Annotated in this window: 48 protein-coding genes and 1 other RNA gene; 36 read left to right on the forward strand and 13 right to left on the reverse strand. The window is 42.8% G+C overall.

The features are described from left to right. Positions 1–60: 60 nt before the first annotated feature. Positions 61–765 (reverse strand): type 1 glutamine amidotransferase, encoded by a 705-nt coding sequence (locus AC6H04_RS03465; protein ID WP_497570370.1) that lies wholly within the window; start codon positions 763–765, stop codon positions 61–63. Continuing rightward, complete coding sequence (locus AC6H04_RS03470) at positions 762–2,111, reverse strand: MurT ligase domain-containing protein (RefSeq protein ID WP_497570371.1); 1,350 nt, start codon at positions 2,109–2,111, stop codon at positions 762–764. The genes AC6H04_RS03465 and AC6H04_RS03470 overlap by 4 nt, the downstream gene beginning before the upstream one ends. Positions 2,112–2,340: 229 nt before the next feature. Between AC6H04_RS03470 and AC6H04_RS03475 the strand changes: the two genes are divergently transcribed. The 14 genes from AC6H04_RS03475 (at position 2,341) to AC6H04_RS03540 (ending at position 14,971) form a co-directional block, all read left to right on the forward strand. Further along, the gene (locus AC6H04_RS03475) at positions 2,341–2,928 is read left to right on the forward strand and encodes a thymidine kinase (protein WP_497570372.1); all 588 of its coding nucleotides are present in this window, start codon (positions 2,341–2,343) and stop codon (positions 2,926–2,928) included. 10 nt (positions 2,929–2,938) lie between these two features. Continuing rightward, positions 2,939–4,018: a peptide chain release factor 1 gene (prfA, locus tag AC6H04_RS03480; RefSeq protein ID WP_497570373.1), complete on the forward strand. Its 1,080-nt coding sequence runs from the start codon at positions 2,939–2,941 to the stop codon at positions 4,016–4,018. Then, positions 4,011–4,853: a peptide chain release factor N(5)-glutamine methyltransferase gene (prmC, locus tag AC6H04_RS03485; RefSeq protein WP_497570374.1), complete on the forward strand. Its 843-nt coding sequence runs from the start codon at positions 4,011–4,013 to the stop codon at positions 4,851–4,853. The genes prfA and prmC overlap by 8 nt, the downstream gene beginning before the upstream one ends. Positions 4,854–4,891: 38 nt before the next feature. After that, a complete protein-coding gene (locus AC6H04_RS03490) occupies positions 4,892–5,908 on the forward strand; it encodes an L-threonylcarbamoyladenylate synthase (RefSeq protein ID WP_497570375.1) in 1,017 nt (338 codons plus the stop codon). A gap of 171 nt (positions 5,909–6,079) precedes the next feature. Then, positions 6,080–7,339: a serine hydroxymethyltransferase gene (gene glyA / locus AC6H04_RS03495; protein WP_497570376.1), complete on the forward strand. Its 1,260-nt coding sequence runs from the start codon at positions 6,080–6,082 to the stop codon at positions 7,337–7,339. A gap of 253 nt (positions 7,340–7,592) precedes the next feature. After that, on the forward strand, positions 7,593–8,222 hold the full coding sequence (gene upp, locus AC6H04_RS03500) for a uracil phosphoribosyltransferase (protein ID WP_098825990.1): 630 nt from the start codon (positions 7,593–7,595) through the stop codon (positions 8,220–8,222). A gap of 268 nt (positions 8,223–8,490) precedes the next feature. Beyond that, on the forward strand, positions 8,491–9,210 hold the full coding sequence (gene atpB / locus AC6H04_RS03505; RefSeq protein WP_497570377.1) for a F0F1 ATP synthase subunit A: 720 nt from the start codon (positions 8,491–8,493) through the stop codon (positions 9,208–9,210). A gap of 92 nt (positions 9,211–9,302) precedes the next feature. After that, positions 9,303–9,515, forward strand: a complete 213-nt coding sequence (atpE, locus tag AC6H04_RS03510; protein WP_089088992.1) for a F0F1 ATP synthase subunit C — start codon at positions 9,303–9,305, stop codon at positions 9,513–9,515. 51 nt (positions 9,516–9,566) lie between these two features. Then, entirely contained in the window at positions 9,567–10,070 is a 504-nt protein-coding gene (atpF, locus tag AC6H04_RS03515) for a F0F1 ATP synthase subunit B (RefSeq protein ID WP_497570378.1), read from the forward strand. Position 10,071: 1 nt separating this feature from the next. Beyond that, entirely contained in the window at positions 10,072–10,614 is a 543-nt protein-coding gene (gene atpH / locus AC6H04_RS03520; RefSeq protein WP_497570379.1) for an ATP synthase F1 subunit delta, read from the forward strand. Between the two features lie 28 nt (positions 10,615–10,642). Continuing rightward, positions 10,643–12,181, forward strand: a complete 1,539-nt coding sequence (gene atpA / locus AC6H04_RS03525; protein WP_497570380.1) for a F0F1 ATP synthase subunit alpha — start codon at positions 10,643–10,645, stop codon at positions 12,179–12,181. Positions 12,182–12,206: 25 nt separating this feature from the next. Further along, positions 12,207–13,094: a F0F1 ATP synthase subunit gamma gene (locus tag AC6H04_RS03530; protein WP_497570381.1), complete on the forward strand. Its 888-nt coding sequence runs from the start codon at positions 12,207–12,209 to the stop codon at positions 13,092–13,094. 22 nt (positions 13,095–13,116) lie between these two features. Then, positions 13,117–14,529, forward strand: a complete 1,413-nt coding sequence (atpD, locus tag AC6H04_RS03535; RefSeq protein WP_497570382.1) for a F0F1 ATP synthase subunit beta — start codon at positions 13,117–13,119, stop codon at positions 14,527–14,529. A 13-nt stretch (positions 14,530–14,542) separates the two neighbouring features. Then, positions 14,543–14,971, forward strand: a complete 429-nt coding sequence (locus tag AC6H04_RS03540; protein WP_497570383.1) for a F0F1 ATP synthase subunit epsilon — start codon at positions 14,543–14,545, stop codon at positions 14,969–14,971. 271 nt (positions 14,972–15,242) lie between these two features. Here AC6H04_RS03540 and AC6H04_RS03545 read toward each other — a convergent pair whose 3' ends face one another. The 3 genes from AC6H04_RS03545 to AC6H04_RS03555 are packed head-to-tail and all read right to left on the reverse strand — an operon-like array spanning position 15,243 to position 17,367. Beyond that, positions 15,243–16,226: a lipoate--protein ligase gene (locus tag AC6H04_RS03545; RefSeq protein ID WP_497570384.1), complete on the reverse strand. Its 984-nt coding sequence runs from the start codon at positions 16,224–16,226 to the stop codon at positions 15,243–15,245. Then, positions 16,223–17,107 carry a lipoyl synthase gene (gene lipA, locus AC6H04_RS03550; RefSeq protein WP_497570385.1) on the reverse strand — a complete coding sequence of 295 codons (885 nt, stop codon included), beginning with the start codon at positions 17,105–17,107 and terminating at the stop codon, positions 16,223–16,225. Before lipA ends, AC6H04_RS03545 begins: the two co-directional genes overlap by 4 nt. A gap of 11 nt (positions 17,108–17,118) precedes the next feature. Continuing rightward, positions 17,119–17,367 (reverse strand): lipoyl domain-containing protein, encoded by a 249-nt coding sequence (locus AC6H04_RS03555; RefSeq protein ID WP_497570386.1) that lies wholly within the window; start codon positions 17,365–17,367, stop codon positions 17,119–17,121. 457 nt (positions 17,368–17,824) lie between these two features. Between AC6H04_RS03555 and AC6H04_RS03560 the strand changes: the two genes are divergently transcribed. The 18 genes from AC6H04_RS03560 (at position 17,825) to AC6H04_RS03645 (ending at position 33,955) form a co-directional block, all read left to right on the forward strand. Next, complete coding sequence (locus tag AC6H04_RS03560) at positions 17,825–18,055, forward strand: DUF1146 family protein (protein ID WP_098825971.1); 231 nt, start codon at positions 17,825–17,827, stop codon at positions 18,053–18,055. 23 nt (positions 18,056–18,078) lie between these two features. Then, positions 18,079–19,383: a UDP-N-acetylglucosamine 1-carboxyvinyltransferase gene (murA, locus tag AC6H04_RS03565; RefSeq protein WP_497570387.1), complete on the forward strand. Its 1,305-nt coding sequence runs from the start codon at positions 18,079–18,081 to the stop codon at positions 19,381–19,383. A 120-nt stretch (positions 19,384–19,503) separates the two neighbouring features. Beyond that, positions 19,504–20,511 (forward strand): rod shape-determining protein, encoded by a 1,008-nt coding sequence (locus AC6H04_RS03570; protein WP_497570388.1) that lies wholly within the window; start codon positions 19,504–19,506, stop codon positions 20,509–20,511. A 9-nt stretch (positions 20,512–20,520) separates the two neighbouring features. Further along, on the forward strand, positions 20,521–20,796 hold the full coding sequence (yidD, locus tag AC6H04_RS03575; protein WP_497570389.1) for a membrane protein insertion efficiency factor YidD: 276 nt from the start codon (positions 20,521–20,523) through the stop codon (positions 20,794–20,796). A gap of 21 nt (positions 20,797–20,817) precedes the next feature. Further along, the gene (locus tag AC6H04_RS03580; protein ID WP_497570390.1) at positions 20,818–21,039 is read left to right on the forward strand and encodes a DUF2969 domain-containing protein; all 222 of its coding nucleotides are present in this window, start codon (positions 20,818–20,820) and stop codon (positions 21,037–21,039) included. 114 nt (positions 21,040–21,153) lie between these two features. Then, the gene (locus tag AC6H04_RS03585; RefSeq protein ID WP_497570391.1) at positions 21,154–22,350 is read left to right on the forward strand and encodes an FtsW/RodA/SpoVE family cell cycle protein; all 1,197 of its coding nucleotides are present in this window, start codon (positions 21,154–21,156) and stop codon (positions 22,348–22,350) included. Positions 22,351–22,385: 35 nt separating this feature from the next. Beyond that, positions 22,386–22,688, forward strand: coding sequence for a glycine cleavage system H family protein (locus tag AC6H04_RS03590; protein WP_497570392.1), 303 nt, complete (start codon positions 22,386–22,388; stop codon positions 22,686–22,688). A gap of 383 nt (positions 22,689–23,071) precedes the next feature. Continuing rightward, positions 23,072–24,106, forward strand: a complete 1,035-nt coding sequence (locus tag AC6H04_RS03595; protein WP_497570393.1) for a methionine ABC transporter ATP-binding protein — start codon at positions 23,072–23,074, stop codon at positions 24,104–24,106. A 40-nt stretch (positions 24,107–24,146) separates the two neighbouring features. Then, the gene (locus AC6H04_RS03600) at positions 24,147–24,782 is read left to right on the forward strand and encodes a methionine ABC transporter permease (RefSeq protein ID WP_497570412.1); all 636 of its coding nucleotides are present in this window, start codon (positions 24,147–24,149) and stop codon (positions 24,780–24,782) included. 35 nt (positions 24,783–24,817) lie between these two features. Continuing rightward, positions 24,818–25,651, forward strand: coding sequence for a MetQ/NlpA family ABC transporter substrate-binding protein (locus AC6H04_RS03605; protein ID WP_497570394.1), 834 nt, complete (start codon positions 24,818–24,820; stop codon positions 25,649–25,651). 349 nt (positions 25,652–26,000) lie between these two features. Then, the gene (locus AC6H04_RS03610; RefSeq protein ID WP_497570395.1) at positions 26,001–26,756 is read left to right on the forward strand and encodes an ABC transporter ATP-binding protein; all 756 of its coding nucleotides are present in this window, start codon (positions 26,001–26,003) and stop codon (positions 26,754–26,756) included. A 14-nt stretch (positions 26,757–26,770) separates the two neighbouring features. Next, positions 26,771–28,582 carry an FtsX-like permease family protein gene (locus AC6H04_RS03615; protein WP_497570396.1) on the forward strand — a complete coding sequence of 604 codons (1,812 nt, stop codon included), beginning with the start codon at positions 26,771–26,773 and terminating at the stop codon, positions 28,580–28,582. A 33-nt stretch (positions 28,583–28,615) separates the two neighbouring features. Next, positions 28,616–28,987 (forward strand): GntR family transcriptional regulator, encoded by a 372-nt coding sequence (locus AC6H04_RS03620; protein WP_497570397.1) that lies wholly within the window; start codon positions 28,616–28,618, stop codon positions 28,985–28,987. Further along, positions 28,980–29,864 carry an ATP-binding cassette domain-containing protein gene (locus AC6H04_RS03625; protein ID WP_497570398.1) on the forward strand — a complete coding sequence of 295 codons (885 nt, stop codon included), beginning with the start codon at positions 28,980–28,982 and terminating at the stop codon, positions 29,862–29,864. Before AC6H04_RS03620 ends, AC6H04_RS03625 begins: the two co-directional genes overlap by 8 nt. Beyond that, entirely contained in the window at positions 29,854–30,627 is a 774-nt protein-coding gene (locus AC6H04_RS03630; RefSeq protein WP_497570399.1) for a hypothetical protein, read from the forward strand. The genes AC6H04_RS03625 and AC6H04_RS03630 overlap by 11 nt, the downstream gene beginning before the upstream one ends. 70 nt (positions 30,628–30,697) lie before the next feature. Further along, positions 30,698–31,681 (forward strand): DUF2785 domain-containing protein, encoded by a 984-nt coding sequence (locus AC6H04_RS03635; protein WP_497570400.1) that lies wholly within the window; start codon positions 30,698–30,700, stop codon positions 31,679–31,681. Positions 31,682–31,692: 11 nt separating this feature from the next. Further along, positions 31,693–33,351: a glycerophosphodiester phosphodiesterase gene (locus AC6H04_RS03640; RefSeq protein WP_497570401.1), complete on the forward strand. Its 1,659-nt coding sequence runs from the start codon at positions 31,693–31,695 to the stop codon at positions 33,349–33,351. Between the two features lie 34 nt (positions 33,352–33,385). After that, positions 33,386–33,955 (forward strand): DNA-3-methyladenine glycosylase I, encoded by a 570-nt coding sequence (locus tag AC6H04_RS03645; RefSeq protein WP_497570402.1) that lies wholly within the window; start codon positions 33,386–33,388, stop codon positions 33,953–33,955. An 81-nt stretch (positions 33,956–34,036) separates the two neighbouring features. On the opposite strand, the gene AC6H04_RS03650 is transcribed toward AC6H04_RS03645, so the two are convergent. The 5 genes from AC6H04_RS03650 to AC6H04_RS03670 form a co-directional block, all read right to left on the reverse strand. Continuing rightward, positions 34,037–34,522, reverse strand: a complete 486-nt coding sequence (locus tag AC6H04_RS03650; RefSeq protein WP_497570403.1) for a universal stress protein — start codon at positions 34,520–34,522, stop codon at positions 34,037–34,039. Positions 34,523–34,600: 78 nt separating this feature from the next. Continuing rightward, a complete protein-coding gene (locus AC6H04_RS03655; RefSeq protein ID WP_098826506.1) occupies positions 34,601–34,891 on the reverse strand; it encodes a hypothetical protein in 291 nt (96 codons plus the stop codon). Positions 34,892–34,982: 91 nt separating this feature from the next. Next, positions 34,983–35,172, reverse strand: a non-coding RNA gene (ssrS, locus tag AC6H04_RS03660) — 6S RNA. 46 nt (positions 35,173–35,218) lie between these two features. Then, on the reverse strand, positions 35,219–36,490 hold the full coding sequence (locus tag AC6H04_RS03665) for a replication-associated recombination protein A (protein ID WP_497570404.1): 1,272 nt from the start codon (positions 36,488–36,490) through the stop codon (positions 35,219–35,221). A gap of 22 nt (positions 36,491–36,512) precedes the next feature. After that, a complete protein-coding gene (locus AC6H04_RS03670) occupies positions 36,513–36,983 on the reverse strand; it encodes a YueI family protein (RefSeq protein ID WP_497570405.1) in 471 nt (156 codons plus the stop codon). 85 nt (positions 36,984–37,068) lie between these two features. Here AC6H04_RS03670 and AC6H04_RS03675 point away from each other — a divergent pair, with 85 nt between their 5' ends. Further along, positions 37,069–37,665 (forward strand): DUF1054 family protein, encoded by a 597-nt coding sequence (locus tag AC6H04_RS03675; protein WP_497570406.1) that lies wholly within the window; start codon positions 37,069–37,071, stop codon positions 37,663–37,665. Between the two features lie 66 nt (positions 37,666–37,731). On the opposite strand, the gene rpsD is transcribed toward AC6H04_RS03675, so the two are convergent. After that, complete coding sequence (rpsD, locus tag AC6H04_RS03680; RefSeq protein WP_098826499.1) at positions 37,732–38,337, reverse strand: 30S ribosomal protein S4; 606 nt, start codon at positions 38,335–38,337, stop codon at positions 37,732–37,734. 194 nt (positions 38,338–38,531) lie between these two features. After that, a complete protein-coding gene (locus AC6H04_RS03685) occupies positions 38,532–39,005 on the reverse strand; it encodes a GAF domain-containing protein (protein WP_497570407.1) in 474 nt (157 codons plus the stop codon). Between the two features lie 176 nt (positions 39,006–39,181). On the opposite strand from AC6H04_RS03685, the gene ezrA reads away from it, so the two are divergent. From ezrA to thiI, 3 genes are all read left to right on the forward strand, one after another. Next, positions 39,182–40,921 (forward strand): septation ring formation regulator EzrA, encoded by a 1,740-nt coding sequence (ezrA, locus tag AC6H04_RS03690; protein WP_497570408.1) that lies wholly within the window; start codon positions 39,182–39,184, stop codon positions 40,919–40,921. Between the two features lie 275 nt (positions 40,922–41,196). Beyond that, entirely contained in the window at positions 41,197–42,345 is a 1,149-nt protein-coding gene (locus AC6H04_RS03695) for a cysteine desulfurase family protein (protein WP_497570409.1), read from the forward strand. 24 nt (positions 42,346–42,369) lie between these two features. Continuing rightward, positions 42,370–43,587 (forward strand): tRNA uracil 4-sulfurtransferase ThiI, encoded by a 1,218-nt coding sequence (gene thiI, locus AC6H04_RS03700; protein WP_497570410.1) that lies wholly within the window; start codon positions 42,370–42,372, stop codon positions 43,585–43,587. 101 nt (positions 43,588–43,688) lie between these two features. On the opposite strand, the gene AC6H04_RS03705 is transcribed toward thiI, so the two are convergent. Beyond that, the coding region (locus tag AC6H04_RS03705) for a transposase (protein WP_497570411.1) at positions 43,689–44,216 on the reverse strand (528 nt) is incomplete at its 5' end.

Raw genomic sequence — 44,216 nt, forward strand, 5'->3', positions numbered from 1 at the left:
ATCATGATTTCAGCGTGCCGGCTGATCAATCATGATGTTTTTTAATGGGTTTGATTAATGCTAGAAAGTCGCTGCAATAGGTAGGGCTTCTTGCTGGCTCAAATCGGCATCAGGGTAGCTGCGTTTCAGTGCTGCAACCAATAACCGCTTAGCCAAGTTACCATTCCGAGTCAAAATTGGACCGTGGAAATAGGAGCAGAAAACGTTCTTGTAAATGGCACCTTCAGTCCCATCTTCGCCGTTATTACCTTTGCCCTCAATGACGTTACCTAATGGACGTTCATCTTGGCCTAGGAAAGTTCGGCCTTGGTGGTTTTCAAAGCCATGGTAAGTTTCACCCGTTTCTTCGTTTTTGATCACAATGTCGCCAATGAATCGGTGATTATCCTGTGACAGGGTGTAGTGGTCAAGCGCACCGATCCCAGGGATCTTATCGCCCTTGGCGTCGACGTAGTAGTGGCCTAGCAATTGAAAGCCACCACAAATGGCCAGCACTGGACCGCCATCTTCAATAAAATCAGTTAAGGCCTGTTTTTTGGTCTGAATATCTTTTGAAACGATCACTTGCTCAAAATCCTGACCGCCACCGAAAAAGGCTAAGTCGTATTGATCAGCATCAAAGTCTTGATCTAGGCTGACGACATTCACGTTTAACTTGACGTCCATTTGTTTTGCATAGTAGTTTAAAGCTAAGATATTGCCAACATCACCATAAGTATTCATCAGGTCGCCATAAAGGTGAGCCACATTTAATTCATAGGTCATGCTCCCATACCCTCCTTGATATAGCCCTGATCGGCTAATAATTTCCGTAATTGTAACACAGCCGTGTAAGTTGCCAAAACATAAACGTGTTCGGTTGGTAAAGTCTTAATCTTTTCGACCACATCTTTTAGTTCTGGCACTACCTGATGTTTATCGTCAGGAACGCCAGCAACCTTTAGTCGGAAGGTGATGTCTTTGTATCGTTCGCCGCCAGTGATGAAAGCCGGGATATTTAACTGGGGCAGTTTTTCAAAGTTACCATCCCAGATCCAGCTTGTGTCGATACCGTCAGCATAATTAGCGTTCAACAGACCCACAAATGAAAAGGGCTTTTTATCAGTGGCAATCATATCCAGTACTTGATTAAGGCCTACCGGGTTCTTGACTAGGATCAAGGTGACTTCCTTACCGTCTAAATGAATGACTTCTTGACGGCCAAAGACTTTCTTATCTTCACTAAATGCTGTATTGATTTGTTCAGGTGTGACGCCGAGGAAACGACCAACTGCGTAGGCAGCCAAGGCGTTGTAAATATTGTACAGGCCACCAATTTCAATTTTCATCGTATGACCATCAACTTCGAATTCAGAACTAGTAGGCGTGAGATCAGCAATGTCAGTGACCGCAAATTTAAGCTCAGGTCGTTCAAAACCGCAGTTGGGACAGAAGTATTTACCTAAATTACTATAGGTCAGATAGCGATAATGTAAGATATGCTGGCAGTTAGGACATAAAACACCGTCCGTATTAGGCTTGGCTTTAATGTCTTTTTCCTCTTGGTTTTTGAAACCGTAATAGAGGATTGGGTTTGGCAGGTTTTTTGAGTGAAAAATTGGTGCGTCACCGTTGGCAATAATCGTTGCTTCAGGAGCTAGAGCAACACCGTCGATGATTTTTTGATAAGTGGTGTAGATTTCACCGTAACGGTCCATTTGATCACGGAAAATATTGGTGAAGACGAACGCCTTGGGTTTAATATACTTGGTCACTTTGATGACGTTGGCCTCGTCCACTTCCAGTACGGCAATTGGTCGTGCACCTTTAACTTTCGGTGCCCGAAGAAAGGTTGTCACAATGCCCTGTTCCATGTTGGAACCAGTGGGATTGGTTAAAATATGACTGTATTTTTGTTTTAAAACGCGAACAGTTAAGGCGGTCGTCAACGTTTTACCGTTTGTACCAGTAATCACGATGACGTCGTAGTTTTGTCCCAGATGCTTGAGGATCTCTGGGTCGATTTTTGTGGTGATTTTGCCAGGCAGTGAACTGCCACCTTTCATAAAGGTATGCAGGAACCAATATGAGGATCTGCCAGCGAAGGCAGCTACGTTACTTCGAAAAGTCATTTTTCTCGCTCCTTGTCCTGCGTGACCACATTCAGTGACAGCAGAAACTATATTTTTCAATTTCACTAAGCATATATTTTACCATGTTTCCGCCAAATAAGCGGTGAACCAATGCTGATTTAATCAAAAAAGCGATTTCAACTGGGAACATCCATTGGGAGAGGGTGAATTTTAACGCTAAATCCGCTATAATAGATGAGAAATTTGCGAAGAGTGGAGACTGAGACTATTGGCACAGTTATTTTTTAAGTACGGCGCTATGAACAGTGGTAAAACCATTGAAATTTTGAAGGTAGCACATAATTATGAGGAACAGAAGAAGCCGGTCATTATTATGACTAGCGGAACGGACAATCGTTCAGGTGTGGGTCTAGTTTCGAGCCGCATTGGATTAGAGCGTGAGGCAGTGCCAATTTTTCATGATGATGATATCTTTAAGATGGTTGAGAAAATCAATCCTAAAGCGAACTGCGTGTTGATTGATGAGGCACAATTTTTAACCAAAGCTCACGTGTTTGAACTGGCTAAAATCGTGGATGAGCTCAAGATCCCCGTGATGGCTTTTGGCTTGAAAAACGATTTCCGCAATGAGCTGTTCGAAGGCTCTAAATATTTGTTACTGTATGCCGATAAACTCGAAGAAATGAAAACAATCTGCTGGTTCTGTGCGAAAAAAGCAACGATGAATCTGCGTTTTCATGATAATAAACCGGTTTACGAAGGTGAGCAGATTCAAATTGGTGGCAATGAGTCATATTATCCCGTCTGCAGAAGACACTACTATAATCCACCAATGGATATGTTAGGCGAAGAATAGGAGAGTTAAAATGGACCAAATGTTTGATAGATTACAAGCGCTGGTTGATCGTTACGATGAACTCAACGAACTGATCAGTGATCCTGAGATTATTGCCGATACCCGGCGGTTTATGTCATTGTCTAAGGAAGAGGCTGATTTGCGGGAAACGGTTGAAGCTTACCGGAAGTACCAGAAAATCACCAGTCAAATCAATGAAGATAACGAAATGCTTCATGAAAAACTTGATGACGATATGAACAGCATGGTCAAGGATGAGCTTAAGGACTTAGAAACGCAAAAGGAAAAGCTGGAAGACCAGATTCGGATTTTGTTATTGCCTAAAGATCCTAACGACGATAAAAACATTGTGATGGAAATTCACGGTGCTGCTGGTGGTGACGAAGCCAGTTTATTTGCTGCTGATCTTTTTGATATGTATTCACGCTACGCTGAAAAGCAGGGCTGGAAGGTCGAAGTCGTCGATAAGAACGAGACTGAAGTTGGTGGTTTTAAAGAAATCGTCATGCTGATCAGTGGTAACAAAGTTTACTCCAAACTAAAGTATGAGAGTGGTGCTCACCGGGTACAACGGGTTCCTGTGACCGAATCAGCTGGTCGGCTCCATACGTCAACTGCTACTGTCGGCGTTATGCCAGAAGCTGAAGACGTTGATATCGATATTGATCCCAAAGATATTCGAACCGATGTTTACCGTTCGTCTGGTGCTGGTGGTCAACATATTAACAAAACCAGTTCTGCTGTGCGAATGACCCACTTACCAACTGGTATCGTGGTTGCCATGCAAGATGAACGTTCACAACAGCAAAACCGTGCGAAAGCAATGAAAATTTTACGTGCCCGTGTTTATAACTACTACCATGAACAAGAAGAAAGTGCCTACGACGAACAACGTAAATCAGCTGTGGGAACTGGGGATCGTTCGGAACGAATTAGAACCTATAACTATCCTCAAAACCGGGTAACTGATCATCGAATCGGCTTGACACTGAATAAGCTTGATAAAATTATGAACGGCGATTTAGACGATATCATTGATGCTTTGATTCTGTACGATCAAACGCAAAAGATGGAACAACTCAATGAGTAATCGCACTTACTATGAAGCCCTCAAGTGGGCTTCTTTGTTTATTAAAGAAAAACAGTTAGATGAGTCGGCAGCGACTTATCTATTACAGGAGCTCAGTCATTTAGATCAGACTCACCTGCTTATTAAATACCGACAGCCAATGCCGGCTTCTTTGGAACACCGCTATGTTGAAGCAATTCACCAATACGCTGAAGGGGTACCGCCGCAATACATTATTGGGACGGCAACTTTCTATGGTGAAAGCTTTATCGTTAATGACAAAGTTTTGATTCCGCGACAAGAAACCGAAGAATTGGTGGAGTGGGTGCTATCAGCTAACAAGCAACCGCAATTATCAGTTTTAGATGTGGGTACTGGGAGTGGTGCCATTGGCATTACTCTAAAATTACAACGTCCAGATTGGCGAGTAACGCTTTCAGATTTATCTGAGGCAGCACTGGAGGTTGCCCAGGAAAACATTAATCGGCTAAATGCTTCAGTGACCACTGTTCAGGGAGACTTACTAGCCCCCGTTGCTGGCTCTTCGTTCGATTTAATTGTCAGCAATCCGCCATATATCTCGCATGATGAAGAAACGCAGATGGATGCGGACGTGCTGACCAGTGAACCAGCTATGGCACTGTTTGCGGATCATCAAGGTTTGGCGATTTATGAACGTTTAGCTGACCAGCTTAAACAGGGGATCGTAACGGCGAAACAGGTGTTTCTTGAAATTGGCTTTCAACAAGGACAAGCAGTTAGTCAGATTTTTGAGCAGCGTTTTCCTAATGCAACTGTCACCGTACGTCAGGACATGGCTGGCCATGATCGGATGGTTCGAATACAGTTTAAATAGATGCATCATTCTTTAATAAGAATAGGAGCAATTAGATTATGGAAACTAAAATTTTTAAATCAGATGAAGTTGAAGCAGCAGCTAAGCTGTTGAAACAAGGTGAATTAGTCGCATTTCCAACAGAAACGGTCTACGGTTTGGGTGCAGATGCCACCAACGAACAGGCGGCTAGCAATGTTTATGCGGCTAAGGGACGTCCCAGCGACAATCCACTGATCGTCACGGTTTCGTCGATTGAAATGGTGGAACGTTACGCACAGCCGTTGACCGATCAAGTGAAGCAGTTAATGGCGAAATTCTGGCCGGGATCATTGACCATTGTATTGCCACTGAAGCCAGGAACGCTGTCCAAGACGGTGACGGGGGGGCTGGATACCGCTGCCTTTCGGATGCCTAAAAATCAAGTGACGCTCAAACTGATTGCCACGGCTGGAATTCCAATCGTGGGGCCATCAGCTAACACTTCTGGTAAGCCTAGCCCAACACTAGCTAAGCACGTGTACCATGATTTAAACGGTAAAATTGCGGGTATCGTTGACGACGGCCCAACTCAGGTTGGTGTGGAATCAACCATTATCGATATGTCTACCGAGATGCCAACTATTTTACGGCCAGGTGCTGTGACGGTCGCAGAATTAGAACAAGTGATTGGTGACGTGAAAGCTGACCATCATCACGTCGGCGCCAACGAGATTCCTAAAGCTCCAGGGATGAAATACAAGCATTACGCGCCCAGTGCTCAGGTTGAAATTGTTGATCATCCGGAAGATTTTAAAGCAGCGATGGACTGGGCTTCAAAACAACGTGAAGCGATTGGGGTCATGGCCACGGATGGTGTGCTGGCTCAGCTAGCAGTTCCTGAAAACGTTGAAACTTATTCGTTGGGTGAGGATATTCAAAGCGCGACACATTTGTTATTTGCTGGATTGCGTCACTTTGACTTAGAATCTGAGGTAAAGGTGATTTTTACCGAGGGTTTTGACAATACCGGCTTGGGTGCAGCTTACATGAATCGACTGGATAAATCGGCCGGTGGTATGCACTTTACGAAATAAAACAAGTTCTCTATTGAATGATTAAGCTAAGCGGTTAAGTGATGGTTCGTGTTTTACGAACGGACGTCGCTTAGCCGTTTATTTTTGTTTGTATTTTAAGGTCTAGACCCTTTCTTTTTAACGTTGAATTTGTTAAACTTAGGCATATTAAATGCCAAGGAGCTGATTGTGTTGAATTATCAAGAACAAGACCCGAAGTTATGGCAAGCTATTAGTCAAGAACAGGATCGTCAACAGCATAATATTGAGTTAATTGCATCCGAGAACATTGTTTCCCCAGCAGTTCGTGCTGCGCAAGGTTCCGTACTGACAAACAAGTACTCGGAAGGTTATCCGTCTAAACGGTACTACGGTGGTAATGAATATATTGATGTCGTAGAAAACCTCGCAATTGAACGTGCCAAAGAACTCTTTCACGCTGAGTATGCGAACGTTCAACCACATTCAGGCTCCCAGGCAAACCAAGCTACGTACGCTGCTTTCTTAAAGCCAGGTGACACGATCCTAGGTATGGGTCTAGATGCCGGTGGTCATTTGAGTCACGGTGCGAAGGTTAACTTCAGTGGAAAGCTTTACGAAGCCTACAGCTATGGTTTGAATCCCGATACTGAACTGCTGGATTACGATATGGTTCGTGATTTAGCCTTGAAAGTTAAGCCTAAGATGATTGTTGCCGGTGCTTCTGCATACAGCCGGGTGATTGATTGGCAGGCTTTCCGCGCGATTGCGGATGAAGTCGGTGCTTATTTTATGGTTGATATGGCTCACATTGCCGGATTAGTTGCTGCCGGTCTTCATCCATCACCAGTTGGTATTGCCGACGTGGTCACGACAACGACACATAAAACGTTGCGTGGTCCTCGTGGTGGACTAATCTTATCGCAGGAAAAGTATGCTAAACAAATTAATTCTGCTGTTTTCCCTGGTACGCAGGGCGGGCCACTAGAACACGTGGTGGCAGGTAAAGCGGTGGCTTTGCTGGAAGCTCTGCAGCCAGAGTTTAAAGATTATGCAGCTCAGATTATTAAAAACGCTCAAGCAATGGCAGCCGTATTTAATGAGGCAGACAAGGTACGTGTTGTCTCTGGTGGAACTGATAACCACTTAATGACTTTAGATGTGAGTCAAACTGACTTAAACGGTAAGCAAACGCAAGAGTTGTTAGATAGTGTCATGATTACAACTAATAAAGAATCAATTCCTAACGAAAAACTCAGTCCATTTAAGACTTCTGGTATTCGTTTGGGAACACCTGCCATCACCACGAGAGGTTTCAAGGAAGATGATGCTAAACAGGTTGCTAAACTGATCGTCACTGCAATTGAAAACCATGATGATGAGGCTGTTCTGCAGCAGGTGCGTCAAGATGTTCGTGCATTGACGGATGCTCATCCAATTGACGCGTACGTGGCACCCATAAACTTTGATTAAGTAAACCTACCATATTTAATAACCGCAGCTCGATTGCCGACCGTTTGCACTTGGTCGATAATCGAGCTGCTTTGTGTTCCGCAGACTGGATATGCCTGAGTGAAAATAGAGATAAACTCGGTTGATCACTAGGTTTTAGCAACGTTTATCGGTTAAAAACAGACAGCTTTCTTAAGACTCTTTCTATATTTTTATCTTCAGAGGTTCTTTTGCATGGTACAATTGAAAGAAATACCAAAGGAGTGTCAAACACATGGGCAAGTTTCAGGTTATGGATCATCCATTGATTCAGCATAAACTGACGATTATTCGGGATAAGAATTGCGGGACGAAGGTCTTTCGAGAGGTCGTTGATGAGATCACCATGTTAATGGCGTACGATGTTGCGCGAGATATGCCATTAAAAGATGTCGAAATCGAAACCCCAATTGCGAAAACAACGGTTAAAACTTTAGCTGGTAAGAAGGTTGCCATCGTACCAATTTTGCGTGCTGGTATTGGTATGGTTGATGGTATTATGAAGCTCATTCCCGCTGCTAAGATTGGTCACATTGGCATGTATCGTGACGAAAAGACGTTGGAACCACACGAATATTTTGTGAAGTTACCTGCTGATATTGACCAACGACAAATTTTCGTTGTTGACCCAATGTTAGCAACGGGTGGTTCATCAATAATGGCTATCGATGCTTTGAAGAAGCGGGGTGCCAGCAACATTAAGTTTGTCTGTTTAGTAGCTGCTCCAGAGGGTGTTAAAGCGCTTCGAAAGGCACACCCAGACGTTGATATCTATACGGCGGCTTTAGACGATCATCTGAACGAGGACGGCTACATTGTTCCCGGCTTAGGTGACGCTGGTGATCGGCTTTTCGGTACTAAGTAAATTCATATGTGTACGATAATAGTCAATTAATATGAATTTGTCCGATAAAATACTGGACAATTCAAATTAATTGGCTTTTTTTATCCGTTAATTTTTCCGAATAGCTTTGTATTTTCATATGAACGGTGGTATTATTTTGTTTGTATTTGTAATGAAGATTTTTCATTAAAGTACTACGTTCGAAGATTTGAAATTTGACTTGTTGGCTAATGAGCGAGGTTTTTCGGAACTTCTAACGTTAGCCTAGTTTGAAAAGAGGTGATACTCTGTGGGAGATCCATCTTCAGTTGCAACCTTTCAATTCGGGGGACTTACGTTCAATGCCGCCAATATTTATTCGGGGTTAATTGCGTTTGTACTCGTTTTTTTGTTTGTATTTGCCCTTTCACGGCATATTACAATGAAGCCAGGTAAGGGACAAAACATCCTTGAATGGTTAATTGATTTTACAAATGGAATTTTGAAGGGTTCTATCCCTGGAAATGAAGCGGGCGCATTCGGCCTTTATGGGTTCACCTTGTTTTTATTCCTATTCATTTCTAACCAGCTAGGTTTGTTCTTACAAATTGCTGTTGGTGGGAAGGACTTTGTAAGAAGTCCAACTTCTGATCCGATCGTTACCATGACATTCTCGTTAGCAACCTTGATGATTGCACAGTTTGCCGGTGTAATGAAGTTTGGTTGGAAGAAACACTTCTCAGGTTACTTGCAACCGTTCGTTTTCTGGTTACCAATCAGTATCTTCGAGGAATTCACGAACTTCTTGACACTAGGTTTACGTATCTTCGGTGTTATTTTCTCTGGTGAAATGTTACTGAAGATTATCGGTGGCTTGGCGTTTTCACATGGGATTGCAACGATGATCGTGGCAATTCCGTTGGCGTTGGCCTGGCAAGCGTTCTCTGCTTTCCTTGGTGCCATTCAAGCGTACGTGTTTGTAACACTTTCGGCCGTTTATATTTCCAAGAAGCTAGAAATTGGGGATTAATTGATTCTCAAATGAAGCTTGAAGTTGCGGAGTAAACGACTTACAATATTCATCTAATATATCTACATCATTTTAAGGAGGAACTACAGATTATGGGAGCTATTGCAGCAGGTATTGCCATGGCCGGTGCAGCCATCGGTGGTGGTGTCGGTGATGGTATCGTTATTTCTAAGATGCTAGAAGGTATGTCACGCCAACCAGAATTATCTGGTCAATTACGGACAAACATGTTCATTGGTGTTGGGTTGGTTGAAGCCATGCCTATCATTGCCTTCGTTGTGGCCTTGCTTGTTATGAACAAGTAATGTTTTGCAACACGTTAAATTTAATTTTTAACAAGAAGGAGGTGTCAATAGATGTTTTCACATTTAGCCGTAGCAAGTAGTCTTGCAGTCGGAGACATGCTTTTCTATGCGATTATGTTCATCGTTTTGATGTGGTTGATCAAGCTCGTTGCTTGGAAGCCTATCAATCAAATGATGCAAGATCGTGCTGATAAGATTTCTAACGATATTGATTCAGCTGAAAAGTCACGTGACGATGCAGCCAAACTTGCAAAACAACGTCAAGACGCACTGGCTAACTCTCGTCAAGAGGCTACCGGAATTGTTGATTCTGCTAAGAAGCAAGGTCAACAACAACGCGATGGTATTTTAGCGCAAGCCCAAACCGATGCTCAAGCATTGAAGGACAACGCTAAAAAAGACATCGAGCAAGAGCGTCGAGATGCCTTGTCTAGTGTACGCAATGATGTGGCTGACCTATCTATTGAGATTGCTTCCAAGATCATTCAAAAAGAATTAAACGCTGATGATCAAAAGGCATTGATTGATTCTTATATCGAAGGGTTGGGGAAGTAACATGAGTCTTGATAAGGTAACGGTAGCCAAGCGCTACTCAAAAGCGCTGTTTGAACTGCTTGCGAGCGACGACCAGTTGGACGCTGCTTACGAAGAGCTCAAACAGCTTCGTAAAGTCTTCCAAGATAACCCGCAGTTGGGCAGTGCATTAACGGATAGTAGTTTAGCGCTAGCTAAGCGGGAAGCCTTAGTCAAGCCGTTGTTAGATAGTACTGAAGGCACGATCCATAATTTGGTTAAAATGGTTTATGACTACGGTCGGATGGACGCAATGGTAGAAATCATTGATCAGTTCGAAAAACTGTATGATGAACATAATCAAACGGTTTATGCAGATGTCACTACGGCGGTCGCCCTTAATGAGACACAGCTTGATGCGATTAAGTCAGGCTATGCTAAACGGGTCGGCGCTAAACAAGTTGTTTTGACAAACAAAGTTGATACATCTATTATCGGCGGCGTCATTATTCAGTCTTCTGGGACCATTCTTGATGGTTCCATCAAGACCAAGATTCACCGTCTACGTCAAACATTATTAGAATAAGAGATCTTTATAAAGGGGTGAAACCTATATGAGCATTAAAGCTGAGGAAATCAGTGCTCTAATCAAACAACAATTAGCAAACTACCAAGACGAGATCTCTGTTGAAGAAACAGGTACTGTTACCTATGTTGGTGATGGTATCGCCAGAGCTCACGGACTTGAAAACGCGTTGGCTGGTGAGTTGCTCGAATTCGATAGCGGGGTTTATGGCATGGTCCAAAACCTTGAAAGTAACGATGTTGGTATCGTTGTCCTTGGTGATTTCACAAAAATCACTGAAGGCGATACAGTTAAGCGAACTGGTCGTATCATGGAAGTTCCTGTTGGGGACGCTATGATTGGCCGTGTCGTTAACTCATTAGGTCAACCCGTTGATGGTAAGGGCGAAATTAAAACTGATAAAACCCGTCCTATCGAACGAAAGGCACCAGGCGTTATGGAACGTAAGTCAGTTTTCGAACCACTTCAAACTGGTATGAAAGCGATTGACGCATTAGTTCCAATTGGTCGTGGTCAACGTGAATTGATCATTGGTGACCGTAAAACTGGTAAAACTACAGTTGGTATTGATACGATCATTAACCAAAAAGACCAAAATATGATTTGTATTTATGTTGCGATCGGTCAAAAGGAATCAACTGTTCGTAGTTCCGTAGAAACCTTGCGTAAGTTTGGTGCCATGGATTACACGATCGTTGTTACTGCCGGTCCTTCAGAACCTGCTCCATTACTCTACATCGCACCATATGCCGGTGCAGCGATGGGTGAAGAGTTCATGTTCAATGGCAAGCACGTTTTGATTATCTATGATGATCTTTCAAAACAAGCCGATGCTTATCGTGAACTTTCCTTGATTCTTCGTCGGCCACCAGGTCGTGAAGCTTATCCTGGGGATATTTTCTACACCCACTCACGTTTACTCGAACGGGCAGCTAAGTTGAGTGATGAACTAGGTGGCGGTTCAATGACGGCGATGCCGATTGTTGAAACTAAAGCCGGGGACATTTCTGCATACATTCCAACCAACGTTATTTCTATCACTGATGGTCAAATCTTCTTGGATAGTGATTCATTCTATTCAGGTGTTCGACCAGCCATCGATGCCGGGACATCAGTTTCTCGTGTTGGTGGTGACGCTCAAGTTAAGGCGATGAAGAAGGTTGCTGGGACACTTCGTTTGGACTTGGCTTCATACCATGAATTGGAATCATTTGCTCAATTTGGTTCTGATTTGGATGAAGCTACCCAAGCTAAGTTGAATCGTGGTGCTCGAACCGTTGAAGTTCTGAAGCAACCATTGCATTCTCCACTTTCAGTTGAGAAGCAAGTCTTGATTCTGTATGCCTTGACTCATGGCTATCTTGATAAGATCGAGTTGGATGATATTGCTAAATTTGAAAGTGGTCTGTTCGACTTCTTCGATGCCTCGCACGCCGATCTGCTTGATACAATTGCTAAGACCGGTAACTTGCCAGACAACGACAAGATGGAAGCAGCCGTTTCAGAATTTGCTCAAACATTCCAACCAGCCAATGACGATGACACTGAAACTGTAGCGAACAAATAAACTTGAGGAAGGATAGTGAGAGCTGATGGCTGAATCAATGAGCGATGTCCAACATCGCATTGCTTCAACAAAGAATACACGTCAGATCACTTCGGCGATGCAGATGGTTCAGACTTCTAAGCTGAACCAGATTCAAAAAGCGGCTGTAGGTTATCAAGACTACGTTAGCAAAGTCAAAGCTGTTGTGATGCATCTGGCAAAATCTCATCTATTGGATGATTCCTCGAGCGATTCTAAGCAGTCAGGTAAGACAGCATACTTGGTCATTACTTCTGATCGAGGTATGGTTGGCAGTTATAACAGTAACGTTCTCCGTGAGACCAATGAATTCATTGCGAGCCATAGTGGCGACAATGACCATTTGATTCTTGCGGTTGGCGGAACTGGCGCTGACTTCTATAAAAAACGCGGTGATAACGTGGCCTACGAATATCGTGGTGTCAGTGATGTACCGACTTTTAACGAAGTTAGAGAAATTGTCAAAACCGTAACCTCAATGTATGATAGTGGCGTTTTCAGTGAACTCTATGTTTGCTACAACCATTTCGTTAACCGGCTAGTTGCTCGGTTCCGTGGCGAAAAAATGTTGCCAGTAGATAGCGAAACGCTGAGTGGTAATGCAGCCGGAGATACTCAAGCAGAAACCTTATCTGCAGCTTATGATATGGAACCTTCTGAAAAAGAAGTATTGAAAGTTGTTCTGCCACAGTATTCAGAAAGCCTCGTTTTCGGAGCAATCTTGGATGCTAAAACGGCTGAACACGCATCAAGTTCTAATGCTATGAAGTCGGCTTCAGATAATGCTGACGACCTCATTGCCGATCTTGAATTGCGATATAATCGTGCTCGCCAAGCAGCAATTACGACTGAAATTACTGAAATTACTGGTGGGCAAGAGGCATTGAATAATTAATGACGGGAGGAATTAACGAATAATGAGTTCTGGTAAAGTTGTTCAAGTTATCGGACCAGTTGTCGACGTTGAATTCCCGTTGGATGATACACTCCCAGATATCAATACTGCGCTTCACATCAAAAAAGATGATGGCAGTTTTCTTGTTACTGAAGTTACCCTTGAATTAGGGGACGGTGTAATGAGAACGATTGCCATGGATGGTACTGATGGTCTTCGTCGTGGAATGGAAGTTGAAAACACTGGTTCTTCAATTACCGTTCCAGTCGGCGATGACACACTTGGTCGAGTATTTAACGTCCTCGGGGATCCAATTGATGGCGGTTCCGAATTCGGTCCAGATGCTGAAAGACGGCCAATTCACCGTGATGCACCTAAGTACGATGAATTAAACCCTACTTCAGAAATTCTGGAAACTGGGATCAAAGTTATTGATTTATTAGCACCTTATGTTCGTGGTGGTAAAATTGGTCTGTTCGGTGGTGCCGGTGTTGGTAAAACCGTTTTGATTCAAGAATTAATCCACAACATTGCACAAGGTCATAATGGTATTTCTGTCTTCACAGGTGTCGGTGAACGTACCCGTGAAGGTAACGATATGTATTACGAAATGAAGGGCTCGGGTGTTCTCGAGAAGACGGCCATGGTGTATGGTCAAATGAACGAGCCACCTGGCGCACGTATGCGGGTTGCTTTGACTGGTTTGACTATTGCGGAATACTTCCGTGATGTTAAGGGTCAAGATGTGCTGTTATTTATTGATAACATCTTCCGGTTTACCCAAGCCGGGATGGAAGTTTCAGCCTTACTTGGCCGGATTCCTTCAGCCGTTGGTTACCAACCTACGTTGGCTACTGAAATGGGTCAGTTGCAAGAACGTATTACCAGTACGAAGAAGGGGTCAATTACCTCTATTCAAGCTGTTTATGTTCCTGCCGATGATTATACCGACCCTGCTCCTGCAACGACTTTCGCCCATTTGGACGCTACCACCAACCTGGAACGTTCATTGACGCAACAAGGTATCTACCCAGCCGTTGACCCGTTGGCTTCTACTTCTACTGCCCTTGACCCACAAATTGTTGGTCAAGAACACTATGAAGTGGCTACAGAAGTTCAACATGTTTTGCAACGTTACCGTGAACTTCAAGACATTATCTCAATTCTTGGGATGGATGAATTGTCAGACGAAGAACAGACCATTGTTGGTCGTGCTCGTCGGATTCAATTCTTCTTGTCACAAAGTTTCTCCGTTGCTGAACAATTTACTGGGTTACCAGGTAAGTATGTTCCAGTTTCTGAGACCGTTAAAGGTTTTAAGGAAATTTTGGAAGGTAAGTATGATGATCTTCCAGAAGATGCTTTCCGTAACTGTGGCCCAATTGAAGACGTTGTTGAAAAGGCCAAGAAGATGCAGGCTGACGTAAGCAAATAAGGAGGGGTTCTAATTGGCTGATGCAGAATCAGTTTTAACCGTTAGTATCGTAACCCCCGATGGTAACGTCTATGATAACGAGCAAGTCAAGATGCTGGTCGTTAAGACCCAGCTTGGTGAACTTGGTATCATGGCCAACCACGTTCCTGTGATTGCTTCGTTAGCATTTGATGAAGCACGTATCCAATCTGCAAACAGTGACCAGAAGGACGAAATTGCCGTGAACGGTGGTTTCATTGAATTCTCTGACAATGTTGCAACCATTGTCGCTGACTCTGCAGAAAAGCAAGATGAAATCGATGTTGATCGTGCTCAAAACGCTAAGAAACGGGCTGAAGCTCGGATTCAAAAAGCGCAAGCAGCTCACGACAAAGATGAACTTGCACGTGCAGAAGTTGCACTTCGGCGGGCGATCAATCGAATTAACGTTGCTGGCAAGTAAAATTGCAAGCAAAGACGCTATTCTCATTTGAGAGTAGCGTCTTTTTTTGATGTCAATGCAGGTGTACAAAGAGGGTAGCAGATTGTCATGTGGCCAACAATCCGCTACCCTCTTTATAAGTCTAATAATATTTATAAATTTATTCTAATACATTATTCTTAGTGCTCAAGAATAATTAAACGGCTAGCTTGTAACGAATGTTTGTTATCTAGCCCTTGTTTGGTAGTCTTTCTTTTTTGTTGATTCTCGATGAAAATATTCCATAATCATATTAAAATAATAGCTCAGTTAGCTGTTCAGGTTGAAGTCCCCTAATTGGAAATCGTTGAAGTTGATGCTCGACGATTGGTGTTACAACCTGCCGCTGATAGGGTTTGCCAATCAACGCGCCTTCAAATTGCTGTAGGTCGAGGTTACTGAAAAAATCGCCGGTGAGATGAATCGCTGAGAAGCGTCGTTCTTGATCCAAGTTGAAAGCAACGGCCACAACACCAATACCCGTTAAATAACGTTTGTGAACGTGGTCAAATGCTCGGTCATCACTTTTCCATACTGCCGCTTCACCAAAACGTTGTGTGGCAATTTGCTGAAGATGTTTCTTTTCAGTTGCTGTCAGGTCACTGATATGCGCATCAGTGATGTTGAGCAGTGCATTTTCGAGTTGGCGTTTAAACTCGCTAGCGGTCCAATCCGGTTTTTGCTCAATGAGGTTGACGGTGCGCTGGTGAACGGAGTTAATGTGTTTAGCTTTCTTTTTAACTGGGTCAACTTGAAGTGCTTGATCCATCCAATCCATATTAGCATCAAACAGCAAACTGCCATGGTGTAGACGAAAGCCGTTAGTCATATACTGCGCACTGCCAGATACCTTACGACCGTCAACCACTAGGTCATTTCGACTATCATTTTGTGCGTTGATTCCAAGTTGATTTAATGCTTGAGTGATTAAGTCAAGACCCGATGAAAAATCAATAGCGTTATCTTTGTCGGGCGTGATCAGTGTAAACTGGCAGCCTCCCTGATCGGTGTAAATAGTGCCACCACCTGACAACCGTCTGACTGCAGCAATATGATGAGCTTCAATGAAAGGCCGATTAAGCTCATTTTCAGCGACTTGGTACTTACCTAACATGACAGTTGGTGTGGTAGACCACAACAGTAAAACTGGCTCAGAAGGACGTTTTTCAGTCATTAAATAGTATTCCAAAGCAAAGTTGTGACGGACATCTAGACTGTCTACGGGTAAGTAAATCATTGATTTTCCACTGCTTCCAGTTCTTCCTTGGCTTTGTATGAGCTACGAACAAGTGGTGAGCTAGCCACAAATTTGAAGCCACGTTTCATAGCTTGTTTGTAGTATTCTTGATAACGTTTCATTGGGACCCATTCACGCAAAGTGTAGTTCTTGGGACCTGGTTGAACGTACTGACCAATCGTCAAGAAGTCCACGTCAATGGCACGTAAATCATCCATCAATTGATAGACTTCTTCGTCGGTCTCGCCAAGCCCTAACATGATACCAGTTTTGACGTACATGGTCTTAGGTGCGTGTTCCTTCACGTATTTGAGAACGTGGAGAGAGGTATCGTAAGTTGCACGGTTACGAACTTTAGGTGTGATGCTGCGAACGGTTTCCATGTTGTGGTTAAAGACGTCAGGACCAGCAGCAATGACCTTATCCAGACAGTCTTCGCGGCCTTGAAAATCGGGTGTGAGGACTTCAATGGAAGTATTAGGATTCAGTTCTTTGATTGCTTTGATCGTTCTAACAAATTGATCAGCACCTAAATCGGGTAAGTCATCTCGATCGACACTGGTAACAACCACGTGAGTCAAACCAAGTTTCTTGGTGGCTTGTGCTACTCGTAGGGGTTCCAGTAGATCAACATCTTTTGGATGACCGTGGGGAATGTCACAAAAGCGGCAAGCCCGCGTACAGTTAGGGCCTAAGATAATGAATGAAGCTGAACCACTACCGAAGCATTCCCCTAAGTTGGGACAATTTGCTTCAGCACAAACGGTGTTTAGTTTTAACCCGGAGAGCAGGTCAGTCATTTTATCAACTTTTTTTTGATCATAAGTAACCTTTAACCAGCCTGGTTTTGCTGGTGCGGTAGTATCATGTTCTGTCTTCATACTGTTTCCTCCTATGCGACTTCAATCGTAGCGACTAAATCGCCAACTTTGGTAGAATCGCCAGTAGCGACTTCTTGGGCTTTTAAGATGCCATCTTCTTGGCTTTCAACTTGGCTAATGGCTTTTTCAGTTTCAACTTCGAAAAGCACGTCACCAGTTTTAACGGTATCACCAGGTTGCTTGACCCATTTGCCGAAAAAGTACTCATCGGATTTCGGACTCAGTTTTGGCATGTGGACTTCTTTGATCAAAATAATCATCTCCGTGAATGAAATATTTAACTAACGACTAGAGATTACCATGATTCAAAAATATTGTGAAATATCGTAAATATTCCTTCGAAATAACGCTTACAAAGGTTGGTTTTAAAGGGATTTGCTAGTGTAAGTCAGACTTCACAAGGAATATGTATTTTATGCCTATAATACGTGACATATTATTCTGATTCGAATATATGGAAAATCTAAAAATGGATGAATCGTGTGCAATTGAATGTGAGCGATTGAGCATGATAAATTTAGAGAAAAAAGGGACTTTTATTCATTATTTGTTTACATTTTAGTTATTGTAACTATAAGTTAAAAATATGGATTGAATATACTTTTTTATTTTAAAAGTTTGCTTTGTAAAACGTAATATTACAAATGCAATAGAATAGGGGACAGCATGCATGAAATATGCTATATTTTAGGGGTAACGCAGAAAGGAAAGTGAACCATGCGAACAATCGGTGCTCAGGCATTAATGACGCTACTCAGTCATTTTGTTTTTATTTTTGTGGCCTTTTGGAGTATTCAGAAACTACACATTGAAAATTTTATGCGGCTATATCCGAGTCAAGCAAAGGTACTGATCGTTCTGCTGTCGGTAACAGTAGGCTATACCTGCAGCGAATTTTTCTTGAACTTTATCGATAATGTTAGAAATTTAATTTTTCTAGTTAAATAATGCAACTTGTGGAGGGAATTTCTTTGGAAAAGATTATTGTACATGGTGGCCGCGAATTATCTGGAACTGTACATATTGAAGGAGCAAAGAATGCTGTCTTGCCAATTTTGGCAGCGTCAATCTTAGCTGAACACGACGATATGGTATTAACGAATGTTCCGATTCTTTCCGATGTGTATACCATGAATAACGTTCTTAAGTTCTTAAACTTGGACGTGAATTTTGATGAATCTACTAATACTGTACGTTTAAATGCAGCCAAAAAACTGTCAACGCAAGCACCTTTTGAATATGTGTCAAAGATGCGTGCGTCAATCGTGGTGATGGGCCCGCTACTGGCTCGCTATGGTCATGCCAAAGTTGCAATGCCAGGTGGCTGTGCGATTGGCTCACGTCCAGTTGACTTGCATCTCAAGGGATTCGAAGCACTTGGCGCCAGTATCGATCAGCACGATGGCTATATTGAAGCTACTGCAGATAGGTTAGTTGGGGCTAACATTTATCTCGATTTTCCGAGTGTTGGGGCCACTCAAAATATTATGATGGCGGCCACACTGGCTGAAGGGACGACAACCATTGAAAATGTCGCTCGTGAACCAGAAATTGTTGATCTTGCTAATGTTTTAAACAAAATGGGCGCTAAAGTACGTGGTGCTGGAACTGAGACCATCCGAGTTGAGGGTGTTAAGAATATGCACGGCACTGAACATTATGTTGTGCAAGACCGCATTGAAGCTGGTACCTTTATGGTTGCTGCAGCTTTGACTCACGGTAACGTTTTAGTTAAGAACGCCATTGCCGAGCATAACAAACCACTGATTTCCAAACTAGAGGAAATGGGTGTGACAGTTTTGATCGAAGATGACGGCGTTCGGGTCATTGGACCAGAAAGTCTGAAGCCAACCAACGTTAAAACATTACCGCATCCAGGATTCCCAACGGATATGCAACCGCAAATGACGGTATTGCAGCTTTCTGCTAACGGGACAAGTACGTTGACGGAAACGGTGTTTGAGAATCGGTTCATGCACTTAGAGGAACTTCGCCGTATGAACGCGAAGTTCAAAGTTGAGGGTCGGACAGTTGCCTTATACGGGCCAACCAATTTTAATGGTGCACAAGTTGCAGCCACTGATTTAAGAGCGGCCGCTGCTTTGGTACTAGCAGGCTTAGTTGCTAACGGCTATACGCAAGTGACTAACTTGAAGTATCTTGACCGCGGGTATTACGATTTCCACTTAAAGTTGCGTGCCTTAGGTGCTGAAATCGAACGGGTCAAAGTACCAGAACAAGAAGAGGTTGTTTTAAAGTCTAAAACTAACGACTAACGTCAAGTAGAGAGTTCGGAACGGCGAGTCTGTTCCGAACTTTTTTTCGCTTAACCTATCTTAGTATGGGTATGCTATAATTAACGGTTGAAACAATAAGTTCAGGAGGAATTCGATAGGATGGCAAAAGATATTGGTATTGACCTTGGTACCGCCAACGTTTTGATATATGCAGTGGGTAAGGGGATCGTGTTGAACGAGCCCTCCGTTGTGGCGGTTGACACAAAGTCAAATCAAGTGTTAGCAGTGGGCTCTGAAGCCTACCGAATGGTGGGACGTACCCCAAGTAATATTCGGGCGATCCGGCCTTTAAAAGATGGTGTGATTTCTGATTTTGATGTTACTGAAAGCATGCTCTCATATTTTATTAGTAAATTAAGTGTTAAGGGATTTTTGGCAAAGCCCAATATTATGATCTGTGCACCTACCAATATTACTGAAATTGAACGCCGGGCAATCATTCAAGCTGCTGAAAAATCCGGCGGTGGCAAGGTTTATTTGGAAGAAGAACCTAAAGTTGCTGCTGTTGGTGCAGGCATGGATATTTTTAAACCGCAAGGCAATATGGTTATTGATATTGGCGGTGGGACTAGTGATATTGCAGTCCTATCACTTGGTGATATTGTGGCCAGCAAGTCAATTCGAATCGCTGGCGATGAATTGAACGTCAACATTATCAACTTTTTGAAGACACAGCATAATCTTCAAGTTGGTGAACGGACGGCTGAATCTATCAAGATCAAGATTGGTTCTGCTTATCCGGACGAAGACCATAATGAATCTATGGAGGTGCGTGGTCGTGATGCCGTTTCTGGCATGCCACGCTCAATTGAAATTACTTCTAAGGACATTTATCCTGCTATTAACGCTGTGATGGTTCAGATTGTCAACGCCGCTAAAGAGGTCCTTGAAATTGTGCCACCAGAATTAGCTGCTGATATCATTGATCGCGGGATCATGCTTACCGGTGGTGGTGCCTTATTGCACGGTGTTGATAAACTCATGATTGAACAGTTGAAGGTACCAGTGGTTATTTCAGAAAATCCGTTAGACAATGTGGCTAAGGGTGCCGGTATTCTACTAGAACACATGAATGCAGCAACGACTAAAAAACACGGTCGTGGATAGGAGTCGCTTATGAAAAGGTTACTGATGATGCTTGTGCGCGGCTATCAGCGCTTTATATCGCCGCTATTTCCGCCCTCTTGCCGTTATTCACCAACCTGTTCAGCTTATACTTTAGAAGCACTGCAGAAGCATGGTGCGATTAAGGGGACTTTAATGGGCATGGCTCGTATATTGCGGTGCAATCCGCTTGTGCATGGCGGGTATGACCCGGTACCTAATCATTTCAGTTTAAAGCGAAATAAGCAGGCTGAAATGGCCTATCTAAAAGAGATGAACTTAAAATAAAAATTGTAAAAGGAGCTTCTCATGTCAAAAAAGAAACAACCAGTTGGCGTCGCAGTCGATGATGTGACAATCAAAGGTGTGGATGGTTTACAGGTGTCCATTAACGATGAAGTGATTGGTACAATAATGCCACTGGAAAGTGGCTCTTTCGAAGCTCAGATCGGTTCAAATCGACCGGTAAAAGTTAAGACGCAAGATGAAGCCATGGAGTACTTGATTCAGACCTATAATTTACATCATTAATTTCTCGCTACAGTATCCGAGACCTAAAAAAACGGTTAAGGATAACCCATTTTTATCAGAACGGCTGAGAAGCCGTCTATAATAAACGCGTGAGTGAGAGGAGGATATGATGCAATGAATGAACGTCGCGAAGAAGATTCAGAATCGCGAATCGACTATGGCGTTATTTTTTGCGTGCTGATGCTGGCATTGATTGGCTTAGCTTCGATTTATGTTGCGGCCGTTCACGATTCTAGTGCGACTAATGTGACGACTGTTATGGTGTCGCAGGTGGTTTGGTATGCTATCGGGACGGTTGCTGTCGTTATCATCATGCAATTTGATTCTGAACAATTATGGAAAGTAGCACCATTAGCTTATTGGCTAGGGATATTCTTGCTGGCAGCTGTGCTGGTGTTTTATAGTCGTTCCTATGCCGCTTCAACGGGTGCGAAATCTTGGTTTGCAATTGGACCGCTGACTTTTCAACCATCAGAGGTAATGAAGCCAGCGTTTATCTTGATGTTAGGACGAGTTGCCAGTGATCATAACCATAAATATTATGAACATACGACCCATTCAGATTGGTTATTGTTAGGTAAAATGGTTGCTTGGGTGTTACCAGTGGCAGTATTACTTCGTCTTCAAAACGATTTTGGGACCATGTTGGTGTTCTTTGCTATCGTAGCAGGTGTTGCACTTGTTGCGGGAATTACTTGGCGGATCATCGTACCAGTGGCAGTTGGGCTGGCAGGTGTCGGTGGCGGTGCACTAGCTTTAGTTGCAACTACTACCGGACGAACCATATTGGAACATTTGGGTTTCGCATCGTATCAATTTTCACGAATCGATACTTGGTTGAATCCGGCTAGCAACACCTCTGATCAGGGTTATCAGCTATGGCAGAGCATGAAAGCAATTGGCTCGGGTGGTATCTTTGGAACGGGGTTCAACGTTTCTAAAGTCTATGTTCCCGTGCGTGAGTCTGATATGATTTTCTCAGTTATTGGTGAAAACTACGGGTTCATTGGCAGTTTAATTCTGATTTTGCTCTATTTCATGTTGATCTACCAGATGATCCGGGTAACCTTTGACACTAAAAACGTGTTCTATGCCTATATTTCTACCGGTGTTATTATGATGATTTTATTCCATACCTTTGAAAATATTGGGATGAATATTGGCTTACTGCCACTAACTGGTATTCCTTTACCATTTGTTAGTCAAGGTGGATCAGCACTGATTGGAAATATGATAGGTATTGGCTTAATTATGTCAATGCGGTATCATAATAAGAGTTACATGTTTAGTCGTAACGAGGACTTTGAGTAAAATCAAAGCAAAAAAAATTGGTATGAGGTGAAAGTATGAGTGAAGAAGCAACTTATTTCTGGACAAAAGTAATGGATGGTAAAACGCGTCTTGGTTTAACGAAAGCGGGTCAAGACGAATTAGGCACCATTAAATTTGCTCACCTACCAAGTGTTGGCGACAAAGTGACCAAAGGCAAAACATTAATTAGTGTTGAAGCTGAAAAAGCAGTTTCTGATATTGACAGCCCTGTAAGCGGTGAAGTCGTTGCTGTGAACCCACAGTTGGCTAACGATTTTGACAGCTTAAACAGCGAAGAAGAAGCCGATGCTTGGCTAGCTGATATCAAAGAAGCCTAATTGTATTTTGATTGGATTCTGAGAATTCAATGACATTTCTCCTTGACAGCTCTTACCGAGATAGCTATACTTTTGTCATTGATTCAATTGAATATGAGATCTGCAAAATGAGTAAGCGTCACGTAAACGCCTAGAGAGTCCCGGTTGATGAAAAGGGATCGTTACCATACGTTGAAGATGGTTTTGCATATAGAGGTTACGGTGAGCATTAGTGAACCGTAGCTGGTTAACGGCCACTATCCCGTTGAGTCTTTGGACTCGTTGAGGTTGCTGTCGTGAGGCAGTAACGAATATAAGGTGGTACGCGATAAGCTTCGCCCTTACTTAAACTAATTGGTTTAAGTAGGGCGAAGCTTTTTTATTTGAAAAAGGAGGTAACCGCAGTGATTGAATTTAAAAACGTGACAAAAACATTCACCACAAAAGATGGTGATTTGACGGCCGTTTCTGATGTGAATTTAAACATTGACGACGGTGAAATTTACGGCATTGTTGGTTATTCCGGTGCTGGTAAAAGTACCTTAACACGGATGTTAAACGGACTTGAAACACCGACTAGCGGCGAAATTGACATTAACGGGGATAAAATCACGGCGCTTTCTGGAAGTGAACTAAGGAAGAAACGCCAAAAGATCGGTATGATTTTCCAGCATTTTAACCTACTTTGGTCGCGAACAGTGATTCAAAACATCATGTTTCCCCTTGAAGTGGCCGGCGTATCACGGAAAGAGCGCCAGAAAAAGGCTCAGCATTTAGTCGACTTGGTTGGCTTAACTGGCCGTGAACATTCTTATCCATCTGAATTGTCAGGTGGGCAAAAGCAACGTGTTGGGGTTGCAAGGGCACTTGCCAATGATCCAGAAATTCTGATTTCTGATGAAGCAACTAGTGCGTTGGACCCACAAACTACGGATGAAGTTTTGGATTTACTGCTTGAAATCAATAAAAAAATGAATTTGAGCATTGTCTTGATTACTCACGAAATGCACGCTATTCGTAAGATTTGTGACCACGTAGCCGTCATGGATGATGGTCGGGTCGTTGAACAGGGAACCGTCTTCAACGTTTTCCGGAATCCAAAGCAAGAAATTACCAAGCGTTTTGTGAGTGAAGAAGTTGATCCAGCGTTGACCGACACTAATAGTATCGTGGAGGACTTAATTAAGAGTTATCCCGAGGGTACCATTGTTCAACTGGTCTTCCATGGTGACCAAGCTAAGTTGCCAATCGTTTCTGAAATGATTCATCAGTTTCCAAAACTTCAGGTCAGCATCATTGAAGGCAGTATTCATCAAACACAGGAAGGTTCTATTGGGTCACTTTACCTACAGATTAATGGTGACAAAGAGAGCTTAGACGGTGCGTTGAATCTGCTCAAGAAAATGCGTGTGGAAACGGAGGTGATTCATCGTGACTAATGGTTCATATTTTGCATTTAAAACCGTTGATTGGGCTAACATGGGCGGTGCGACTTGGGAGACTGTTTGGATGACCGTGGTTTCGATGATTGTCGTTGCAATCTTGGGTGTTTTATTAGGTTTGCTATTATTTGAAACAACGGCAAGTGAAAATGTCTGGGTCAAGCTACTTAACGGCGTCGTGTCATTCTTGGTTAACGTGTTTCGATCAATTCCGTTTATCATTTTGATCATGTTGTTACTGCCGATTACCAAGAACTTGGTGGGAACCATTATTGGACCCTCTGCTGCGTTGCCATCGCTGATTGTTTCAGCTGCACCGTTTTATGCACGGATGGTGGAGCTAGCCTTTCACGAAATTGACCGTGGCGTTATCGAAGCAGCTGAAGCAATGGGTGCTAGCAGCTGGCAGATCGTTTATAAGGTGCTGTTGCCAGAAAGTATGCCAGCATTAGTCTCAGGAGCAACGGTTACTACTATCTCACTCATTGGCTACACCGCAATGGCTGGTGCAATCGGCGCCGGTGGTTTAGGGAACTTGGCTTACATCGATGGTTTTCAGGCAAACAATAACACCATCGTGCTTGTAGCAACAGTTATCATTGTGGTGGTTGTCTTTGCGTTTCAATTTATTGGGGATTTCCTGGTTCGTCGTATTGATAAGCGGACCCTATAAAAATATCTTATTCTACATTTTGGGAGGAATTGTTTATGAAGACTTCAAAACGAATTCTAGGTATCTTAGGTATTGCAGCAACAACGGTATTGTTGGCGGCTTGTGGTAACAGTTCAAGCAAACCAAAGACCACTACGATTACGGTGGGCGCTTCACCAGTACCTCATGCACAGATCTTGAAGCATGTTCAGCCTCAACTGAAAAAGGAAGGCGTTAATTTAAAGATCAAAGTGTTCCAAGACTACGTAATGCCTAACAAGGCTTTAGCAAGTAAGGAACTGGATGCCAACTACTTCCAACACACACCATTCTTAAATACATGGAACAAAGCTAACCATGGGACGTTGCAAAGTGCCGGTGGTGTTCACTTGGAACCCATTTCAGCATACTCAAAGAAAGTTAAGAACTTAAAGGATGTTAAGGATGGCGCAACGATTTTAGCAAGTTCCAACACACCTGATTATGGCCGTATCTTAACTATCTTGCAGGACGCTGGTTTGATCAAAGTTAAGAAGGGTATCGATATTACGACAGCCAACTTCTCAGATATTACATCAAACCCTCGTCACTTGAAGTTTAAGCACAGTTATGAACCAAAATTGATGCCAAGTATCTACAAGAACGGTGAAGGTGACGTGGACTTTATCAACGCTAACTACGCTGTTCAAGCAGGTCTTAACCCATTGAAGCAAGCTATCGCAACTGAAAAGTCATCATCGCCATACGTCAACATTGTGGCTGTTCGCAAGGGTGACCAAAAGAAACCAGCCATCAAGAAGTTGATGAAGGCTTTGCAGTCAAAGGATACGCAAAAGTGGATCTACAACCACTATAAAGGTGCTGTATTGCCGGCAAAGAGTTATAAATAAGAGAGCGTAAAAAGGGACGTTTAGCCCCCAGAGTATAACTAAAGCAGTCCCATCACCCCGAACTTGGGTGGTGGGGCTGCTTTAGTTATACGGCCGGGGGCTGTCCCTTTTTACGCGTTTAGGCAAGGTAAAAGGAAATCACCCCGAACTTGGGTGGTGGGGCTGCTTTAGTTATACGGCCGGGGGCTGTCCCTTTTTACGCGTTTAGGCAAGATAAAGAGAAAGGATGTACGTTAATCACATTGAAAGCCACAATTGACAAATTACCGTCTTACCTTTATAGTTAGCTACATGAGTAACTAACCAAATAACAAAAACAGACACTACGCGTGAATAATGGAGGAGAATCATGACAGATACCCCAGTTGTCTCAGTAAGAGACTTGCATAAAACTTATGGTAAGGCGAATGAGAAGCAGTACGAAGCATTAAAAGGTATTAGTTTTGATGTGACTAAGGACGAATTTGTTGGCATTATGGGTGCTTCAGGTTCAGGAAAAACTACGTTGCTCAATATCCTGGCAACATTGGACGAACCAACTTCAGGTGAAGTAGAAATTAATCAGCAAGTTTTGACTAACTTGAAGGGCAATCAAATTGCCGATTTTCGGGCTAAGCAAGTTGGTTTTATTTTTCAAGATTTTAATTTATTGGAGAATTTAACTAACTATGAAAATATCGCTTTACCGCTCTCATTACAGAATATTGGCCGTAAGAAAGCTCAGTCTGAAGTACAACGAGTTGCCAAACAGTTGAACATCGAAGCCATTTTAGAGAAATACCCCACGGAGATTTCTGGTGGTCAAAAGCAGCGAGTGGCCGCAGCACGAGCATTGGTATCCCATCCAGCCATTCTTTTCGGTGATGAACCCACGGGTGCCTTGGATTCGAACAGTGCACGAGATCTGCTTGAAATGTTGACCACCATCAATCATGACCAGCAAGTTCCCATTTTGTTGGTGACCCATGATCCGTTTTCTGCCAGTTATTGTCAACGAATATTATTCATTAAAGATGGCAAAATTGGACAAGAAATTAGGAAGGGCACTCAAACCCGTCAGCAATTCTACCAAGCTATTCTTGATACGCTTGGTACATTTGATTAAGGGAGGATAGCAAAATGTTAAACAAACTCGCATTTGCCGGTATTAAGAGTCGGCTAAAAGATTACGTTGTGCTGTTTTTCGGGTTGATCATGTCCAGCGCCATTTTTTACATGTTTGAATCATTAGCGACTAATAAGGCGTTTATTAAAGCTAATGCGCAAACCATTACCGGTGCTAACTTCATCTTTTTATTTGGGGCCATTTTATTGACCATCATCACACTGGTTTATGTTTTTTACGCCAATTCATTTTTGATGAGTATGCGGCGACATGACTACGGCTTATTTATGATGCTTGGTGCGAAGCAAGCCAAAATTGGCCAGTTAATTTTAGTTGAGACAATGGTGATTGGCACAATCGCTAGTGTAATCGGTACACTCGTAGGTTGGGGGCTCACTGTATCGGTGGGACCTTTCCTAATGAGCCGGATGATTGGCACCAAACTGCAGCATTTTAGCGCTTTTTATTTTCCTGCAGTAGTCACTACCATTGTGCTGTACTTGGTATTGTTTTTAATTGCTGGTGCAATTAATCGGTTTACTTTAACCAAAACGGCTGTTCTTCAATTATTAAAGGGCGACAGTCAGCCTAACAGACCCGTACTAAAACCTGTTAGTCAGCTATTGCAGGTCGTAGTGGGCGTTCTCTTGCTGATGGCTGGCTATTACGCTATGAGTCACATCGCAAAGTTCGCGTTAAGTACCATCCCGATTGGCTTAGTTACCGTTGTGTTGGGAACGTATTTTTTATTCAACGCGATTTTTGTCTGGCTAATTTTATTGTTTAAGCGTTCCGATTGGGCTAACCACGGGTTAAGAAGCTTTACGCTGTCGCAACTTAGTTTTCGGATTCATAATTACACTAAAATTTTGTCAGTGGTGTCAATTCTCATTGCCCTGTCGTTAGGCGCAATCACGGTTGGCATTGGTTTACAGCGACAGGTAACAGCTTTATCTACGGCTAGTAATGCCTATACCATGGCCATTAAAAACCCATCACATAAGACCAGTCAGTTGATTAATGAATTAAATTTAGATACAAAGGTGACTTATCAGCAAAAAGAAACGAATCAGGTAATCTATTATCGTGCTGATCAACTGAAAAAACAGCCGTTGCAGTTTACTGGTTTCAATTCACCATTAGATGCAAAACAAAAAAATCGACTGGCATCACCCACATATCGCAATCTTACCAGCACTCAGTTAAAAAAGCACCCCGAAAAGTTGATGGCACTGCAGCCAAAGGCACCTCAAAAAGCGTTCCGATTGGTTTCGCGAACGGCTTTTGACCAGCTGCCGGGTCGATCACAGCAATTAGTGCTATTTAGGGTTAAAAATTTGCAGGCTGATAAGGCTGGACTGAAACGTATCGTTGTCAGTCTAGGCAGTCCATCGGTGGAAACAATTCCAGGGACTTACAGTACTTTTGTTCTCAGTACGGCGCTGTTCGGCGGTCTTGAATTTATGGGCTTCTTCTTAGGAATTGCCTTTCTAGCGATGCTTGCCAGCTGTCTGATGTTTAAGATCCTTAGCGGTGCCACAACTGATAAAAAACGCTATGAGATGCTAAATAAAATTGGTGCTCAGCCTTCGCAATTACGCGGTTCAATTGCTCGAGAAATTCTTGTATTGTTTGTACTACCGGCAATTGTTGGCGTGGTTCACGTTATATTTGGTCTTCAAATGTTCAGAGTATTGATGCTCAATCCTTATTATCAAATTTGGTTGCCATTTACAATTTTCTTTGTCTTGTATATGATTTATTACATTATAACCGTTAAACTATATGAGCATATTGTGTTACCCAAGCTCATAATCGATAAGTAGTTAGCGGTGAAAGGAAGGATTGGATGGTGGATCATGCAGTTTGACTTTAATAGTACTGAACCACTTTATCTTCAGGTCGCGCAACAAATTGAAGAAGCAATTTTTACAAACAGCTTTGAAGAGGGCACTCAAGTTCCTTCAACGACTGAGGTATCTAAACAGTTTCACATCAATCCTGCCACGGTCCTTAAGGGGATGAATATTTTGGTCAGCAATGGTTTCTTGGAAAAAAGACGTGGCCTAGGGATGTTTGTGGCGACTGGCGCTCACGCTAAAATTCGGGAAAAACGACAGACAGAATTTTACGAAGATTACGTGGTTAACCTAGTGAAAGAGGCTAAAAAGTTAACCTTACCAGAAACAACCATTCTTGAAATGATAAAAAGGGGGTTCAATAATGGCTAAACCTAAGCCAATTAAAATTAATCAAGTTAGTAAACAATTTGCGAAACAGCAAGTTCTCAGTAGTATTGATCTCACAATCGAACCAGAAACCATCTATGGGTTACTGGGAAGAAACGGTGCTGGGAAGAGTACGTTATTTAATATTATTACTAATCGAATTCCGTTAAGCGACGGAGAAGTGACCATTGGTGGGCAACCGGTGACGGATAATGATGATGTGCTTAACCGCATTTATCTGATGAGCGAGGCCAATCTTTACCCATCACGGATGCCAGTGAAGGAGATTTTTAAATTAACAGCGCAGCTCTATCAAGGAATGGATATGGCGTTAGCAAAAATATTGGCTGAACAGTTCGAACTTAATACCGATACCCGCTTCAATAAATTGTCGACGGGATCTCGGTCAATCATGAAACTAATTATCGCTTTAGCAGTGGACGTTGATTACGTCTTCTTGGATGAACCAACGTTAGGGCTGGATGCTAATCATCGCCGTCTATTTTATGATGCGCTGTTGGATAGTTATGCTAAGCGACCACGAAGTTTTGTGATTTCGACGCATTTGATCGAAGAGGTCAGTAATTTAATTGAACGAGTTTGGGTCTTACAGGATCATCATATTATCGTGAATGATACTACTGAGAACGTTTTGGATAGAGGCTTTGCTGTAACTGGCCCAACGGCGGACGTTGAAGCCTATACTACTGGTTTGAATGTCATTGGCCACGAAGCTTTAGGTAACCTGAGGGTCCAATATGTCTACGGTCAATTGAATGATGATCGACCGATACCGGATACCGTGTCAATCAGCCATATTGATTTGCAGCGTCTATTTATCTATTTGACTAATCAGGAGGTGGCAACCGTTGAGAATTAAAGCAGCCTTTTCATATCAGCTCAAAAATTACTTCAAATCTTTCGGCTGGGTTTACCTTTGGTCGATTGCCGTGGTAGTGATCTTACCGTTCGCTATTTCTCTGGTTCTAGGTCGCATCAATATTTACGATATTAGCGACTACTTGCCGCAATTTTTGCCAGCGTTAATTTTGAGTTTCTACTTATTCGTGTATGGCGGTATCAGCTACGATGGCTTCAAGTTATTTATTCAAAATGGCTTGGGACGAAAGACCTATTTCTTCAGTAAATTGTATGCCTTGACCGTCATCTTGGTGGTGGGTGAGGGTATTAATCTGCTGTACGGCGTGTTCTACCACCATTTCATCAATAAAAATCCGCTGATGACTTTTAGCGTCCTTTATGGGCATTATTTCAATTCACCAATTGCTAATGCAATCTCGGTGTTGATCATTACGATGCTGTTTATTGCCTGCATTATGGTCACAGGAATGGTGATTGGATCATGCTTAGGTTTATTTAATCGACGCGTTCAACGGATCAGTATTATTGGGATGCCAGTGGTACTCTTTGTCCTACTGGCGGTCCTCATTATGTTGAATGATCAAACTAGTTTAAAGCTGACTTGGATAGGCGATTTTCTACTCTTTATCGTTGGCATGAATCAAGCAACTGATACCAGTCACTTCGTTGCGTTTGCACCGATGATATCAGGCTCAATTTACATTATCGTGATGTTATTGATTAGTTATCGGTTAACGCTGCGCTTCCGTGTGCCAAGATAAACGCTCCCATTTTCTCGCCAGTCATAAACGTGCTAAAATAAGAATATGTTTAAAGATCGGAGCGAGAAAAGTGGAAGCCAACAATCAGATAGATGACATACGTGAACAGCTAAACGAAATACGCCAACGGGTAAACGCCGGGGAACTGTTTCAGTCACTGGGCACTCGACTAGAAACGTTAGTGACCTCCGTGAACCGTGAGACGGTCACAACTGAGGTACAGTTACCTGATGATAGTGACGGCATTCGAGACCTATTGACACAGTTGAACGATCAATTGAAAGCAGAATCATTGGCTACGGTTAATGACGAGCAAGTTCTCCAACTGGTAAGGCATATTGGGTCTTCAGATCCAAGTGTCCGGGATAAGGGTATTTATTTCTTATTCAATGATCTGATTCAGCAACACTTACTTTCAAACCAGCAAATGACAATGATCGTTCGCTATTTGACAAGTGACACGGTTCTTTTTGCTCACATTCTTGAACCAGAAAATGATGCTGTTTATCAACGGGCGTTTGCGGTATTGTTACTTTCTGTCCTGCTGTATGCCGATCGCGCGGGTTACCATTTTCTGGACCAGAAGTTGGTTGATCAGGTGGTTAACCAATTAGCGCTGTACATGGTACTGGAAGCTGATACTCGGGGATTCATTAAAACCAATGGCTGGGCGCACGCCTTTACGCACATTGGTAATCTATTAGATGAATTATCAGAACGAGAACGGCTGACACGGGCTGACAAACTTTTTTTGATGGCCATTATCATCGAACGTTATAAGACACTGGACGGTGCGCTAATTTTTGGGGAACCCCAGCGATTAGCGGGTTATTTTGCCCGGTTAACCAATAAGAATCAGTTATATGCTGACTACTTTTTAAAGCAGCTTAAGCATTGGCGGCAGGAACTGGTTGTCATCCAGCAGCAAGAAAGTCAGTCAGGCTGGAATCAAATATATAATCGTGGGCGCCTGATTGAATCAATGATTGTTAGACACGACTTCAGCGATGCAATCATGCAATATTTGCGTTCGGTGATCGATTTTCTGGCATAGTGGGTGAAAGGGTGAAACCAATCAATTATTATCGACGTTTATTTCAAACGAGTTATGAATTATTAAAAGTACGCGCGGTTAATCTTGGCTGGCTCTTATTGCTAGCAGTTTTAATGACGCTGCATATTCTCATGTTAAATCCAGGTCTTGTTGCCATTAAAGTCATCTTGATTATTGGCTTCTTATCTGGATTGATTTTTGAGTTGAATTTGATTTTAACCGCGTTTACCACCAATAAAACCATTTTAAATCAAACCGATTTGCTGATACTGACCGCTTGGCACAGGTTATCTAAGCGGTGGTTGCAATTGGTGGCTTTAGTGATTTTATTGGCGGTTCTGTGGTTACCCTTTGGTGACGCAGGCTTTACAGCGCCAGTACTAAACCTGATCATGTTACCCATTAATTGGGTGGATACGGTTGTCATGCAGCGGCGGGTTGTTGTGGCCATTTTGATGGTCTTGTATGCCGTTTTGTTGTATGTATTTCTTCGCTTGCTGGGTTATTTAAGAGTAACTGTTAAGCCAGAATTGGTTCCTATTAGCGGCTGGCATCGTTTAGTATGGTTTTTGCGACCCTTAATTGCCATCTGGTTGCCAATGTTCATCATTAATCACCTAGTTGTCCATGGACTGCGGGCATTAAGTCAACAGCTTTCCAATGGTATCGGCAATGGGACCAGTTTGTTCGCACTGGTTGTATTAGTGATTTTTTCACTGGTAGGACTGAGTGTCTTCTTACTTGCAATCGTTTGGGAATCCATTGCTCAACCTAAGTTTCAACCAGATTTTTCTGAGGATGATGACCATTTACACAGCATGGCCTGGTTTCCTACTGGGCTAGTGATGCTGCTAGTAATTCTTTTCGGGTTTCAGGCCTTTCATTTTGGCTCAGTTGCGGCTTCCCCAAGCCTAACCATCGCGCACCGCGGTGTGATTGGGAATAACGGTGTTCCCAATTCGTTAGATGCGTTTGAAAGCACGGTTAAGCATAAACCTAATTTTGTGGAGATTGATGTTCAAGAAACCAAAGATGGCCAGTTCGTTGTGTCACATGGTCAGGATGTGAGCTTGAAAACAGAGACGGGCGCAAAGGTGACAGATATTCAGAATCTGACCTTAAATCAACTGAAAAAACACCGTGCCGAAAAGAATGGTAAAGTCACTACAATTGTGAGTTTAGCCAGTTATTTGAAGGCTGCGAAAAAAGTCAACCAACGTTTAATCATTGAAATCAAGGTGACGCCACAAGACAGTGCGGACATGATTCAACGTTTTGATAATCAGTTTGGTGAACAATTAATCAGCAGTCACGATTTTGTGCACACCATGAGTTATCAATCAGTTCTAAAGCTGAAACAACTTGATCCTAATTTGATAGTTGGGTACATCGTGCCTTTAAACGTGATGTCGATTAAAAACTTACCCGCTGATTTTTACTCGCTTCAGGCGATCGGCCTTAATACGACGATGATTAGGCAGGCCCATTCAATTGGTGCGCCAGTGTTTGTTTGGACACCAGATAAGGTGACTGATATGCAGGTCATGCGAGTACTTGGTGTGGATGGGCAGATAACCAATCAGCTGACACAGCTCCAGCAAATGAATCGACAGCCACTTAAGCAGTTCAACTGGGCAATTGTCGAAAACGTGGTGAACCAATTCTGTTGATTTTTCGTATTTAGCTCTATAAGGAGTTGAAGAGATGACAACCAGATGTCCGTGGGCAGAAAAGAGTCCGCAATTGTTGATTTACCACGATTTAGAGTGGGGTGTCCCCGTTCATGATGAACGACAGCTATTTGAAAACTTGTCCCTAGAGATTTTTCAGGCGGGATTAACTTGGCATTTGATTTTGAAATACCGAGAGGCTTTAAGAGGGGCTTTTGAACAGTTTGAACCGGATAAATTAGCACAGCTTACACCAGTTCAGCTACAGGATTTATATCACGATCAGCGAATCATTCGTAATCGTCAGAAAATTGATGCCGTTATTGAAAACGCGCGGGTACTGAGCAGTTTGCACGAATTAAACTGGAGCTTAAGTGAAACGCTATGGCAGCAAGTTAATGGTATGCCGTTAGATCATCACTTAAAACCAGCTGAAAAACTTGATGTGGAGTGGTTTGTATCAGAATTAGCGCAGACGCTACGGCATCTAGGTTTTAAACGGATTGGGCCTAAAACCTGTTATTCGCTACTGCAAGCGTCTGGTATTGTGAATGATCATCTAGCAGAATGTTATCGGCATGATGAAATTTCCGAGGCAGTTTGATGATTATTTTTATCTAGAGATAAAACAAGATAGCAAAAGAGGCCACTCAAATTTTGAGTGACCTCTTTTTGATGATTGACCTTATTTCTCAGTTTTTTTAGAAGGTTGCTTAGCTGGCTTATTTTCCAAGTCTGTCCGAACAACCAGAACATCACAAACGGCTGTACGGGTAACGTATTCGGTGACAGAACCAATCAATAACCGTTCCACTGCGTTTAGACCAGTGGCCCCAATCATAATGAGGTCAATGCCCAATTTTTTAGGCATGTCACGAGCGATGATGGTTTTTGGTGCACCGTATTCAATCGAGTAGTCAACGCTGCTAACGCCGGCATCTTTTGCTTGTTGAATATACTTATCCAAGGTTTTCTTGGCAGTATCGGTTACTTCTTCAACCATCGTTGTATCGAAGCTAGAAATATTTTGAAATGCCCGGGTATCCACAACGTGAACCAGATGCAGGTCAGAATCGTTTCTTTTGGCAACAGCCACAGCTTTTTCGAATGCTAACTCGGCTTCGTAGGAACCATCAACTGGAACTAAGATGTGTTTGTATTGTTGTAACATGATGACTCACCTCTCTCTACTTGTTACCTCTATTCTACGTTATTTTTCGTTAAATAAAAAGAGAAATGTAAACCGTTTTCATTTAATCTTCGGGAAGAAGTGAACCAGCATTAATTGAATGGCGAGAATGTCCAGTACACCAATTAAAAGCGTCATGGAAATAAAAACGTCATTTTGCATGATGGTTGCCACTGCAGCTATGACACCGACAACGATTAAGGACCAGCCACCAAATTTAACAATTCCTGACAGGTTAGGGTTTTCTTCGGGATGGAAAACGAGAAATGGCCGGTGTGTATGGGTGAGAAAGAACCAGCCAATAAAAAAGGTGAGCAACACGTACAGAATCATCAAGATATTAATAACCACAGGGAACCTCCAAGGCTTTACGCCGGTTTATTGTTGTAAAATAAAAAAGCTGACTTACAAGGTGCAAGCCAGCCCCAAAGTGTTGCCACTTTGAAGATCTAATAGTGCCGTTAATTTGTCCGATAGGTTTTGGCCCGCTGATAAGCAGGTGGGACGGGTATATCTGCGTTCATGCTACCAAGTGTAAAGGCCTGCAATCCGGAAGAGTTAACCCATGTCCCAATGTAACATTAGTTGTTCGGCAAACACGTATGTGGACAACGCGCACACCCTAGAACTTACATACATATTAGCATATTTTAGCTCAATTTGCCATTTTGATTCTTCTTAAGACCGCTGAGCTTTTCTCAGTCGTTCGTATTGCTGTGCTAGAGCTGTTTCGAATTTACCGTTTGTTTTAGGCTCGTAATACTGTGCATTCTTAATTTTGTCTGGCAGATATTGCTGTTTTACCCAGTCGTTTTTAAAGCTGTGTGGATACTTGTAGTCGACACCATGACCCAGGTCAGCTGCACCCTTGTAATGGGAGTCTTTTAAGTGGGCAGGGATGTCGCCATAATGACCTGAACTAATATCTGACATGGCAGCGTCAATTGCCATCATACCAGAGTTTGATTTTGGTGATAAACAGAGTTCAATCACCGCATCAGCAAGGGGAATTCGTGCTTCTGGGAAACCCAATCGCTGTGCGGCAGTAACAGCCTCCACCACGCGGGCAGCCGCTGGTGGATTAGCCAAGCCAATATCTTCGTAAGCAATCACGGTTAAGCGACGGGCGATGGTAGGAAGATCACCAGCGGTTACTAACCGGGCTAAATAGTGTAGAGCAGCATCGGTATCGCTTCCCCTGATTGATTTTTGAAAGGCGGAAATAACATCATAATGCGCGTCACCGTCTTTATCATGGCTGAACGCCTTTTTTTGCAGGCATTCTTCAATAATTGGCAGGGTGAGGTGAATCACACCATCGGTTGAATCCGTGGACTTAGCCGCTAATTCTAAGCCATTGAGGGCACTTCTTAAGTCGCCATTAGTGGCGGTCGTTAATAGACGCTCAGCTTCCGGTGCCAAATCAATCTGTTGCTTACCCAGACCGTTTTCTTTATCGGTGAGGGCACGATCAATCGCTGTACGGATATCGTCTGGCATCAGTGGTTTCACTTCAAAAATTTGTGTTCGGCTACGAATTGCGGGATTAATACTGATATACGGATTTTCAGTTGTGGCACCGATCAGCACGATGCGGCCGTTTTCCAAATGTGGCAGTAAAAAATCCTGCTTCGTTTTGTCTAGCCGGTGAATTTCATCTAGTAATAGAATGACGGTACCGCTCATTTTGGCTTCTTCTGCGACGATTTGGAGATCTTTTTTGGAATCCGTTGCAGCGTTTAATTTTCGAAAAGCATACTTGGTTGAGCCAGCAATGGCACTGGCAATACTGGTTTTACCAGTGCCAGGCGGTCCGTACAAAATCATCGATGACAGCATTTTCGCTTTGACCATTCGGGAAATGATTTTACCCGGACCAACTAAGTGCTGCTGTCCGACCACGTCTTCGATCCGCTGTGGTCGCATGCGGTAGGCTAAAGGTTGTGGCATAGTTTGACTTCTTTCCAATAATTTAAAGGCCGAGATGCTTTTTCATTTTGTTCCAAAACGTTGATGGCTCACTTTTAGTAACTGGCTGTACGGCATCTGGCTGATCAGTCACTTTGTCCTCAACTTTAATCGGGAATGCATTAATGGCTTGTTTTGAAATGACGACTAAGCCGGAATCTGTGGGCTGATGACCATAGAAATCATCTTGAACGATCGTAAACGCACGCTGAAGCTGACCCGCCACTTGAAGATACGGTTTTAATGCTGACATGCCGGTGTGACCGTTGAAGATTACCTGGTAGTCAGGGTGGGCAACCAGTTCAGTCTGAAACGCTGCTAAATATTTGCCGTTCTGCAGTTGTTCAATGGACATCAGTAAGGACACACGTTCACGAAACGTTCCTAAGTAAGTTCGTTGTTCATCGGGATGTAGCTTTGGCGGGCCATACATGGCGTTATCCAAGTGAGACGTCATTGGATCTTTGTCGGGCATTGCGTAACACCAACTTTCGTTAATAGTAAGACTATTGTAACATGTCTATATGAACGCAGATACTATGAAGAATGGGGGAGTTGTTTTGTTTAATAATTCTGATTTCCAAGTTTTTGATGATCAAACTTTAGCGGGGCGGATGGCTGGAATACGGGCAGAAATTGACCCTAAATTTGAGCGGTTAGCGCCACAAGTGATCAAAACGCTAGGTTTTCAAACACCAATCTATGCGCATGTTGCCAAGCACTTACGACGTCATAAGAATCCACCAATGAATACTTGGGTTGCCTTCAGCACGAATAAACGTGGTTATAAAATGAATCCACATCTGATGATTGGGTTTTGGGATGATCGATTATTTGTTTGGTTGGCTAGCTTGGCAGAAGTGAAAGAGCGAGTACAAATGACTCAGCGATTGTCTGAGCTACTATCCGAATTCGCGCAACTCGATAATGACTATGAGATTAGCCCAAACCACATGGCAAAAATCTCAAGTCAAATTTCAGCTGAGGGATTGGCTCAGCAACTGAGCCATTATCGGCAGGTTAAACAAGCTGATTTTTTAGTTGGCCGCCAGTGGTTGCGTGGGGACGCCATCTTTGATCATGAAAAGCAAATCCAACAAGAGGTGCTTAAAACAGTGTTCGAACTGCGACCGCTTTTTAGTCAGTTGATTCAGTAGAAGCATATAAAAAAAGCAATTTGCACATAACGTGCAAATTGCTTTTCTTTAGTTAAACAACGCTTATTAACGGTTGTAGTATTCAACGATAAGAGATTCGTCGAGGTCTGCATCCAATTCTTCACGTTGTGGTAAACGAACAAGTTTGCCTTCAAGCTTGTCAGCATCGAACTCAACGTATTGAGGACGACCAACAACGGCTTCAACAGCATCCTTGATGATTTGCATATCCTTTGACTTTTCACGAACGCTGATCACTTGACCAGGTTTAACTTCGTATGAAGGGATGTCAAGGCGCTTGCCATCAACAGTGATGTGACCATGGTTAACCAATTGACGAGCTTGACGACGAGTAGTTGCCAAACCTAAACGGTAAACCACGTTGTCTAAACGACGTTCCAGTAAGATCATGAAGTTAACACCATGCTTACCTTCGCGAATCTTACCTGCGCGAACGAATAAGTTGTGGAATTGACGTTCAGTCAAACCGTAAGTGAAACGTAGCTTTTGCTTTTCACGTAATTGGGTCCCATATTCGGAAAGCTTTGAACGACGGCCTTGGCCATGTTCGCCGGGTGCGAATGGACGACGTGCTAATTCTTTACCAGTACCTGAAAGTGAAACGCCAAGACGACGTGAAACACGCCAGCTTGGTCCTGTATAACGAGACATAGATAGTTCCTCCAAAAATTTTAGTTGGAGTAAAATAATTTGACGTGAGTTTGATATTCGTGCAGATCCCTTTGCGGTTTTCACCCTGTGCAGCCGCAGGTTACTTACCCAACCACCTTTTGGCAGTGATCTGTTGACGAGCTTACCGCTCACCGCTGCATTATTTTACACAAACACCAGTGTATCTCCAATGACTACTTAATGTCAATATGTTTCAACAGAATAGCGGCGAATTGTTCAAGCTCTTCTTGATCATCCGTTGTAAAACGACCAAATTTGGGTGAATCGAGATCCATCACACCGATTTTAACGCCGTCTTTTGTTAGTGGAATAACGACTTCACTATTGCTAGCAGAATCACAGGCAATGTGGCCTGGAAATTGATGAACATCTTCAACTAATTGGGGTTGCTGCGTTTTTAGCGCTGTACCGCAGACACCATTGCCATTCTTAATATGTACACAGGCAACATTACCCTGAAACGGGCCAAGCAAAAGTTCGTCTTCTTCTGGCTGGTAGAGATAAAAGCCAGCCCAGTTAAGGTCAGACATGGTCTGGTTCAATAATGCTGAAGCGTTTGATAGATTGGCAATCAAATTCGTTTCATTATATAAAAGTGCATCTAGCTGCTGATTCATCATTGAAACTGTGGTCTTTGTTTCCGTCATTTTGATTACCTCTTACGTTTTAGTTTATGAAACTTGAAATTCAGGTGAAGCCTTTTCACAAGGTATGCTATAATTTAAGCTGGTATAGATTTTAATGGGTATTTGATTAAAAATCAAACATTATCTATCTAATATACATATTAAAATGTATTTTGGTAATGAAGGATGGGGATTAGATGTTTAGGATATTAATAGGAGTCATTATCCTGGCAATTGTCATATATGCCGGTATATTAATCTACCAGCAGTATCTGATCAGACGGTTGAAGGGAATCGATCAAAAGAGAGAAGAACTGACGATTGATGAGTTAAGTGATTCGGTTGACCAAGTTCGTGCCATGAGTTTAACGGGTAAGACGCTGAAAGACGTGGAACAACTTACCACGGATTTTGGTGATTTGCGGGAAAACCGGCTGCCAAGACTCAAACAGCAAGTTAATGACGCCATTAATAGCGCTAAGCAGTACCATGTGATGGCGGCTCAGCAAGAAGCTAAAAAAGCGACTGCTTCACTGGAAGTTGCTAAGCAGGCCATCAAACAAGTTGAAGATCAGGTTTCTGAACTCAAGCAAATTGATGCACAGCATAAACAGGCTGTAAAAACGTTAGAAGGACGTTATCAATCCTTGCGTAAAACGTTGCTGGCGAAGAACTTTATGTATGGTGATGCCATTGACGGCCTTGAAACACAGTTAGGTAAGTTAGAAGACGATAACGATCATTTCCGGGAAGTAACTAGCAAGGGCGATCATGAAGAGGCAGCTAAGTTATTAGAACAACTTCAGACTGATACTGACCACTTAGATGAAATGCTAAAAGCCATTCCGCCGCTAGTGACGAATCTTGAGACTGAATTTCCAACTCAGATTAAAGAATTGACACAGGGCGAAAACGAGTTGTCAGCCCAAGGTTACAAATTCCCAGTTGCTGATTTAAGAGATCAAATCGCCGCGCTACCTGCGGAAATCAAACAAAGTAAAACTCAGCTGGCCCAATTAAACATTGATGCGGTTAAACAAGCAGATACTGCACTATCCACCAAAATCGATCGGTTCTATGATTTGATGCAAAATGAGATGGTAGCCAAGACTAAAGTTACCCCCAACCTTGATTATCTGTCTAAATTTATCAGTCATGCTCAAAATCAGAACAGTTTGTTGATGAAGGAATTGGAGCGATTGAATCACAACTATACGTTGGATCATCATGAATTAGAAACGACTCGGGAGTTCACTGAACAACTTCGTCACATTGAAACGGCTTATCAAAGAGATGTGGAAAACATTCATAGCAATGATGCTGTCTATACGGAGGTTGAAGCACGTCAAACGCGCCAGATTCATGATTTAACCCAAATTGAAAAACAGCAGCAAGAAATTAATGATTCCGTTGCTGGCTTGGCTAAAGAAGAAGAACAGGCTAATCAGAATCTGCAGCAATTTGAATTCAAATTGCACAGTATTCGCCGTGAGGTTGAGAATCTGAATCTACCCGGGGTAGCCAAAAGTTACTTGGATTATTACCAAGTTGTTAGCGATGAAATCGATAAGTTGACGAATGACATGAACCAAGTTCAGATCAATATGGAAGATATTACCAAACAACTGATTATGATTCAGTCTGACCTGGATATTTTAACTGAAAAGACCAACGATTTGATTGATAGTGCTCAGTTGGCGGAACAATTGATTCAGTATGCGAACCGGTATCGAATGACTCATGAAGAGGTTGCAACTGCTAGTCAAGAAGCACAGCGCTTGTTTGACGAGGATTACGATTATCCTAAGAGTCTGGAGACCATTGCGACTGTCTTAGATGAAGTAGAGCCAGGATCTTATAAACGGTTGGAAGACCGTTACTATAAGTCTAAGAATCCAGTGGCTGAGGAAGAAACGAGCGAGGTTTCGGATAAGTAGCATAAGATTAATAAAGTACTGCTAATCCTTTATGGATGGCGGTGCTTTTTATATTGTTTATTGCCGAATCGGGCTGCAACGGGCAGAGAGCTGCATAAAGGACTGACCACACAAATCCAAGACCAGAATTTTTGCAGTCTGCCCCTTACACTTCGCTCTCTAAATGCCCGCTTTCGCACCTTACACTTGCTTCCCCCCTTCATATCCTATATAATCAACCCCAGTCTATTTGATTGGAGTCGAACCAATCTAAAACGCAAAGAGGCAGATTATACATGATTTATTTTGATAATAGTGCAACAACGAAGGCCGATCCCGAAGTGGTTTCTACTTACGATAAAGTAAGCGAAAAAATTTGGGGTAATCCTTCTAGCTTACATCAGTTTGGTGAAGATGCTTTTAACCTACTGGAACAGTCCCGCAAGCAGATTGCCGATTTACTGGGTGCATCTCAAAGCGAGATTCTGTTTACTAGTGGTGGTACTGAAGGCGACAACTGGGTTGTGAAGGGGACCGCAATTGAAAAACGGCAGTTTGGTAATCATTTGATCACCACTGCTGTTGAACATCCCGCTATTCATAATTCTATGGAACAGCTGAAGCAGTTAGGGTTTGAAGTCACTTATCTACCCGTAGATGAGCACGGTCGAATCTCGATTGATGATTTAAAAGCTGCCATTCGGCCAACGACGATCTTAGTTTCCATCATGGCTGTCAATAATGAGATTGGGACAATTCAGCCCTTAAAAGAAGCAGCTGAAGTCTTGAAAGATTATCCGAAAATTCATTTTCATATCGATGCTGTCCAAGGAATTGGTAAGGGTATTCAAGATTTGATCATGAATGATCGGGTAGATTTTGTCAGCTTTTCTGGACATAAATTCCATGCACCGCGGGGAATTGGGTTTATTTACGCGCGTCGTGGTCGCAAGATTGCACCATTGCTTACTGGTGGTGGACAAGAACGTAATCTGCGAAGCGGTACCGAAAACTTGCCGGCAATTGCTGCCATGGCAAAGGCTTTGCGGTTATTGTTAACGGATGAGAAGCAGAAAGTTGCCAAAGAAGCTGAGATTAAGCAGCGAATCTTTGACCACGTTAAAAAATTCCCGTTGGTAACTACTTTTTCTGAGGACAATGATGGTTTTGCACCGCATATTTTGTGTTTTGCCATTCAAGGTGTTCGTGGCGAAACCATTGTGCACGCTTTTGAGGAACAAGGCATTTATATCTCAACGACCAGTGCTTGCAGCTCTAAGAAGCACTTAGCATCAAGCACACTGACTGCAATGCACATTCCTGAAAACCTTTCTACCAGTGCCATTCGGATTTCACTAGATGACCATAATACGTTGGCAGAAGCAGATGAGTTCATCAAGGTTTTTGACCAGCTTTACGATAAGTTTAAAATTTTATCAGCGTAAGACTTAAACGAAAAGGAGAACCATATGCAATATTCTGAAATTATGGTGCGTTATGGGGAACTTTCGACTAAGGGAAAGAATCGGAAAGATTTTATCCGCCAACTTGGCCGAAATGTGCGTCATAGCCTTCATGACTTTGAAGGTTTAGATATCCATGCGCAGTATGACCGGTTGCACGTTGCACTGAATGGCAATGATTCAACAGCGGTCATCGAACGTTTAAAGGGTGTTTTCGGTATCGAAAACTTCTCACCAGTGATCAAGCTGGAAAAAGATTTTGAAGCCGTTAAAGAAACGGCCCTCAAAATGATCCAAGCACAATACGAACCTGGTATGACCTTTAAAATCAATACTCGTCGTCAGGACCACCAATTTGAATATGACACCAACCAAATCAACGATAAGCTAGGTGGCCATATTTTACGTAACGTTCCGGGAATCAAGGTTAAAATGAAGAACCCTGATATTACGTTGCGAGTGGAAGTCCGCTTGAACGGTATTTTTCTAAGTAGCGAAACCATCCCTGGTGCCGGCGGCTTGCCTGTTGGTACTGGTGGTAAAGCAACCATGATGCTTTCTGGCGGAATTGATTCGCCGGTAGCCGCTTATCTCGGCATGAAGCGGGGCGTTAAACTTGATATGGTGCACTTCTTTAGTCCGCCATACACCAGTGAACAAGCGTTAGCTAAGGCTAAAGAGCTTACTTCAAAGGTTGCTGGTTATGCTGGTAGCATCAACTTTATTCAAGTACCCTTTACTAAGGTACAGGAAACGATTAAAGAAAAGGTGCCAGAAGGTTACTTAATGACCATTCAACGTCGGATGATGCTGCGAATTACGGCTGCCATCACACTGGCTCGTGGTGATAAGGGTGTCTTTACAGGCGAATCCCTTGGACAAGTAGCTTCACAGACCCTTGAAAGCATGATGGCCATCAACGATGTGACGACGTTACCAGTATTGCGGCCCTTAGTTTCAATGGATAAGACCGAGATTATCAAAATTGCCGAAAAAATCGACACTTATGAGTTATCAATCTTACCTTTCGAAGACTGCTGTACGATTTTTACACCGCCAGCACCAAAGACCCGTCCCGACTTGGAGAAAACGCGTAACTTTGAAAAACTGATCGACGTAGAAGGCTTAATGCAAGAAGCTCTCGATGGAATTGAAGTTACCGTGATTCACCCAGGCGAAAACTTTATGAACCAAAGCGAAGATGTCTTCGCTGAATTACTTTAATTAGTTTGAACTTAAGAGAAGGTTATTTAACTGGGTCATCGTCAAGTTGTATTGGTGGTGCCTCCATATGCACAGTCACATATTCTTGTGGCTGTGTTTTTTTATTTCTGAATCAGTGAAATGCGGTTAAAGAAATTATTGAGATTACGAAAGCCATAACAGTTACGCTTTAACGTCTTAATCTTACGATTAATACCTTCTAAAGGCCCATTGGAATTACTGTAACGACAGGCATTTAAGATGGCCAGACGGTTTTTATTAAGGGTGTTCATTACTGTGTCCATACTGGTTCGATTACATTGATAATGGTCAATTAAGGCAGCTAATTGGTTTACGTTGCGCTGTTTAATCGCAGTTAGAATCGTTTGATAAGTGGCATAAACAGCCGCGAAACGTGGAAAAGCCGACAAAATCAAATCGATGGCGTTCTGTTGCGTCATATATTCGTTAACACCACGTAAATAGACGGGTTTAACGTCGTTTATAGTGGCCTGATTTTGATGGAATAAACGCCAATAAGTTTTCAATATGCGATAGAGACGTGAACGGTGATCAGAGATGGTCTGAAAAGCTTGAATACGAGCTTGATCAAGAGCTCGTCCAGCTAGCTGAATAATGTGAAATCGATC

The organism is Secundilactobacillus sp. MJ173 (genome assembly GCF_059704265.1).

Bases quoted from the DNA above. Each gene is read 5' to 3' on its own strand.
- AC6H04_RS03465 (WP_497570370.1), bottom strand. From the start codon at position 765: ATGACCTATGAATTAAATGTGGCTCACCTTTATGGCGACCTGATGAAT.
- AC6H04_RS03470 (WP_497570371.1), bottom strand. From the start codon at position 2,111: ATGACTTTTCGAAGTAACGTAGCTGCCTTCGCTGGCAGATCCTCATAT.
- prfA (WP_497570373.1), top strand. From the start codon at position 2,939: ATGGACCAAATGTTTGATAGATTACAAGCGCTGGTTGATCGTTACGAT.
- prmC (WP_497570374.1), top strand. From the start codon at position 4,011: ATGAGTAATCGCACTTACTATGAAGCCCTCAAGTGGGCTTCTTTGTTT.
- AC6H04_RS03490 (WP_497570375.1), top strand. From the start codon at position 4,892: ATGGAAACTAAAATTTTTAAATCAGATGAAGTTGAAGCAGCAGCTAAG.
- upp (WP_098825990.1), top strand. From the start codon at position 7,593: ATGGGCAAGTTTCAGGTTATGGATCATCCATTGATTCAGCATAAACTG.
- atpE (WP_089088992.1), top strand. From the start codon at position 9,303: ATGGGAGCTATTGCAGCAGGTATTGCCATGGCCGGTGCAGCCATCGGT.
- atpF (WP_497570378.1), top strand. From the start codon at position 9,567: ATGTTTTCACATTTAGCCGTAGCAAGTAGTCTTGCAGTCGGAGACATG.
- atpH (WP_497570379.1), top strand. From the start codon at position 10,072: ATGAGTCTTGATAAGGTAACGGTAGCCAAGCGCTACTCAAAAGCGCTG.
- atpA (WP_497570380.1), top strand. From the start codon at position 10,643: ATGAGCATTAAAGCTGAGGAAATCAGTGCTCTAATCAAACAACAATTA.
- AC6H04_RS03530 (WP_497570381.1), top strand. From the start codon at position 12,207: ATGGCTGAATCAATGAGCGATGTCCAACATCGCATTGCTTCAACAAAG.
- atpD (WP_497570382.1), top strand. From the start codon at position 13,117: ATGAGTTCTGGTAAAGTTGTTCAAGTTATCGGACCAGTTGTCGACGTT.
- AC6H04_RS03545 (WP_497570384.1), bottom strand. From the start codon at position 16,226: ATGATTTACTTACCCGTAGACAGTCTAGATGTCCGTCACAACTTTGCT.
- lipA (WP_497570385.1), bottom strand. From the start codon at position 17,107: ATGAAGACAGAACATGATACTACCGCACCAGCAAAACCAGGCTGGTTA.
- AC6H04_RS03555 (WP_497570386.1), bottom strand. From the start codon at position 17,367: ATGATTATTTTGATCAAAGAAGTCCACATGCCAAAACTGAGTCCGAAA.
- AC6H04_RS03560 (WP_098825971.1), top strand. From the start codon at position 17,825: ATGCGAACAATCGGTGCTCAGGCATTAATGACGCTACTCAGTCATTTT.
- AC6H04_RS03570 (WP_497570388.1), top strand. From the start codon at position 19,504: ATGGCAAAAGATATTGGTATTGACCTTGGTACCGCCAACGTTTTGATA.
- yidD (WP_497570389.1), top strand. From the start codon at position 20,521: ATGAAAAGGTTACTGATGATGCTTGTGCGCGGCTATCAGCGCTTTATA.
- AC6H04_RS03580 (WP_497570390.1), top strand. From the start codon at position 20,818: ATGTCAAAAAAGAAACAACCAGTTGGCGTCGCAGTCGATGATGTGACA.
- AC6H04_RS03585 (WP_497570391.1), top strand. From the start codon at position 21,154: ATGAATGAACGTCGCGAAGAAGATTCAGAATCGCGAATCGACTATGGC.
- AC6H04_RS03590 (WP_497570392.1), top strand. From the start codon at position 22,386: ATGAGTGAAGAAGCAACTTATTTCTGGACAAAAGTAATGGATGGTAAA.
- AC6H04_RS03600 (WP_497570412.1), top strand. From the start codon at position 24,147: ATGGGCGGTGCGACTTGGGAGACTGTTTGGATGACCGTGGTTTCGATG.
- AC6H04_RS03605 (WP_497570394.1), top strand. From the start codon at position 24,818: ATGAAGACTTCAAAACGAATTCTAGGTATCTTAGGTATTGCAGCAACA.
- AC6H04_RS03610 (WP_497570395.1), top strand. From the start codon at position 26,001: ATGACAGATACCCCAGTTGTCTCAGTAAGAGACTTGCATAAAACTTAT.
- AC6H04_RS03615 (WP_497570396.1), top strand. From the start codon at position 26,771: ATGTTAAACAAACTCGCATTTGCCGGTATTAAGAGTCGGCTAAAAGAT.
- AC6H04_RS03620 (WP_497570397.1), top strand. From the start codon at position 28,616: ATGCAGTTTGACTTTAATAGTACTGAACCACTTTATCTTCAGGTCGCG.
- AC6H04_RS03625 (WP_497570398.1), top strand. From the start codon at position 28,980: ATGGCTAAACCTAAGCCAATTAAAATTAATCAAGTTAGTAAACAATTT.
- AC6H04_RS03645 (WP_497570402.1), top strand. From the start codon at position 33,386: ATGACAACCAGATGTCCGTGGGCAGAAAAGAGTCCGCAATTGTTGATT.
- AC6H04_RS03650 (WP_497570403.1), bottom strand. From the start codon at position 34,522: ATGTTACAACAATACAAACACATCTTAGTTCCAGTTGATGGTTCCTAC.
- AC6H04_RS03665 (WP_497570404.1), bottom strand. From the start codon at position 36,490: ATGCCACAACCTTTAGCCTACCGCATGCGACCACAGCGGATCGAAGAC.
- AC6H04_RS03670 (WP_497570405.1), bottom strand. From the start codon at position 36,983: ATGCCCGACAAAGATCCAATGACGTCTCACTTGGATAACGCCATGTAT.
- rpsD (WP_098826499.1), bottom strand. From the start codon at position 38,337: ATGTCTCGTTATACAGGACCAAGCTGGCGTGTTTCACGTCGTCTTGGC.
- AC6H04_RS03685 (WP_497570407.1), bottom strand. From the start codon at position 39,005: ATGACGGAAACAAAGACCACAGTTTCAATGATGAATCAGCAGCTAGAT.
- ezrA (WP_497570408.1), top strand. From the start codon at position 39,182: ATGTTTAGGATATTAATAGGAGTCATTATCCTGGCAATTGTCATATAT.
- AC6H04_RS03695 (WP_497570409.1), top strand. From the start codon at position 41,197: ATGATTTATTTTGATAATAGTGCAACAACGAAGGCCGATCCCGAAGTG.
- thiI (WP_497570410.1), top strand. From the start codon at position 42,370: ATGCAATATTCTGAAATTATGGTGCGTTATGGGGAACTTTCGACTAAG.